The 57671-nt window shown below is 67.6% G+C and carries 42 protein-coding genes and 1 pseudogene (1 of these 43 running past the window's edge); 14 read left to right on the top strand and 29 right to left on the bottom strand.

Annotated elements, in window-relative coordinates; all coding sequences use genetic code 11:
• Window positions 1-861, top strand: partial view of an ABC transporter permease gene (locus LCF40_RS07465; RefSeq protein ID WP_224827966.1) — the 3' portion only. 162 nt of this gene lie to the left of the window's left edge; 861 of the gene's 1023 nt are visible here — the last part of the coding sequence; its start codon lies beyond the left edge, outside the window; the stop codon is at window positions 859-861.
• A gap of 133 nt (window positions 862-994) precedes the next feature.
• Window positions 995-1228: a hypothetical protein gene (locus tag LCF40_RS07460; RefSeq protein WP_224827965.1), complete on the top strand. Its 234-nt coding sequence runs from the start codon at window positions 995-997 to the stop codon at window positions 1226-1228.
• A gap of 68 nt (window positions 1229-1296) precedes the next feature.
• On the opposite strand, the gene LCF40_RS07455 is transcribed toward LCF40_RS07460, so the two are convergent.
• Window positions 1297-2619, bottom strand: a complete 1323-nt coding sequence (locus LCF40_RS07455; RefSeq protein ID WP_224827964.1) for a right-handed parallel beta-helix repeat-containing protein — start codon at window positions 2617-2619, stop codon at window positions 1297-1299.
• 150 nt (window positions 2620-2769) lie between these two features.
• On the opposite strand from LCF40_RS07455, the gene LCF40_RS07450 reads away from it, so the two are divergent.
• Window positions 2770-3948: a GNAT family N-acetyltransferase gene (locus tag LCF40_RS07450; RefSeq protein WP_224827963.1), complete on the top strand. Its 1179-nt coding sequence runs from the start codon at window positions 2770-2772 to the stop codon at window positions 3946-3948.
• Between the two features lie 105 nt (window positions 3949-4053).
• Here the strand turns inward: LCF40_RS07450 and LCF40_RS07445 are convergent, their stop codons facing one another.
• The 5 genes from LCF40_RS07445 to LCF40_RS07425 all read right to left on the bottom strand — a co-directional run bounded on the left by LCF40_RS07445 (window position 4054) and on the right by LCF40_RS07425 (window position 9902).
• The gene (locus LCF40_RS07445) at window positions 4054-5124 is read right to left on the bottom strand and encodes a Gfo/Idh/MocA family protein (protein WP_224827962.1); all 1071 of its coding nucleotides are present in this window, start codon (window positions 5122-5124) and stop codon (window positions 4054-4056) included.
• Window positions 5121-6104 (bottom strand): LLM class flavin-dependent oxidoreductase, encoded by a 984-nt coding sequence (locus LCF40_RS07440; RefSeq protein WP_224827961.1) that lies wholly within the window; start codon window positions 6102-6104, stop codon window positions 5121-5123. Before LCF40_RS07440 ends, LCF40_RS07445 begins: the two co-directional genes overlap by 4 nt.
• 469 nt (window positions 6105-6573) lie before the next feature.
• Complete coding sequence (locus LCF40_RS07435; protein WP_224827960.1) at window positions 6574-7545, bottom strand: Gfo/Idh/MocA family protein; 972 nt, start codon at window positions 7543-7545, stop codon at window positions 6574-6576.
• Between the two features lie 63 nt (window positions 7546-7608).
• Window positions 7609-9420, bottom strand: coding sequence for a BNR-4 repeat-containing protein (locus LCF40_RS07430; protein ID WP_224827959.1), 1812 nt, complete (start codon window positions 9418-9420; stop codon window positions 7609-7611).
• The gene (locus tag LCF40_RS07425) at window positions 9417-9902 is read right to left on the bottom strand and encodes a hypothetical protein (protein WP_224827958.1); all 486 of its coding nucleotides are present in this window, start codon (window positions 9900-9902) and stop codon (window positions 9417-9419) included. The genes LCF40_RS07430 and LCF40_RS07425 overlap by 4 nt, the downstream gene beginning before the upstream one ends.
• Window positions 9903-10033: 131 nt before the next feature.
• Between LCF40_RS07425 and LCF40_RS07420 the strand changes: the two genes are divergently transcribed.
• A complete protein-coding gene (locus LCF40_RS07420) occupies window positions 10034-10969 on the top strand; it encodes a dihydrodipicolinate synthase family protein (RefSeq protein ID WP_224827957.1) in 936 nt (311 codons plus the stop codon).
• 65 nt (window positions 10970-11034) lie between these two features.
• Window positions 11035-12612: an amidohydrolase gene (locus LCF40_RS07415; RefSeq protein WP_224827956.1), complete on the top strand. Its 1578-nt coding sequence runs from the start codon at window positions 11035-11037 to the stop codon at window positions 12610-12612.
• A gap of 4 nt (window positions 12613-12616) precedes the next feature.
• On the opposite strand, the gene LCF40_RS07410 is transcribed toward LCF40_RS07415, so the two are convergent.
• The gene (locus tag LCF40_RS07410) at window positions 12617-13777 is read right to left on the bottom strand and encodes a hypothetical protein (RefSeq protein ID WP_224827955.1); all 1161 of its coding nucleotides are present in this window, start codon (window positions 13775-13777) and stop codon (window positions 12617-12619) included.
• Window positions 13778-13883: 106 nt separating this feature from the next.
• Here LCF40_RS07410 and LCF40_RS07405 point away from each other — a divergent pair, with 106 nt between their 5' ends.
• The gene (locus LCF40_RS07405; RefSeq protein WP_224827954.1) at window positions 13884-15929 is read left to right on the top strand and encodes a hypothetical protein; all 2046 of its coding nucleotides are present in this window, start codon (window positions 13884-13886) and stop codon (window positions 15927-15929) included.
• Between the two features lie 130 nt (window positions 15930-16059).
• Window positions 16060-17253 carry a GNAT family N-acetyltransferase gene (locus LCF40_RS07400; protein WP_224827953.1) on the top strand — a complete coding sequence of 398 codons (1194 nt, stop codon included), beginning with the start codon at window positions 16060-16062 and terminating at the stop codon, window positions 17251-17253.
• A gap of 25 nt (window positions 17254-17278) precedes the next feature.
• On the opposite strand, the gene LCF40_RS07395 is transcribed toward LCF40_RS07400, so the two are convergent.
• A complete protein-coding gene (locus LCF40_RS07395; RefSeq protein ID WP_224827952.1) occupies window positions 17279-18157 on the bottom strand; it encodes an SDR family NAD(P)-dependent oxidoreductase in 879 nt (292 codons plus the stop codon).
• Between the two features lie 78 nt (window positions 18158-18235).
• On the opposite strand from LCF40_RS07395, the gene LCF40_RS07390 reads away from it, so the two are divergent.
• Complete coding sequence (locus tag LCF40_RS07390) at window positions 18236-19867, top strand: glycoside hydrolase family 3 protein (protein WP_224827951.1); 1632 nt, start codon at window positions 18236-18238, stop codon at window positions 19865-19867.
• A 3-nt stretch (window positions 19868-19870) separates the two neighbouring features.
• Here LCF40_RS07390 and LCF40_RS07385 read toward each other — a convergent pair whose 3' ends face one another.
• Complete coding sequence (locus LCF40_RS07385) at window positions 19871-20965, bottom strand: M14 family zinc carboxypeptidase (RefSeq protein ID WP_224827950.1); 1095 nt, start codon at window positions 20963-20965, stop codon at window positions 19871-19873.
• A gap of 126 nt (window positions 20966-21091) precedes the next feature.
• On the opposite strand from LCF40_RS07385, the pseudogene LCF40_RS07380 reads away from it, so the two are divergent.
• Window positions 21092-22918 (top strand): annotated as a pseudogene (locus tag LCF40_RS07380) (gamma-glutamyltransferase family protein); the annotation flags it as partial.
• A gap of 206 nt (window positions 22919-23124) precedes the next feature.
• On the opposite strand, the gene LCF40_RS07375 reads toward LCF40_RS07380, so the two are convergent.
• The 12 genes from LCF40_RS07375 to LCF40_RS07320 form a co-directional block, all read right to left on the bottom strand.
• Entirely contained in the window at window positions 23125-24549 is a 1425-nt protein-coding gene (locus LCF40_RS07375; RefSeq protein ID WP_318247892.1) for a sulfatase-like hydrolase/transferase, read from the bottom strand.
• Window positions 24550-24616: 67 nt separating this feature from the next.
• On the bottom strand, window positions 24617-28867 hold the full coding sequence (locus tag LCF40_RS07370; protein WP_224827948.1) for a PKD domain-containing protein: 4251 nt from the start codon (window positions 28865-28867) through the stop codon (window positions 24617-24619).
• 182 nt (window positions 28868-29049) lie between these two features.
• Window positions 29050-33003 (bottom strand): heparinase II/III domain-containing protein, encoded by a 3954-nt coding sequence (locus LCF40_RS07365; RefSeq protein WP_224827947.1) that lies wholly within the window; start codon window positions 33001-33003, stop codon window positions 29050-29052.
• Window positions 33004-33320: 317 nt separating this feature from the next.
• Window positions 33321-35042, bottom strand: coding sequence for a family 20 glycosylhydrolase (locus LCF40_RS07360; protein WP_224827946.1), 1722 nt, complete (start codon window positions 35040-35042; stop codon window positions 33321-33323).
• 78 nt (window positions 35043-35120) lie between these two features.
• Window positions 35121-37106, bottom strand: coding sequence for an ABC transporter substrate-binding protein (locus LCF40_RS07355; protein WP_224827945.1), 1986 nt, complete (start codon window positions 37104-37106; stop codon window positions 35121-35123).
• A 119-nt stretch (window positions 37107-37225) separates the two neighbouring features.
• Entirely contained in the window at window positions 37226-37486 is a 261-nt protein-coding gene (locus LCF40_RS07350) for a hypothetical protein (protein ID WP_224827944.1), read from the bottom strand.
• A 113-nt stretch (window positions 37487-37599) separates the two neighbouring features.
• Window positions 37600-38712, bottom strand: a complete 1113-nt coding sequence (locus tag LCF40_RS07345; protein WP_224827943.1) for an ABC transporter permease — start codon at window positions 38710-38712, stop codon at window positions 37600-37602.
• Window positions 38699-39784, bottom strand: a complete 1086-nt coding sequence (locus LCF40_RS07340; RefSeq protein ID WP_224827942.1) for an ABC transporter permease — start codon at window positions 39782-39784, stop codon at window positions 38699-38701. Before LCF40_RS07340 ends, LCF40_RS07345 begins: the two co-directional genes overlap by 14 nt.
• A 44-nt stretch (window positions 39785-39828) precedes the next feature.
• A complete protein-coding gene (locus tag LCF40_RS07335) occupies window positions 39829-40053 on the bottom strand; it encodes a hypothetical protein (RefSeq protein ID WP_224827941.1) in 225 nt (74 codons plus the stop codon).
• A gap of 32 nt (window positions 40054-40085) precedes the next feature.
• On the bottom strand, window positions 40086-42257 hold the full coding sequence (locus LCF40_RS07330) for an ABC transporter ATP-binding protein (protein WP_224827940.1): 2172 nt from the start codon (window positions 42255-42257) through the stop codon (window positions 40086-40088).
• 77 nt (window positions 42258-42334) lie between these two features.
• Window positions 42335-43429, bottom strand: coding sequence for a HEAT repeat domain-containing protein (locus LCF40_RS07325; RefSeq protein WP_224827939.1), 1095 nt, complete (start codon window positions 43427-43429; stop codon window positions 42335-42337).
• A gap of 212 nt (window positions 43430-43641) precedes the next feature.
• The gene (locus tag LCF40_RS07320; RefSeq protein WP_224827938.1) at window positions 43642-44415 is read right to left on the bottom strand and encodes an IclR family transcriptional regulator; all 774 of its coding nucleotides are present in this window, start codon (window positions 44413-44415) and stop codon (window positions 43642-43644) included.
• 180 nt (window positions 44416-44595) lie between these two features.
• On the opposite strand from LCF40_RS07320, the gene LCF40_RS07315 reads away from it, so the two are divergent.
• The 3 genes from LCF40_RS07315 (at window position 44596) to LCF40_RS07305 (ending at window position 48047) form a co-directional block, all read left to right on the top strand.
• Window positions 44596-45579, top strand: coding sequence for a Gfo/Idh/MocA family protein (locus tag LCF40_RS07315; RefSeq protein ID WP_224827937.1), 984 nt, complete (start codon window positions 44596-44598; stop codon window positions 45577-45579).
• Window positions 45580-45640: 61 nt separating this feature from the next.
• A complete protein-coding gene (dgoD, locus tag LCF40_RS07310; protein WP_224827936.1) occupies window positions 45641-46819 on the top strand; it encodes a galactonate dehydratase in 1179 nt (392 codons plus the stop codon).
• Window positions 46820-46919: 100 nt separating this feature from the next.
• Window positions 46920-48047 carry a mandelate racemase/muconate lactonizing enzyme family protein gene (locus LCF40_RS07305; protein ID WP_224827935.1) on the top strand — a complete coding sequence of 376 codons (1128 nt, stop codon included), beginning with the start codon at window positions 46920-46922 and terminating at the stop codon, window positions 48045-48047.
• Window positions 48048-48076: 29 nt separating this feature from the next.
• Here LCF40_RS07305 and LCF40_RS07300 read toward each other — a convergent pair whose 3' ends face one another.
• Window positions 48077-48511: a PPC domain-containing DNA-binding protein gene (locus LCF40_RS07300; RefSeq protein WP_224827934.1), complete on the bottom strand. Its 435-nt coding sequence runs from the start codon at window positions 48509-48511 to the stop codon at window positions 48077-48079.
• 422 nt (window positions 48512-48933) lie between these two features.
• Between LCF40_RS07300 and LCF40_RS07295 the strand changes: the two genes are divergently transcribed.
• A complete protein-coding gene (locus LCF40_RS07295) occupies window positions 48934-49740 on the top strand; it encodes an SDR family NAD(P)-dependent oxidoreductase (protein ID WP_224827933.1) in 807 nt (268 codons plus the stop codon).
• 5 nt (window positions 49741-49745) lie between these two features.
• On the opposite strand, the gene LCF40_RS07290 is transcribed toward LCF40_RS07295, so the two are convergent.
• From LCF40_RS07290 to LCF40_RS23680, 7 genes are all read right to left on the bottom strand, one after another.
• Window positions 49746-50372 (bottom strand): YIP1 family protein, encoded by a 627-nt coding sequence (locus LCF40_RS07290; protein WP_224827932.1) that lies wholly within the window; start codon window positions 50370-50372, stop codon window positions 49746-49748.
• Between the two features lie 55 nt (window positions 50373-50427).
• Entirely contained in the window at window positions 50428-50628 is a 201-nt protein-coding gene (locus LCF40_RS07285; protein ID WP_224827931.1) for a hypothetical protein, read from the bottom strand.
• A 9-nt stretch (window positions 50629-50637) separates the two neighbouring features.
• Entirely contained in the window at window positions 50638-52812 is a 2175-nt protein-coding gene (locus LCF40_RS07280) for an ABC transporter ATP-binding protein (protein WP_224827930.1), read from the bottom strand.
• Window positions 52813-52894: 82 nt separating this feature from the next.
• Complete coding sequence (locus LCF40_RS07275) at window positions 52895-53989, bottom strand: ABC transporter permease (RefSeq protein WP_224827929.1); 1095 nt, start codon at window positions 53987-53989, stop codon at window positions 52895-52897.
• A gap of 33 nt (window positions 53990-54022) precedes the next feature.
• Window positions 54023-55018 (bottom strand): ABC transporter permease, encoded by a 996-nt coding sequence (locus LCF40_RS07270; RefSeq protein ID WP_224827928.1) that lies wholly within the window; start codon window positions 55016-55018, stop codon window positions 54023-54025.
• Between the two features lie 167 nt (window positions 55019-55185).
• Window positions 55186-57087, bottom strand: coding sequence for an ABC transporter substrate-binding protein (locus LCF40_RS07265; RefSeq protein ID WP_224827927.1), 1902 nt, complete (start codon window positions 57085-57087; stop codon window positions 55186-55188).
• A gap of 130 nt (window positions 57088-57217) precedes the next feature.
• A complete protein-coding gene (locus tag LCF40_RS23680; protein WP_224926089.1) occupies window positions 57218-57433 on the bottom strand; it encodes a transposase in 216 nt (71 codons plus the stop codon).
• A gap of 46 nt (window positions 57434-57479) precedes the next feature.
• Here LCF40_RS23680 and LCF40_RS07255 point away from each other — a divergent pair.
• On the top strand, window positions 57480-57671 hold a 192-nt coding region (locus LCF40_RS07255), incomplete at its 3' end, for a hypothetical protein (protein ID WP_224827926.1).

Raw genomic sequence — 57671 nt, 5'->3', positions numbered from 1 at the left:
TGGCGAACGAGGTTCGGGATCGTTGTCCTCGGACTGTTCATCTTCACCGGAACGGTGGGGGTTCAGATCGTCCCCGAGTCCTCGATGAACGAGGCCGAAACGTACATGACCTGGTTCCAGTCGTGGGAGTACCCGCTCGGAACCGACAACATGGGGCGACCGATCCACAAACAGCTCGTTCACGCGACACCGGCCATGCTCAAGATGGGGCTGGCCGGAGCGATATTCGCAGCAGGCGTCGCGGTCGTCGTCGGGACGCTCGCAGGTTACAAAGGTGGGGTCGTCGATTACGCCCTGATGCTGGTCTCGGACGTACTCATGGTGATCCCCGGGCTCCCGCTGGTCATCGTGCTCGCGGCGATCTGGCAACCGAGCGGTCCGTTCGAGGTCGGCGTGATCCTCGCGATCGACAGCTGGCCGGGGTTGGCACGGACCATTCGCTCACAGGTGCTGACCCTCCGCGAGGAGTCGTACGTCGAGGCCGCCCGCTCGATGGGCGTCTCGACGCGATCGATCCTCCAGAGCGATATCGTCCCACAGCTCATGCCCTACGTGCTGATCAACTCCGCGCAGGCCGCTCGCGGGGTGATCTTCGCGTCGGTCGCGCTGTACTTCCTCGGATTCCTCTCGCCCTCGGAGGCCAACTGGGGCTCGATGATGAACGATGCCTACGCCACGGGTGGTGCGCTCTCGAACCCGGCGCGTGCAGCCCACTGGTTGTATCCACCGATGGGGGCGCTCATCCTGCTCTCGTTCGCCCTCGTCTTGCTCTCCCAGGGGCTCGACAAGGTGTTCAACCCGCGTCTCCGGGCCCGCCACTCGAAGACCGTCGACGACAGCGAGGACCTGCCGAACCAGTAACCCCGTTCATCGTCTCTTCCTCCGCTCGGCGAGGCGAATACCGAGAACCGTAATTCGACGTTCCGAGCACTACCCGGGCGAGTCGGGACCACGTGAAGCTTTATGCCCCTCTGGGCTAACGAGTAGGTACGACATGACCACTGAGCTAGCGGAGGAATCGAGGGAGTCGGACCTGGCGCGACGAGTGGAGCGATGGCTCGAGTCGCCGCTGCTCGTCGTCGCGTTGGGCGGCATCGCGTTGCTCGTCGCGGGCGTACTCAAAGGGGACGGCATCGTCGCCGGCATGTTCGGAATCTACGGGGCGACTGCCCTCCTCGTTTCCGCGGTGGCGTACGTCGTCCTGGCGATCCTGCGCCGGAACCAGTGAGCGAACGGTTCGGAATCGACGGCTCTCGATCGGGATCGATCGTCTCGACGGAGCTGCCGGCGGACGGGTCAGTCGTTCGATCGCTTCCCGCGTCCTCGTCGTGAGTCCCAGGCCGTGTTCGGGACCCCGAGCCGGTCGGTCAGGACGAACTTGCCGACGATGTTGTTGTACGCCGTGATCGCGGTGTACTCGTCGGTCCACTGGCGAATCGCTCCGCCACCGTCGCCGGTGCCCTCCCCTGTGCTGAACGGCGGAGCCCGGTCGGTGAAAAACCAATTGTTGCGGATGTACGCGCGCTCCCGTGGCACGCCCCGGATGACGACGGCGGGCTGTGCGTTTCCGGAGACGGCGCCTTCCTCCGAGAGGACGACGTTGTTGTCGATAGTCAGCCGAACCCCCGCTTGCGGTTGGTCCATGTCGTCGACGGCGCCGCCGTGGGCGTCGATCGGTGCCAGTCGCGTCCGCGGCCCGAAGAGATTGTTTCGGACCGTGTAGTTCACCGGGAAATCGCCGCCGACGCCCGCGATGGACCGGCGGTTGTTGTCGAAGTAGTTGTACTCGATGACGGGGTCTCCGCCGTAGATCTCGATCCCGTAGCCGAGTGCCGGCGAGGGGTTGTCGACGAACTCGGTGTGATGGACGTAGATCCCCTCACACTCGTAGTCGCCCCACATCCCGACCCGGATTCCGGTGTAGGTGAACCCGGAGAACCGGCAGTTGTCCACTTCGACGTCGTCGGTGTCGTCTATCAGGAGCCCGTAGGTGATCCCGACGTCGTAGATGCTGTCGATCCCCTTGTCCTCGTAGTTCCAGTACTCGTGTTCCGGTCCGGAGAACCTGACCCCGGTGATTCGGACGTCGTCGCCGCCGGTGGTGACGAACGCGTTGAACCCGTTTTCGTCCTGGTGGAGCACTCCCCCTTGGGAGTTGCCGCGTCCACGATCCGAGGCGAGGGTCACGCCGCCGGCGAGCGTGATCGAGAGCCCGGTCATATCGATCTCGGCGTCGCCGTCGATCCAGACGACCTCTCCCATGGACGCCTCGTCGGCCGCCGTCCCGAGTTCGTCGCCGTTCGCGACCACGTAGTCGGCGTCGGATCGGGAGACCGAACCCCCGTGGGGGTACTCCTCGGGGCCGTCGAACCGGTCCGGATCGTAGTGGCGGCCGCCGCCGATCCCCGGATGGAACGGTCTCCGGACCGTTTCGTTGTCGAGCTCGAGCAGGTCGTCGGTCGAGAGCTCCACGAGGTCGTCGGCGGTCCGGATCCGGTGTCGTCCCGTACGGTTGTTCCTCGATTCCCCCGGCGACGAACGTGCTCCGATGGGTCCCGGGCTACTCGCGAGGACGCCGCTGGCGATACCGATCGACGACAGGTAGGTGCGTCTATTCATGCAACCACGGCGGTAATGGCTCGTGGTAACACATAAACTCCGTTGATGATCGACTGCCACTTCGTTCTCCGGTTGTACCGGGTCAATCACTCGAAAGGGCTCGAGTGCACCATCGAAATCGTGTTGTATTCGGGCCGTCTACCGACCGACGTGACCGCAGCCATCGACGGGCCACGGCTCGTTCGGCCCGAGGAGTTCCGGGAGGCAATGACGCTGGCCGAACGCTGTTTCGGGTTCGAATCCGGTGGACTCAAGAGGCGAATGCCCCACTGCTTCGACGAGTCGAAACCCGAGAGACACGCAATCGTCAAACGCGATGGGGCGGTCGTGAGCCACGTCGCCTGCGTCCCGGCGGAGCTCCGGGCCGGCAGCGCCCGGATCGAGTGTGGCGGCGTCGCGGGGGTCGCAACGGATCCCGACCATCGCGGCGAGGGGTACATGACCCGGCTGATCGAGTTCTGGCTCGAGCGCCTCGACGAGCGGACCGTTCCCCTGGCCGAACTCGAGGGTGACCGAGTCGGCTACGGCCGGTTCGGGTGGGAAAACGCCGGCCGGGAGCGGCGGTACCTGATCACCGAGCGATCGTTCGGGCGAGAGCCCGGCGGGACCGATCGCGTCCGTCAGTACCGCGGCCCCGAGGACCTCGACGCGATCGAGCCGATCCACGAGCGCGAACGGTATCGCGTCTCCCGGGATCGGCGCCGGTACGAGCGGCTGTTCGACCAGCGCGACCTCGAGACGCTGGTCTTCGAGGGCGACCGACCGGCGTACCTCGCCCATCGCGGGAGCGATCCGACGGCCATCCTCGAGTTCGGCGGCTCTCGGGAGGGCCTCGTGGCGCTGCTCGCGACCGTCCTTGAGTCGGCCGACTCCGGGGAACTCGCACTCTTTACCCACCCCCATCACCCGCTGACCGCGCTGTTCCGGGAGGTCGCCGCCGACTGGCGAACACAGCCACACCGCAAGCTGAACGTCCTCGATCTCACGGGAACCCTCGAGGCGTACGAGCCGCTGCTGGCCGATCGCTGGCGGTCGATGGCCCAGGCCCTCGGTGGAGATCGGTCCGACTCGGTGACGCTCGCACTCGACGGGACCGAAGCGGGCGAATCGGTCGAGGCGTCCCGGGAGGCGGTGGCGATTAGGACGACCGGCGACGTCCTCGCCGTCGAGCGGACGTCCCGGTCGCCGGACGTGGTCCTCGACCGGCGAACGATGACCCGCCTCCTCTTTGGCTCGTCCGACGCCTGTTGGTCGATCAAACGCTCCCGCCCGATCCTCCGCTCGGTGCTCCCCCTCGAGTACTACTTCTGGCAAACCGAAACGATCTGATCCGGCGAGGTCGGGTCGAGGGTCATACGGCCGGAAGAAACGGTGTACCGGTCGATCGCCCCAACGGGTCGCGATCGGGGGTGCAATGACTTTCCTCCGACCGTATCAGTGGTCGGTACCGGCCACCTCGACCCACTCCCCGGTCCGGGCGGAATCGTAGGCCGCGTCCGTGATCCTGAGCACGTCGAGGGCGTCGCCGACGGTCACGGGCGGCTCGCCGCCGGCCCGGGAGTCGAAAAACGCCTCGACGAACTCGCGGCCCCACGAGCCGCCGTAGCCCGGTGCGGGCTCGTAGTCGTGGGTGATCGTCCGGTGGGGCGTCGCACCCCATCGGCCGCCGGAGTCCTCGAGCTCGAGGCTCGTCTCGCCGGTGAAGCCGAACTCCCGGCCCATCGGGTCCCAGCGGCTGGCGCCGTCCTCGCCGTAGAGGTCGAAGCGGGTGTCGTAGACGCCCTCCGCGAGGTAGTAGCCCGCCTGGAGGGTGCCCAGGCCGCCGGTGGCGGTTTCGAGCTGGAGGGAGACGCCGTCCTCGACGGCGACGCCGTCGGTGCCGGCGGTCGTAGCGGCGTTGACCCGCCGGATCGGGGCCTCGAGCAGCCGGGTGAACAACTGAAGCCAGTGGATGCCGAGCCACTGGAGGATCCCCCCGCGGCTCGCGTCGGGGTCGAAGATGAAGTGGTCGGCGTCCCGGTAGTCGAGCTTCGAGGCGATGAAACGCGCGTCGAACGCGCGCATCTCCCCGAAGAAGCCATCATCGACCCGATCGCGGAGTTCGCGGGCGATGGGGTGCGATTGCCAGGGGTAGGAGACACAGACCGTCGCGGACGCCGGGAGGTCGTCCCTGAGAGCCTCGAGTTCCCCCGCAGTGCGCGCGGCGGGCTTCTCGGTGAAGACGTCACAGCCGGCGGCGACGGCCCGGCGGATCGCGTCGGGGGTGTCGCGGTTCGGGAGCGTGAGGAAGACGACGTCGGGGGACTCCCGCGCCAGCAACGTCTCCACGTCGCCGTAGACGGGGACGTCGTCGAGGGCATCGACGCCGTCGGCGTCGAACGCGGGGTTTGGCTCGCAGGCCGCGACGACCGTCGCCGGCAGCGTCGAAAGCGTCTGGAGGTAGGGTTCGGCGTGGTGGTGGTCGAGGCCGACGTAGCCGACGGTCGGCGCCTTCACGGAGCTCATCGCGCCTCCATGGCGGGCATGACCTCGCGGCCGAACCGCTCTACCGTCTCGAGGGTGACGTCCTGTGGCTGGCCGGGGAACTGACACCGGAGGTAGACCTGGTCGACGCCGAGGTCCTCGTAGACCCGGAGCTGGTCGACGCACTCGTCGGGCGAGCCGATAACGAACTTCTCCTCGAGGTCGTCGTAATCGACCTCAACCTCGTGTTCGTCCATGTAGGTCTGGCCCCAGCGGGCGTACCACTCGTACATCCGCAGCAGATAGGGCTCGATCGTCTCGCGGGCGTCGGCGACGGAGTCGGCGACGAAGCAGTCGCGCATCAGGACGACCTCGTGATCATCCCGATTCTCGCCGAACTCGTCCAGGGCGTCCTCGTAGACCCCGATCTGGTGTTTCAGGTCCTCGGTCGTCGAGGAGGCGCTGGCGATCCAGCCGTCGCCGCGGTAGGCCGCCCGCTTGATCGCGACATCGGCGTGGCCGCCGATCCAGACGGGCATCTCCTCGGGACGGGGCGAGACGAAGACGTCCTCGACGGTCCACTCGGGGCCGTCGTGGCTCACCGACTCCTCGCTCCAGAGCCGTTTGAGCAGGGAGAGCGACTCGATGAACGTCTTCGAGCGGCCCTCGAGGTCGACGCCGAAGGCCTCGAGCTCGCGCTCGCGGTAGCCGATCGCGGCGCCAAAGTGCATCCGACCGTCCGAGAGGCGGTCGATCATCGCGACCTGCTCGGCGAGACGGATCGGATCGTAGCACATTGGCAGCAGCGCCATCGTCGCAAGCTCGAGGCGCTCGGTCCGGGCGGCGATCGCCGAGAGGGTGGTGATCGCCTCCGCGAACCCCTCCTCGTGGACGTGGCGCTCGCCGACGGCGGCGCCGTCGAACCCGACCCGCTCCATCAGTTCGACCTGTTCGTAGAGGTCGGTGACCTCGAACCCGCTCTCGGGCGTGTAGTACTGGTTCAAGAAGACGCCGAACTTCACGCCGAACCCACCTCGGACTGGACCGTGGGACACTCCTGCATAGCCGTTCGTCCGAATCGACGGACCCCGCCGTAATGTAAGTTGTGATGGATCCCCCGGCGACCGGTCGAGATTTCGTTTGACGTCGTGAAACGTCTCGGGTATTCGCGTCGGCGCGTCCGACGACCGATCGATAGTTCGACCCGTCTCGAACCGATCCGCCGATCGAGAGGGACGAATCGTTTTGGAAGGGAAAACACCGACCGTCCGGCCCGAACGGGTGATCTCGCCGGGCGTGCCGACCGCTCGACGGATTTCTTCGAGAGGGACCACGATACAATGACAACCGTACGGTTGTAATCGATCGGGGCAGGTCCCGCCCGGTCGTCGTGAACACCTCACGGGATCCGTTTGGAGGAGTAAAACGAACGGGTCGGTCGTTGGCGATCGTTCGTGATTGTCGTCCGGACGGGACGGTATTGAGGCCCGGTCAGGAGCGGCGGGTCTCGCCGACGGCCGCGGGCTCGCCGTCCGCGGCGGCGTCGATGACGGTCCAGTTCACCGACAGCGTCCGGAGGGCGTCGGCGTAGTCCGACCGGACGTGGTCGGGGTCGCCCCGCTCGACGGCCTCGAGGAACGTCTCGATCTCGCGGCCGTAGCGGTCGGTCGGCGCGTGGTAGTCGATCGCCTCGGGGCCGACCTGGCCGGTGAGCGTCTGGGAGGGGTAGTCGAGATGGAGGTGGAGATCGTCGCCGAGGACGTCGAGTTCGGCCGTCCACGTCGGCGAGGTGACCCCCGAGGAGACCGTGGTGACGACGCCGTTTTCGTGTTCCAGGGTCGCGGTCGTCGCATCGGGGTAGTCGATCTCCTCGGTCCCGATCCGGTCGGTGCTCGCCGCCGAGACGCGGTCCACGTCGCCGGCGAGGTATCGGGCCATGTCGTAGATGTGGGTGGTTCGGGTGACGATTTCCCCGCCCGAGAGCTCGAGTTCGTTCCCCCACGAGCTCGCGAGCAGGCCGCTCCAGTACCGGCCCGCGAGCAGCGATATCTCGCGGTCTTCGAGCAGTTCGCGGGCGCGCTCGGTGATCCCGTCGTACCGGAAGACGTAGCCCGTCCCGCTGACGATTCCGGCCTCCTCGATCGCGTCGAGGGTTTCTTCTCCCTGTTCGACCCGGAGAGCCACGGGCTTCTCGACGAAGACGTCGATCCCGCGTTCGGCCGCCCTCGTCACCTGGTCGTCGTAGGCAAATGGCGGGATCGCGACGACGACGGCGTCGAGGTCGGCCCCCTCGTAGAGGTCCGTGTGGTCGGCGTACGCCGCGGCCTCGCGGGGCTCGGCTGCCTCGCGGGCCGCGTCCTCGTCTACGTCACAGACGGCCGTGACCCGCGCGCCGTCGTAGCCGTCTACCTTCTCCATGAGGGTGCCGGCCATCTTGCCGGCTCCGATGAATCCGATCTCCATACCTCCCCCAACTCGCTTTCCCCCTTGTACGCTTCGATCCCACGCCGCTCCCCTCCGGGAGAATCAGCCCGCCAGTGCCCGGATCTCCCCCGCCGACAGCGCCCGCCGGTAGAGCCTGACGTCCGAGACCCGCCCCTCGAACCCCCGATCGAACAGGTACTCGCCTTTCAGCAGCGTCCAGCTTTCCCGCTCCCCGCCGCCGATCGGTCCCCCGAAAGCGGTCTCGGCGACGTACTCGCCGTCGACGGCGAGCGCGAGCCGGTCGCCGTTCCAGGTGCCGGCGACGTGGTACCGCTCGCCCTCGCTCGCGACGTCCCAGGGAACCGCTCTCTTCCCGTCGGGACCCTCGAGCCCGAACTCGATCCTCCCGTCGCCGACCTCGAGGGTAGCGCTCCCCAGATTCGCGACCGTGCCCGGCGAGTCGAGGTCCTCGAGGCGGATCGAGGCGGCGACGGTGAGCCCGTCGGCGAAGGTCCGCGGACCGTAGGGAGCGAGCCCCAGGTCGACGCCGCGGCGGCCGTCGCCCGCGAGCGGGCCACCGTGACGGTCGGTCGGCAGCCCCCGGAGGACGGTCTGGGAGGTGTCCATGTGGTCGTACGAGCCGGCGAGCCAGAGCACCGGGAGCTCTTCGCTCGCGTTTCGCGGGACCACGGGCCGGAGGTCCCAGCCGGGCCGGTCCCGGCCGACGGTCGTCGAGGACCAGGTTCTCCCCCCAGTATCGGTCTCGAACCGGGTGAGGACGCTTCCCTCCGATCGGTTCCGCCCGCGGGCCACGCAGCCGTAGACGACGCTCGGATTCGAACGATCGATCGAGAGCCCGCCCGAGTAGTGGAGTTCGATCGGTCGCCGCGCGATGTAGGGGCCCGCGTCCGCGATGGGGTGGTCGGCCCACTCCTCGCCCGTCCAGCGGGCGTAGCGGTACTCGTGGGCGAGCGTCGAGGGGAACGTCGCGTAGGCGACGACCGGCCTCCCCTCGGAGTCGACCGCGCAGTCCCAGAGCCAGGCGTGGTGGTTCCCGGGCGCATGCGAGTCGTAGACGGTCTCGAGATCCTCCTTCTCGAGTGGCGCTTCCTCGGGATCGCCCAGCAGGGTGTCGTCGGCCGCGTAGAGCCGGCCGTCGCAGAGCTTCGCGTACATGACGTTCCACTTGGGGGCGTCGCCGCCGCGCTCGGCGTCGGTGAAAAAGAGGTGGATCGCCCCGGGGCCGCGGGCGGGGAGAGCGTACAGCGAGTAGTGGCCTTCCGGCGGGACCGCCAGGAGCGTGGGGTCGCCCCAGGTCGCGCCCTCGTCGTCCGACCGGCGGAGATAACAGTTGCCGTCGCCCATGTAGCCGTACTCGTCGTCGGTCGCGTCGCGGGTGTAGATCCGGTCCCGATAGAACAGCAGGAGGGAGTCGCCGTCGGGCGACCGGATCGGGTTCGGGTAGGTGACGCTCTCGCCCTCGAGCCGGCGGGGCGGGCCGAACCCCGCCACGCTCTCGGGCTCACACGAGACGGTGTAGCGGATCGACTCGCCGTTGTGCCCGCCCCAGAACACGAGCAGGCGGCCGTCGGCCCGGAGCGCGAGCGAGGGGTTCGTGTGGTCGTCGGGAGAAAAGTCGCGTTCGACGACGGTCGACTCGAGGCTCTCCCGGTCGTGATCGTAGGCCCCGACCACGACGTCCCGGCCGGTGGGGCCGCCGAGGTACGCGAGATAGGTCGCCTCGCGCTCGCCCGCGTGGAAGGTCGCCCGCGGGTTCGTAAACCAGATCCAGCGCGCGTCGATCCCGTAGTTGCCGTCGTTTCCCTCCGGCGATCGGTCCCGGACGATCCCGCCGGGAGAGACCTCCTCCCAGTGGCCGAGCAGTCCCCGCGAGCGGTCCGGTTCGCCGGTCATCGCGGCGCCTCCAGGGGGTGTTCGATGTCGACCAGTCCGTCCTCGATGGCGGCCCTGAACTCCCAGGGGTAGTACGAGCGCCAGCCCTCGAGATAGTCGACGTCGCGGTCGCGGACGGCGACGTGGTCGGCGTCGGGAAACAGCGCCGACAGGAGCCGCAGGTGCTGGTGGCCCGCGAGGGGATGGCCCTCCCGCTCGTAGGCCGCGAGGGCGGTCACGACGTCCGGATCGGGGGCGGTCGGCGGGCGATCGGCCCACTCCTCGCCGACGAGCCAGTCCTCGGCGTGGTCCGTGGGATCGCCCCACCGCTCCCGGTAGCGAGCGAGGGCCTCGTCGTCGCCGGGAATCCCCGTCTCCCGGGCGAGCGACTGGTCGCCGGTCGCCCACACCTCGTGGTCGGTCCCGCGGGCCAGCCCCTCGAGCCACTCGATGGGGATTGGCCCGCCGACAGCAGTGTCACTACCGACGGCGAACACGTACATACGACCGCTCTGGGCCGCGAGCGGCTTATAGCTCCCGACTCTACGGATCGCTGATGGGTTCGGCGGCCTCCCGCGAGGACCGCCCGAACCGGAACGATAATGATTCCCCCTTGCGAACCGTTGGCTCAGAGATGGGATACGAGACCCTTCGGGAGGACTTGCGAGGAGTCGCGTTCACGACGGCGACGCCCTTTTCGGAAGGCGGCGACCGGGTCGACCGCGAGGCGATCGCCGAGAACGTCGGCTCGCTCGCCGCGGCGGGCGCCGACCTGTTCATCCCGTGTGGGAACACGGGGGAATACTACTCGCTTACCGACGACGAGCGCACGGCGGTCGTCGAGGCGACCGTCGACGCGGCCCCCGCCGAAGCCGCCGTCGTCGCCGGGGCCGGCGGCGCGACCAGCGAAGCGATCGAACTGATCGACGCCTACGAGGACGCCGGCGCCGACGCCGCGATGGTGATGTATCCCCGCCACACCTACGTCCACGAGGAGGGGCTGATCGACTATTATCGACGAATTGCGGCGTCGACCGACCTCGGGATCGTCGTCTACAAGCGGGGCCCCCTCCTGAGCGATCGGCTCCTCGAAGCGGTCGCCGGGATCGAGAACGTCGTTGCCGTGAAGTACGCGGTCAACGACGTCACGGAGTTTTCCCGACTGGCGTCGACGATCACCGACGTGATCTGGCTCAACGGCGTCGCCGAACGCTACGGCCCGGCCTACGCCCTCGAGGGCGCCGAGGGGCTGACCACGGGGATCGGGAACTTCATCCCCGGACCCGTCCTCGCGCTGTACGACGCCCTCGAGGAAGGCGACTGGAACCGGGCCCGGGAGCTCCGTGACCTGCTGCGTCCCTTCGAGGACCTCCGGGCGGAAGCGGGGGGCGGTCCCGCCTTCGGCGCCGCGAAGAACGTCCCCGCCGTCAAGTATGGGATGGACCTCCGGGGGCTTTCCGGGGGGGCCGTCAGGGAGCCCCTGGTCGACCTCGCCCCCGAGGACCGCGAGCGCGTCGAGGAATGCCTCGAACGAGTCGACGGCGAGGAGGAACTGCTCGTACCCGCATAGCCCCCCGTCCGTCGCCCGCCCGCCGGGACCCCCATTCTTACTATCTTCCCGTTCGCACTCGAGGTATGAACGCAGACTCGCTCGCGCTCTCGGGAGGGACCGTCTACACGCTCGCCGGCTCGCCCACGGAGGAGTCGACCGCCGACGGGATCGTCTTTCGTGACGGGAGAGTCGCGGACCTCGCCGGGGGGACGGCCGAGCGGACGATCGACCTCGAGGGCCGGACGGTCCTTCCCGGCTTCGTCGACGCCCACGCCCACCTCCCGTGGGTCGGGATCGCCCTCCACGAGACCGACCTCTCGGCCGCCGACGACCGGGAGGAGGCCCTCGCCGCGCTCGCCGAAAACGCCGCGGATACCGCGGCGGGCGACTGGGTGCTCGGGTTCGGTTACGACGAGAGTACCTGGCCCGCGGGCGAGGACGACCCGCTCACCCGCGGGGAGCTCGACGGCGTGAGCGAGACCCACCCGATCGCCGCCAAACGAGTGGACGGCCACGCGGTCTCGCTGAACGCCACAGGGCTGGAGCGGGTCGATCTCGACGGCGTGGACGGCGACGTCCGTCGGGAGGGCGGCGAGGCGACCGGCGTCGTCGTCGAGGACGCGGTGATCCGCGTCACCGAAGCGACCTATCCCGACCGGGAGAAAGCGCGGACCGTCCTCGAGAAGGGCGCCCGGCGAGCGGCCGAACTCGGCATCACGACCGTCTACGACATGGCCGGGATGGCGACGCCCAACGAGCCCGGGGACCCGTTTCACGCCGCGCTCTTTTCGGCCTGGCGCGAGGACGCCCTGCCGGTCCGGGTCGGCTACTACGTCCACGTCGATCGGGGCGACGCGCTCGCCGACCTCGAGATCGCGAGCGGGTTCGGCGACGACCGGCTCTCGATCCTGGGCTTGAAGGTGTTTGCGGACGGATCGATCGGCGCGCAAAGCGCGAAACTCGACGGCGAGTTCGCCGACGACCCCGGCAACGACGGCCAGTTCGTGATCGACCGCGATCGGCTCAGGGAGGCGTTCGCCGCGGCGGCACGGGCGAACCAGTCGATCGCGACCCACGCGATCGGCACGAAGGCGATCGAGGTCGTCCTCGACGCCTACGAGGAGGTCCTGCCCGCCTACGAGACGGACGATCCCCGGCTCCGGATCGAGCACGCCGAACTCGCGACCGACGACCAGATCGAGCGGATGGCGGAGCTGGACGTGATCGCGAGCATGCAGCCGAACTTCCTCCAGTGGTCGGCTCCGGGAGGGCTGTACGAGGCTCGCCTCGGCGAGCGCTGGCGCCGGGAGAACAACCGTCTCCGGACGATGCGCGACGCCGGTGTTCGTCTCGCCCTCGGCAGCGACACGATGCCGTTCGGTCCACTCTACGGGATCCACCACGCGGTGAACGCCCCCCACGACGCCCAGCGCCTGTCGGTGGGCGAGGCGCTGCGAGCCTACACCCGGGGCGGGGCCTATGCGGGGTTCGCCGACGAGCGGGGAAGCCTCGAGCCCGGCAAACTCGCCGACGCGGTGGTTCTCGATCGGGACCCTTTCGAACATCCGGAGGAGATCGACGAGATCGAGGTGGTGGCGACGGTCGTCGGCGGCGAGATCGTCTACGAGGCACCCGACCCAGGGCTCGAGACGACGGGGTAGACACTCAGGCGAACGCGGACTCGAGCCACTCGAGGTGCGTTTCGGTCGCGAGCGTGTCGTGGTAGATCGAGACTCCCTCTGCTTCCTCGCGGACCGCGTCCGCAAGCTCGCGGAACTCGTCCTCGCTCCCGATAACGGTGGGATCGAGCGTGATCCCGGCGTCGGTCGGGAGCCGAGTCCCGGCGTCGATCGCTCCGATCCGCTCGCGGGCGACGTCGGGGTCGGCGACGTAACAGATCGCGAGCAGCCGGTCGACGTGGTTCTCGAGGGCGTCGAACCGGACGCCGGTTCCGAGGAGGTCGTCGGGATCGGCGCCCGCGGCCTCCATCACATAGTACGTCAGCGGGGTCGAGCCCCCGGCGTCGTCGAGTTCGGCGAGCAGGTTCTCGATCACGGCCGCCCGGAACTCGAAGAGGTCGGCGACGAGGGGGTCGTCCGCGACGAGGTCTTCGAGCGGCGGGGGGGACGCAGTCGGGTCCGCGAAGGGATCGGCAAGCAACTCTCGAACCTTCGCCCGTGCGCGCTCGAGGTCGATCGGGTGGTCCTCGGCGGCCGCCCGACAGCCATCACAGAAACACTGCGAGAGCAGGATCTCGCCGGCGGTCGAGGCGATCGTCTGGCGCTTGGGGTGGCCGAAGTCGGCGCCGTGATCGTGAAACGCGCTCGGAAAGCCGACGGACTCGAGATGGATCGCGCTTACGCCTCGCTCGCGGGCCGCGCGGACGACGCTCGCGAAGTAGGCGCGGACCTCGGGGTGGGAGGGACAGAGCGAGTGGTCGTGGGCGTCGCCGAAGGCACTCTCGATCCGGTAGTCGGGATTGGCGGAGGCGAGGCGCGTGTTGTGGAGACAGACCGTCCAGGCGTTCGTCGCGATTCCGTACTCGTCGAGCCCCTCAGCGATCGCCTCGAGAGGATCGGCCCACTCCCCAACGGCGTTGACGGGGGGATTGATCGCGAGTCCATCGAACGCCTCGCCGGGATCGAAGTAACAGGCCCCCGACGCGGAGTGAAACAGAGCGTCGGGGGAGCGGGGGTTCATCGAGCGCACCGAGTGGTAGTGGGAAGCGACGTTGACCGTATCGATCCCGCAGGCCGCGAGGCGGTCGGCGGTCGCGTCGAGGCCCTCCCGCTCGAGGGTCCAGGGGTACGTCCAGAGCGCGGGCATACGGGATGCTCTCGGACCGTCGCCTAAAGCGTTCTCCCCGCGCTCCTCGTGTCTCCTCCCCGAAGATAGACTTATGACCCGCGGGTGACGATTGCCACCGGACATCATGGATGGTTCAGACGACGCGGAGAGCGGAGTAGCGACGCGACCCGACGACGCCGGCGTGGGCCGGCGGGCGGCGATCGCCGCGCTAGGTCTCGGCGGCCTCGGCCTGCTGAGCGGCCGGGCGGGCGCCCAGTCCCGGGGACGGGGCAACCAGCCGTGGTACGGCTGGGAGAGCGACGTCGACGCCGGCGGGAACGACCTGACGGACCTGGGCGCGCTCGAGCTGGCCGCCACGGGCGAAGCGGTCAGTGACCTCGCCGGGGAGAACCTCGCGGTCGAGGACGGCGTGTTGCACGCCACCGGGGGATCGGGAGCGGGCGGCGCGGTCGACGTCGTCGACATCGACGACTACGGGGCGGACCCGACGGGCGAGGACCCCTCGGACGACGCTCTCGACGCCGCGATCGAGGACCTGAGCGAGGGCGCGACGCTCGTCATGACCGACGGCGAGTACTGGTTCGACGCGCCCCACGAGATCTACGAGGACCACGTGACAGTGCTGGGAACGGGTTCGCGCCTGCGGATCACGGGGATCGCCTACGGCTCGTACTCGCATTTCCTCTCGTTCGGGAGTTTCGAGAACGTCAGCGACTTCGGCGGCGACACCGTCCTCGCCGCGGACGCAAGCGAGGGCGACCAGCGGATCGAGGTCGAGGACCCCTCGCCGTTCGAGGCCGGCAACGACGTCACGGTCTCGGAGACGAAGTACGACAACACGCCGACGCTCTCGTGGGGCGGCACCGCGGGCCGGGGCACCTGTCCCACGCGGGCGGTGATCCGCGAGATAGAGGGCTCGACGCTCTACCTCGATCGCGGGCTGAACTACGACCACGGCGCGGGCGACGCTGGCGTCTTTCTGCTCGATTCCGTCGTCGGCGGTCGGTTCGTCGATCTGCACATGGTCTCCGGCGACGGCGAGGACGAGTCCGAGGGCTTCCTGATGTGTGCGTATGCCCGCGACTGTGCGATGATCGACTGTTCGGCCGCGGAGTACGTCGGCTTCCCCTTCACCGACATCCACTCGTTGCGGACGGTGATGGTCGACTGCGAGGCGACCGATCCGGTTCTCCCGGAACGGGCCTCCTCCCACTGGGAGCCGTTCCAGTTCCGGGGCAGCACGGATCCGACAGTGATTCGCCCGTCGATCGACACCTGCCGGCGCGGAATCGACGTCAACGCCGGGGCGAACACGGTCAGGGTGTTCGACCCGCGGATCAGGAACGCCTACCTCCACGGCGCCTGCTTTCACTCGAACGCGGACCAACAGGTCTACGGCGCCTACGAGATCTACGGCGGCCGGATCGAGGGGGCCGAGGAGATCCTCCACGACAAGTACCACGCGGGCTACGGCCTCTCGCTGTCGCCGAACCAGAGCCACGTTAAGGCGTTCGGGACGACCGTCGTCGGCCGGCCCGCCGCGGTCAACACCCCCTACGGTCAGGCCTCTGACCTCACCCTCGAGGGCTGTTCGCTCGAGACGTTCGCCGGCACGAGCGCGAACGTCGTGAACGGAACTCTCAGAAACTCCCGGCTCGAGAACGTCAATCTCGTTGGACGGGGTAGCGACGAGATCGGGTTGAATCTCGAGGGCGCCGAGAACGTCGCCGTCACCGGCGAGATCACCGGGGACTTCTCGGAGGCCGCGGCGTCCATCGAGGGCGCCGAGAACGTTTCTCTGGATATCGACGTCCTCGAGAACGCGACGGACGCGCCCGACGTCGCCGTCGACGACTCCGAGAACGTCGGCGTGACCGGGATCCTTCACGGGAGCGGTCCGTCGGTCGTCGCGAGCGACGTCTCGGACCTCCGCGTGACGGACGCCGACTGCGTGGCCGACGCCGCCGCGCCGATCGGCCACACGGGCGGTGGCGCCGTGTCGAACGTCTGGATCACCGGCTGTAACACGACCGGCGGCGACGAGGCCGACGTCGACTTCGCCGGAGGCGACGTCTCCGGCCTCTGGATCAAGAACAACGTCTGCGGGGAGATCCTCGCCGACGAAAGCGAAGGGACCTTCGTCCGGGACAACCTGACCGGCCAGTCGTGACCGGCCGGTCGTAGCCCCTGCTTCGCCACCGGGAGTTATAGTCGTCGGGCGAGAAGCGCCGGGAGATGCCACCCGAAGCGACACGTCGAGACGGCCGCGATGCCGACTCCTCGACCCACGGAGGGAGACGATGACCGACCTCGAGGGGCCACGCCTCGCGACCCGCGAGGAGTTCCCCGAGATGATGGAACTGCTGGATCGCTACTTCGCCTACGACCGGGGCGGGATGCAGGCGAACCTCCCGTTCGTCTACGACCCCGACCGTCCCGATCGCCACGCGGTGATCCTCGCCGATGGCGAGATCGTGAGCCACGTCGCGGCGGTCCCACAGACCCTCTCGACGGCTTTCGGGGGGCAAGTCGAGTGCTGGGGTATCGGCGGCGTCGCTACCGACCGCCGGTATCGGGGCGAGGGCTACATGACCGACCTCCTGTCGTTCTGGTTCGACCGGATGGACGACGCGGGTGCTCCCCTCTCGGATCTGAGCGGGAACCGGCAGCGGTACGGCCACTTCGGCTACGAGATGGCCGGCAGCGAGTACGAGTACACGATCACGGCCCGGTCGTTCGACGGCGAGCCCGAAGCTTCCCCCACTGTGGAGGTCTACGACGGCGAGGAGACGACCCTCGAGACCATTGGCGGGATCCACGCGACCGAACCCTATCGCCTCGTCCGGGACCGCGAGGGCGACCGGACGGTGTTCGGCCAGCGCGGCCTCGAGACGTTCGTCGTGGGCGCCGCTGGCTCGAACCGGGGGGCCAGCGACGACGCTCCCGATCCTGCCTACCTCTCGATGACCCGCCGGTCCCGCTCGCGAACCATCTCCGAGTTCGGCGGGAGCGAGGCCGGCCTCGAGACGCTCCTCGGTCACGTCCTCGCCGTCCTCGATCTGAACGAGCTATCGGTCCGGGCACCGCCCTGGCACGACGCGGAACCGCTCCTGGCCCGCCACGCCAGTAGCTGGTTCGCCCGACCCCACCGCAAACTGCGGATCAACGATCTCGAGGCCTTGCTCTCCGGCTTCCGAGGCCAACTCGAGAACCGGTGGCTCGCGAGCGGGCGCACCGAGCAGGGATCGATCGAACTCGCGCTCCCCGAGGGCGATCCGGTCGGCATCGAGTACGACTCCGAGGGAGTGTCGGTCGGCTCCGGCGGGGGCGGCGTGGACGAACGAGAGCGGACGGTGGTCGAACGCGACCGCCGGGAGACGGTCTCGCTCCTGTTCGGACTCCCCGACCGCACGGAATCACTCCGTTCGGGCGATCCCCTCCTCGAGACGGCCCTCCCGCTCCGGTACTTCATCTGGCCGTCCGAACACGCCTGAGCGGTCGGTCCGCGGCCGACCCTGCCTACCGCTCGGGCCGGGTCGGCGTCTCCCCGCTATCGAAGATCTGGCGCTGGAAGCTCCAGTCGAGGCCGGCGGTGAGCCCGCCGTCGACGACGAGATCGGTGCCGTTGACGAAGGAGGACATCGGCGAGGCCAGAAACAGCGCCGCTTCGGCGACCTCCTCGGGCCTGCCGAAGCGGCCCTGGGGGTACTGGTCTACCCACTGGTCGCGCTGGGTCCACTCGCCGTCGTGTTCGGCGCTCGCCCGGCTCTCGCCGACCCGATCCATGTTCTCCGAGCGCCGATCGGTCTCGATTGTGCCCGGGCAGACGACGTTCGAGCGGACACCGTGGCGGCCGTACTGGGTCGCGATCAGCCGCGAGAGGCCGAGGACGCCGCTTCTCGCCGACGAGTAGGCGATCTGGCCGATGCCGTCGAGCCCGTTGACCGACGACATCTGGACGATCGATCCCCCGCTGCCCTCGACCATCACCGGCAGGGCCTCCCGGGAGGCCAGAAAGAGCGATTTGAGGTTGAGGTCGACCGTCCGGTCCCAGGCCTCCTCCGTGACCCGGTGGAGGTTGTCGTCGTCGATCGATCCACCCGCGTTGTTCACGAGGACGTCGATCCCGCCGAAGCGATCGACCGTGGCGTCTACGAGCGCCGCGACCTCGGCCGAGTCGGTGACGTCGCAGGCGACCCCCGCCGCCTCGATTCCGTGCTCGCCCTCGAGTTCCTCGGCGACGGTCTCCACATCGTCTTCGCCCCGCGCGGAGACGACGACGGCCGCTCCCTCCTCGGCGAACCGGTCGACGATCGCCCGCCCGATGCCGCGGGTTCCGCCGGTTACGATCGCGACGTCGCCCGCGAGAACGCCGGTCGCTTCCTCGGTCTCGGTCATCGCCGGCGATTCGGCCCCCGAGGACTTAATCGATCGGGTCCCCACAAGAGCCTTGATCCCGCCCCGAGAGAGCGACGTATGAGCGGCGAACGCGGGGTCGATGGGCTCTCGCTCGAGGAAAAGGTCGGACAGCTCCTCCACGTCGGGATCGGAAACGGGTACGGAGAGACCGACGCGGGATGGCCCGCCGAGGAAACGGGCGAGGTGATCCGCGACCTCCAGCCCGGCGCGGTCCGGATCTACGGCAGCCATCGGGCCGGTCCCTACGCCATGGCGGAGTACGCGAACCGCCTCCAGGAGTGGGCCGCGGGGGTCGACCACGCCATTCCCCTCCTGCTCTCGGCTGACTGCGAGTACGGCACCGTCGACGTCGTCGGCCACGGCACCCGGGCGTATCCCTCCCTGATGGGACGGACGGTGACCGGCGACCCCGGCCTCGCCCGCGAGGTCTCGGCGGCGATCGCACGGGACGCGCGCTCGATGGGACTCTCGATGACCCACAGGCCGGTCGCCGACGTCCACACCAACCCCGACAACCCCGTCATCGGCGTCCGCTCGCCCGGGACCGACCCCGCGACCGTCTCGCGGTACGCGACCGCCGCTCTCGAGGGAATCCACGACGCCGGAGCGCTCGGAGTCGCCAAACACTTCCCCGGCCACGGCGACACCGAACTCGACTCACACCACGACCTACCCCACGTCACCGACGACCGCGAGAGGATAGAGGAGGTCCACCTCCCTCCCTTCGAGGCGCTGATCGAGGCGGGCGTCGACTGCATCATGACCTCCCACGTCCTCGTGGATGCCATCGACCCTGACCGCCCGGCGACGCTCTCGGAGCCGGTGCTCTCGGGATTACTCCGCGCGGAACTCGGCTTCGAGGGCGTCGTCGTCACCGACGCGATGATGATGGACGCGGTCGCCGAGAACTACGGCGTCGGCGAGGCCGCCGTCCGGGCGGTCGCCGCGGGTGCCGACCTCGTCCTCACGGGGTACGTGCCCCACGAGGATCTCCGGGAAACGCGGGACGTGCTCCTCGAAGCGGTCGAAACCGGCGACCTCCCCGAATCGCGGATCGACCGCTCGGTCGAGCGGATCCTCGCGCTCAAAGAGCGGGTGGCCGACGGCCGCCAGGTCGATCCCATCGAGGCCCTCGAGGTGACGGGAAGCGAGGCCCACCGGTCGCTCGCCCGCGAGGCCTACGAGCGCTCCGTGACCCTCCTCACGGACGACGGGCTCCCGATCCGCGAGGACGACACAGTCTTGCTGACCGGAGTTCGGGGTGTGGGCGCGCTCAAGCCCCACTTCGACCGGGCGTTCGGGCCCGTGGTGACCTGCTCGCTGGCGCCCGACGGGACCCGGACGGGGGATTCGAAGCCCGCGACCGTGCCCACGGCCGACGCGCTCCCGACCGTCCGAGACCTCGCCGCTGGGGTCGATCGCGCGGTCGTGACGACCTACAACAGGGAAGGGGTTCCGGACTTCCAGCGCCGGATGGTCGAGGCCGTCGCGGGCGAGGCGCCGACGACCGTCGTCTCGCTCGGCCTGCCGAACGAGTTTCCGGGCCTCCCCGAAGTGGGATACCTCGCGACCTACCTTCAGGATCGCCTGGGATTGCCCGATCCCGTACCCGACGCGGCCGGTCGGGCGATCGTCGGGGTCCTCCGGGAGCCGCCGGCGGTTCGGGAGTCGCTGCCGATCGGTGAGTGAGGATCAGGTCGCTGTACCTGCCGTGCCGTCGAGAGCGTGCCGGAGGACGACCTCGTAGAGCGCGAACTGGGCCTCGAGGATCCCCCCGTGGTCGATGTCGCCGGCGTGGCCGTCGGCGAGCCCGTGGGCGGACTCGTGGAGCAGGGGAAGGGTGCCGCTCGCGTGATGGGCGGCGCTCAGCAGGTTGAAGTACGGCGGAGGGTCGCCGCTCTCGGCGCTCACCTCGATCGGGTCGTACGCCGGAAGCTCCCGCTCGCGGAGGGCCTCGTTGTACGACCGGTGGATCGCCCGGGCGTCGGCCTGGGCCTCGAGGGGGACGTAAGAGGTGCGGACGAACCCGGGCGGATAGCCGTGGCTGTGCAAGGAGAGCGTGGCGTCGGGGGCCTCCTGACCGATCGCCTCGAGAATGGCGGGCGCCTCCGGCCCCATCGGCGCGAAGAACTCGTCGTGCATCGGGTTGACCCCGTCGTCGTCGAAGTAACACCCGAGAAAGGCGACCTCCTCGCCGGCCATCGGGTGCAGTCCCTTCGCGTCGGGGTAGCCGACGAGGCGGTCGTCGCTCCAGGTGCCCTGACCCCAGAACTCGAGGTCGGCGAGGGTCATTCCGTGGAGGGATCGGGGCTCGAACCGGGCGAGCCCGTCCGGGTTGCCACAGGGGACGACGACCAGCCGACAGCGATCCGCGAGGCGCTCCAGGGTCGGCCGCTCGGTACCCGCGAGATCCCGACCCGTCTCGAGGACCGACAGGAGGTTACAGAGCCCGGTCAGTCCCTCGACCTCGTGGCCGTGGACCGGTCCCAGGAGGAAGACGACCGGCCGGTCGCGCTCGTCGCGGTCGGCGTAGCTGGTCGGGTCGCGGGCGGCGACCGCGGAGTTGTAGTTCGCCCGGTGGTCGCGGTCGGCCGACCCGCCGTAGGTGACGGCGTGGATCGGTCGGCCGCCGGGCGACCGGGCGAGTTCCTCGATTCGCCCGCGATCGACGGCATCCAGCCGGTCGACGAGCGTCTCGCGGTCGCCGACCCAGAATTCGGGGAAGTCGCGGTCGGGAATCCGCTCGACCGCCTCCGCGTAGGTCATGGTGTCCGTTTCCTCGCTCATACCGTCGAGCGACGGAGCCGTTCGGGTTAAAGTTTCTCCAGCGGCCGGGAGGTGCGGCTGCCGACGACGTTCTTTACGGAAATAACCAATAGATTTAATGAGAGTCAGGGAGAGTTAGATGTTGCCATGCCAGGTATTGGCAGAGAAGAGGGCGGCGGCGACGAGTCGGAGAAGAGCGTCTCACGGGAGCCCGACCGGCGGCGGTTCATGCGGGGAACGGCCGTCGCGCTCGCGCTCTCGGGGGCCGGCGTCTCCGGGAGCGCGGCGGCCGACGAGGGCGACGACGGGGACGACGGAGGCGAGGAGGGCTGGGAGGTCGAGTCGATCCACGACTCCGAGGGCGTGGTCTCGGCCTCCCATCCGATCGCCGCGGAGGTCGGCGCCGAGGTTCTGGAGTCGGGCGGCAACGCCTTCGACGCCGCCGCGGCGGTCCAGCTCGCGTTGACCGTCGTCGACCCCTACGGCTCCGGGATCGGCGGCAGCGGGATGCTGGTCGGCTACGCCGCGAGCGAGGACCGGCCGGTCACGCTGAACTGCCAGGCCCGCGCGCCGATCGATGCCTCGCCGGCCATGCGCTACGACGACGGGAACCTGAAGCCGCCCGCCCAGCGATACTATGGCGGGATCTCGATCGGGACGCCTGGGACGCTGCGCGGGCTCGACGTCATGCTCAAGCGGTGGGGCACCCGCTCGCTGAGCGACCTCGCGACCCGACCCAGAGAGATCGCCGCGGAGGGGTTCGAACTCGACGAGCGGGTCGCGAGCGTCCTCTCGGCAGTCGTCTGGCGGATGAACGACGCCGCCCTCGACATCTGGGCACCCGACGGCGAGGCCCTCGAGGCCGGCGACCTCGTCGTCCAGGAGGACCTCGCGGGGACGCTCTCGCTGATCGAGGAGGGGGGGGTCGACCCCTTCTACCGGGGCGAGATCGGCGAGGCGATCGTCGACCTCGTCCAGGACGCGGGCGGGGTCATGGAGATGGCCGACCTCCGGGCCTACCGGCCGACGGTGGATCCGCCGACCCGGGTGACCTACGACGACCCCCATCCGACGATCGGGAACTCGGTGGACGTGCTCTCGGCGCCGCCGCCGGTCGAGGGCGGGCTGGTCGTCCCCGGAATGCTGAAGCTCATAGACGGGATGGAGCTGCCGGCGGACCCGATGTCGGCGACGCGCTACCACCGGACGTGGGCGGCCCGCGCGGCGATCGAGGACCCGATGATCACGACGACGGCCGACCCGGAGTTCGTCGACGTCCCGGTTCGAGGGATCCTCTCGGACGACCTGATCGCGAGCCGGCGGGATCTCATCGACCCCGACGAGCGAAACCCCGGCCTCCTGGGTGCCGAGAGCGACCCGTGGGCCCGCCAGCCCGGCGACCCCTGGACGACCGACCCGCCCGTCGACGTGAGCGAGGCGAACGTTCCCGGGGAGTTCGAGCCGCCGACGACCGAGGATACGACCCACTTCTCGGTCGCCGACGGGGCGGGAAACGTCGTCTCCTTTACGGGGACGCTCTCCTCGGGCTTTGGCACCGGTGCCGTGGTCCCCGGCTACGGCTTCTTCCTCAACAACTCGATCGCCCAGCTCGGCGAGTCCGGGCCCGACCGCCTGGGGCCGCTCCGGCGGTACAACACCACCGCCGCGCCGACGCTCGTCCTTCAGGACGGGGAGCCCCTGCTGACCTGTGGCTCGCCCGGCGGCATCGTCATCTCCCAGGTCGTCGCCGACGTGCTCGTCAACGTCCTCGAGTACGGGATGGGCCTGGAGGAGGCCGTCGCCCACCCGCGGATGTACGTCTTCACCGGCGAGTACGAGGAGGCAGTTCCCGGAGCGACGATCGACGGGCTCGAGGCGATGGGGTATTCGATGGCCGACGAGCCCACCGGACCGCTCGGCGACACGCAGATGGTCGCCGTCGACCGGGACGGCCCGCTGGGCGTCTACGACCCCCGCCGGGGCGGCGGCGTCGCCGGCGCCGGCGGCGAGGACGTCGGCCGCGGGGCCCCCCGGCGGACGTCCCCGGCAGGGGCCCGCCCGGGCTCGGCGAGGAGGACGACCATCCGGGCGGCCCGCCGGGAGAGGACGACGACCACCCCGGCCGTGGAGGCGACCCGCCGGGCCACGGCGGCGACCACCCCGGTCGCGGCCCGAACTGATCACGACGATCCGGTTCGGTTCCAGCCCTCCTCGGCCGTCACCGGGGTCAGTCGGTCGCCGTCGGTGAACCCCTCCGGCCGGCCCGCGAGCCGATCGACGAGCCGGTCGCGCCACGTCATGAGTTCGTCGGGGCGCTCGCCGGCGAGGTTACGGGTCTCGAGGGGGTCGTCCGCGAGGTCGAAGAGGAGTTCGTCGCCCGTCGTGGGATGCCAGACGTACTTCGCGTCCTCGCTCACGAGGAACTGGGTTCCCGTCTCCGGGTCGTAGGTCGGCCCGTGTTCGCCGTGGTAGTGGGATCGCCACTCCGCGTCCCCGTCCAGTAGCGGCCACAGCGACCGGCCGTCGACCGATCCGGGGACCTCGACGCCCGCCACCTCGAGGATCGTCGGCAGGAGGTCCTCGAGCCCGACCGGCCGGGAGATCCGCCGGCCCCTCGCACGCTCATCCCGTCCCGGGGGACGGACGATCAGGGGGACCCGGGCGGAGCCCTCGTAGGCGAAGGTCTTCCGCCAGAGGTCGTGGTCCCCGAGCATGTCGCCGTGGTCCGAGGCGAAGATCACGAGGGTGTCCTCCAGGTCGACGGCCCGAAGCAGCCGCCCGATCTGGCGGTCGACGTGGGTCACCGAGCCGTAGTAGCCCACCCGGGCCCGGCGGACGACCTCGCGGGGGAGGTCCGCGAGCCAGGCGTTCGTCGGCGGATGCGCCGGAACCCGGTCGCCGTAGATCTCCCTCGCCCAGTCGCCCACGGGTGGTTCGGGAATCTCCCGCCCGTCGTAGTGCTCCCAGGCGGCCCGCGGCGGGTCGTAAGGCTGGTGGGGCCGGACGTAGGAGACGTAGTGGAAGAAGGGGCGCGTCGGGTCCCGGTCGGCCAGGAACTCGATCGCCCGGTCGGTGGTCCAGACCGTCGGGTGGGCCCGCTCGTCTACGTGCCAGGGCCGGGCGTCCCAGGAGTTTCGCCCGACGCCGTGGCCGATCTCGTCGGCGCCGTCGCGTTCGCGGGCGAGCCACCGGGAGTAGTCGTCCTCGCGTCCCGAGAGACCCGTATGGAGGACCGTCTCCTCGAACCCGATCCGGTTGCCCGCCGGGATCGCGTGGGTCTTGCCGGTCAGTCGCGTCCGGTAGCCCGCCTCCCGGAGGAGCCCGGCAAGCGTCGGCTCGAACGTCCAGGGTCGGCCGTGGTAGGTCGTCGCGTCGACGTTCGCGGGGCGCCGGCCGGTCCAGAGACACCGCCGGGCGGGGATCGACGACGGCGCCGGGGTATACGCCCGGGAGAACATCGCCCCTTCGCCGACGAGCGAGTCCAGCGTCGGCGTGTGGACCAGCGGATCGCCGTGGCCGTCCCGGGGAACGGCAGGATCGGCCCCGATCGCGCTTCCCCGGTGCTGGTCGGTCGTGATCAACAGCACGTTCGGTCGATCGGCCATACGCCGGCTACGACGGATTCCGCCTTACGTCTGGTGCCCGTTCGAAGGCCCCGGAGGGGACGCCGATCTACTCGACCTCGACGGTATCGGCGTAGACGTACTCCTCCCCGCCGATCGTCGCGAGCAGGGTGAACTCGTACGTTCCAGCCTCCTCGTAGGTGTGTCGGAGGTAGTGTCCGGAGGTCTCGCTCCCGTCACCGAACTCCCAGTCGGCGTCCCAGACGTCGTCGCCGACGATCTCGAAGACGTACTCGCGCTCTCCGAGCCAGTCCTCCCGGCGGACGTCGTAGACCTCCTCTGCGGGCGGGCCGTCGTCGCCGTCGTTCGGTCCGCCCTCGGCATCGATCGTCTCCTTGTACGTGTACTCCTCGCCGTCGATCGTGGCAGTGAGCGTGACCTCGTACGTCCCGTCCTCCTCGTAGGTGTGACGGACGTAGTGGCCCGAGGCGCGGGTGTCGTCGCCGAACTCCCAGTCGGCCGCCCAGAGGTCGTCGCCGACGATCTCGAGGATGTATTCCCGGTTGGCGAGCCAGTGTTCCTGGCGAACCTCGAGCACCTCGGCGACCGGCGGCCGCTCGCCGCCGGGCGACCACGAGGCCGCGAGCGGAACCCGGACGTCGTCGCCCTCGCTTATGACGTAGTGGTAGCCGCCGTCCTCCAACTGTTCGGGATCGACGAAGTCCCGGGTGAACGTCTTCGTCCCGACGTCGAACGCGAGGGTGTTTCCGCTGGACTCGATCCCGTCGATCGGGTAGGCGCCGTTGCCCCGGCCGCGCTGGTCGCGCTCGTCGATGCGTTCTTTCGGATCCGAGTTCTCGTGGTAGGGGCTGGTGTCGTCGTTGTCGACGTAGACGAAGCCGGTGTGGCGATCGACGTGACGGCGGTCGCCGCCGGCCCGGACGTCGAGTTCGTTGTCGAGGGTCATCCCCCTCGTGAAGTCCTCGACGGTTCCGCGGACCGCGTTCGTGTTCTCTCCGATCAACTCGCCGTCGGCCGTGGGCTGGAGTCGGGTTCCGTCGTGGACGTAGGCGTACTCGGACTCGCCCTCTTCGACCGAATAGAGGCCGAAGAAGCCCGAAAACTGGAACGTGTCGTCGACGGTGAGCGTCGCGTCGCCATCGAGCGAGCGGACCACGTAGTCCGTGCGCCCGTTCGAGAGTTCGATTTTGAGGGCGTGGCCCTCGCCGCCGGTCACGTCGGCCTCCTCGATCGACTCGACGACGCGGTCGCCCTCGTAGTGCTCGATCACGGACGTGAACGTTGTCTCAAGGTCCGATCCGCTCCGGTCGAGGAAGGCGTATCTCAGATCGTCCTCTGGCGCGGACCCGCCGCTGCTGTCGGGGGGATGGGCGTCGGCGAGGGCGACCTCGTCGAACTCGCCGATGCTGGTCAGCCGGAGGTGGACGCCCTCGGCGTCGTCGTCCCGGAAGTTGTAGTGGTCCTCGACGTCCCAGTCGACGGTGACCTTCTCCGACGGATCGTCGTCGCGCTCGACGTTATCGAAGTAGTTCATCCCCGAGCCCACAGAGCGGGGATCCCGCTCGCTGTCGTAGTCGTCGTCGCCGTAGGGAACGTCCGGGCCGGCGAGCGTGCCGCCCTCCTGGGCCTCGAGATCGAGTCCCGCAGTCGTGACCTCGGCTTTCGTCGCGTGGAAGCCGTACCGGTGGTGGTCTCCGCCGGCGACGTCGAAGAAGTCGACCGCGTAGGAGCGTTCCTGGCCGACGGTGATCAGGGCGGTCGTCCGGCGGTACTCCTCCGTGGCGTCGTAACAGTGTGGCGCCTCGACGTCGATCAGGTCGACCCGCTCGTCGTCGCCCTCGAAGTGGCGGGGATTGCCGACCCAGTGGTGTTTCTGGCCGCGTTCGTCGACCATCACGGTGTTGTGGCTAATCGTGTTGTCGGTGAACATCCGGCTCGGGGGATGGGCCCCGGTTTCGGCCGGATACCCGACGTCCCGGGCGAGGTCCATCTCGTGGGCCGCGACGCCGATCTGGAGCGTGTCCCGGTGGGCGTGTGAGGTGCCTCCGCCCTCGACGCCGTTGCGGCCGTAGTACATCCAGACCGCGCGCTTGACGTTCCCGAGGGTGACCTTCTCCTTGCGCTCTCGCTCCCGTTCGTCGAGCAGCGTCAGGTAGTACAGCGCCATGCTGTAGCCGCCCGCGTCGTCGTTCTGGCCGATACACTCCCAACGCATCGTGGTGGTCCCCTCGGGGAGTTCCCGGACGTACGTCAGGACCTCCCGGCCGCTGCCGTCGGCCATGAAATCGATCGTGTCGACGTGTTCGCCCTCGATGAAGAGGTCGTAGATCCCGTACGTATCGACGAACAGCGCTTCGATCTCGAGTTCGTACTCGCCTGCCTCCTCGACGTCGAACTCGAAGGTCCACCACTCGCCCGCCTCCTCGGCCTCGAACTGGATGGCCTCGTCGAAGCTGTCATCGGTCGCCGCGGAGGCGTCGGCGAACAGTTCGGAGGTGTCGTAGGTCACGCCGAACGAGCCGGCAGTGTAGTTCTCCCCGTCGCGCAGCGCCGCGAAGCCGAAGCCCGCGAGGTTCTGGCTCGGGACGTCGAGGGGACCCTCGGCGTCGATGACCGACTGGATCTCGTCGGCGAGGCCCTCGGGTTCGGCGTCGTAGATCGAGCCCCGCATCCCCGCCGTCGAGTAGCCGTTCGAGTAGTGCCACAACTGGGCGAACTCCGGGTCGCCCGTCACCTCGTAGCCGGCCTCGATGGCGCTCGTGCTCCACTCGGTCCCCGACGGGTAGTGGGTGTCGCCGAGCGCGGGCGAGAACGAGTCGAGCAGGAGTAGGTCGGCGTTGATCTTCAGGGCGTTCTGGAACTTCGGGTGCTGGTAGAGGTTCGCGCCGTCGAACCCGTCGTACCCCTGTAGGTTCTCGGCGACCTGGCGGATCGAGGACATCCGGATCCGGTTGTAGCCGAGTGCTCCCTCGTGCCAGTAACCGTCCCGGTCGGCCTCGTCGACGATCGGGGCCAGCACGTTCCCGCCCGTCGTATACCAGTTCTCGGGCTCCTCGTTCCAGACGTCGCCGTCGAAGACCTCCTCGCCGGGCTGGAACACCCACTCGAGGGCCTCGCGGGTGTAGCCGCCCTCGCGCGTGTCGTCCTGGACCCGCGCCGAGATCGCGACCGCCGAGAGCTGTCCCCGTCCGGGAGCCATCTGTGAGTCCTTGGCCGCGGGAAGCATCTCCCGGACGTAGTTCTCCTCGATGTTCTCCCGGACCGCCTCGACTGAGTCCTTGCCCTCCAGTCCGGGATACTCCTGGGTTTTTCCGTCGAGGAACTCGACCACCGCGTCCGCAACGTCCTGGTCGTCCAGGGCGGGGAAGAACGCGTCGTAGGCGACGAGCAGGTTGCGAGCCAGATTGCCCTCCCAGTGGGAGCCGATGATCCGCCCGGTCTGTCGGCCGCCGTGATTGTTCCAGAAGCCGTCGGCGTTCTGCTGGTAGTCCGCGATCGTCATCTCGGGGTAGACGTCGGCGATGCGGTCCAACAGTACCAGCCCGGCGATCGCGTACTCGGGATCCTCGGCGAGCAGGTAGCCGTCGGACAATGACGCCAGGATCCGCCTGATTCCGCCGGGTCGCCAGACGAACCAGTGGTTGTAGTAGGCGACGAGGTTCCAGCGGTTGCCCTCGCCCAGACCGAGGTCGTCCTCTCCATCGATCCATCCCCAGCCGTCGTCTACGCCCCAGCCCTCGCCCATCTCGGGGTGTTCCTCGTTGACCAGCAGCGAGTCGTCCGCGAGGTCGGGATCGAACATGCCTCGGTCGTCCAGTCCGCTCTCGCGATAGGCTCCGAAGTCGTTCGTCGGGAGGACCAGGTTCCCATCGCCGTGGGGATCGGAGACCGTCGTCTCGATCTTCCACGGACGGTCGGTTCCCGGGCTACTGATCCCCCCCAGGACGTTTCGCTCGGCGGCGATGCCGCCGGCACGGGGGACGTCCTGGGCGGTAACCAGACTCCACATTTCGTCGAGGTCGCGGTCGTACGCCTCTAGACGTCCCTCCGCCCCCTGGACTGCGCTGTTGCGTCTGTTCTCCGCCCAGTCGTAGCGATCGATGTTCTCCTGGGCGTTCGTGCGATCCCCTTCGGTCCACATCGTCGGTCGGGTCTTGCGGTGGTACCCGTCCTCCTCGGCGGCGGCCCCGGTCTGGGACACCAGCCCGCCGAGGATCCCCGCCCCGGTCGTCGCGAGCATCGACCGCCGCGAGACGTCGAACCCTCGGACGCGGTCGATCACCGAACACAGTTCCTCGCGGGACCAGTCGCCGTCCTCTCGATGATTGTCGGACGCCATCAGTAACCACACTATCTTTCCGAAAGATATTTCTTCTGGATATTATCAATTTCGATCCAACAGGGATAATACACGAACCTGACTGTCGGTCCGAACGGACGGTCGGCGAGTCAAGAAAAGCCACGTACCGATCGATAGCGAGACTGCACTGCGACCGGCGGGGCGATGGCTTTCCCCCGGTTCTATCGATCCCGCTTCCACACCGCGGTCAGCGGGATCCGGACGTCGTCGTCCTCGGAGACCATGTACTCGTAGCCGCCCTCTTCGAGTTCCATGGGATCGGTGAACTGGCGGACGAACGTCCGGCGACCGACGTCGATGGTCGCGCGGTTCCCCCGTCCGACCTCGACGTCCTCGATCGGATACACCCCGTTTCCACGCCCACGCTGTCCGTTTCCGGTGATCGGGTCCTTCGGATCGGGCTGGCCCTGCCAAGGGTTCGAGTCGTCGGTGTCGACGTAGACGAAGCCAGTGTGGCGATCGACGTGGCGACGGTCCCCGGCGATCCGTATCTCCAACTCGTTTTCGAGGGCCATTCCCCGAGTGAAGTCCTCGACGGTGCCCCGGATCGCGGGCGCGTTCGCCTGGACGATCGGCGCGCCGTTCATCGGCCGGATACGCCTGCCGTCGTGGACGTAGGCGTACTCCGACTCGTCGTCCTCGAGCGAGTAGACGCCGAAGAAGCCCCGGAACTGGAACTCGTCGTCCACGGTCAACATCGTATCTCCCTCGAACGAGCAGACCACGTAGTCGGTGCGACCGTTCGCAAGTTCGACCTTGATGGCGTTCCCGTCGCCGCCGGTGACCGGGACGCGCTCGACCGATTCGACGACCCGGTCACCGTCGTAGTGTTCGATCGCGGAGACGAAGTCGCTCTCGAGGTCGCTTCCCTGTCGGCGTAGGAGGGCGTACCGCAGGCTGTCGGGATTGCCGTCCCGATCCGGCGGATGGCCGTCGGCCAGCGCGACCTCGTCGAACTCCCCGAAGGTCGTCAGACGCATGTGGACGCCCTCGGCGTCGTCGGAGCGGTGGTCCCAGTAGTCCTCGACGTCCCAGTCGACCGTCACCGCCTCGGCGGGGTCGTCGTCGCGAGCGACGTTCGTGAGGTAGTTGAAGCCGCTGCCGACCGCCTGATTGTAGTCCGAATCCTCGCCGTACCCCGGTTTCGGGACGTCCTCGCCGGCGTAGGTGCCGCCGTCCTGGGGCGTGAGATCGACGCCCTCAGCGGTCGCCTCCCCGACCTGTCCGTGGAAGCTGAAGACGTGGTCGTCGCCGCCGGCGACCCGGAAGAAGTCGACCGCGTAGGAGTGGCGTTCGTCCACTTCGATCGTCGCCATCGTCCGCCGGTAGGTCTCACACTGCTCGTAGGCGTGGCGGGCGTCGACGTCGATCAGGTTCACCCGCTCGTCGTCACCCTCGAAGTGTCGGGGCGTTCCGACCCACTGGGCGTCCTGCTGGGAGACGTCCACCGTGACGGTGTTGTGACTGATCGTGTTCTCGGTCCAGTTCCGGCGTTTGGGCCAGCTTCCGGTCGCCTCCGGATAGCCGAGGTCAGGCGAGAGTTCGAGGTCGTGGGCCGCGACCCCGACGTTCAACGCGTCGGCGTGGTTGTGGTCGTTGCCGCCGGCCTCGGATCCGGTCCGGCCGTAGTACATCCAGAACGCCCGCTTCTCGTTGCCCAGATCACCGACGTCCTCTTGCTCCTCGGTGACCGTCAGCGAGTAGAGCGCCATCAGGTAGTTGTCCGAGTCGTCGTTCTTGCCCACGCAGTCGAAGCGCAGTTCGTTGGTTCCCTCGGGAAGTTCGAGGGTGTACGTCAGGACCTCCCGGCCGCTGCCGTCGGCCATGAAGTCGATCGTATCGACGGAGTCGCCGTTGACGCTCATCTCGTAGATGCCGTAGGTGCCCACGAACAGCGCCTCCAGGTCGAGATCGTAGCTCCCCGCCTCCTCGACGTCGAACTCGAAGGTCCACCACTCGCGTTCCCCGTAGGCCTGGAGCTGTATGGCCTCGGGGAAGCTGTCGTCTACCTCCGTCGAGGCCTTGACGAACAGTTCGGAGGTGTCGTACTCCCACTCGGGCGTACCGACGTCGTGGTTCTCGCCGTCTTTCAGCGCGGCGAACCCGTAGCCGGGAAGGTTTCGACTCGGGAGGTCGAGCGGTCCCTCGGCCTCGATGATCGAGTCGATCTCGTCGCCGAGGCCCTCCGGATCGGCGTCGAAGATCGAGCCCTGGATGCCGTCGGTCGTGTACCCCTCGTCGAAGTGCCACACCTGGGCGAACAGGGACTCGCCCGTCTCCCGGTAGCCCTCCCGGATGCTCGTCGGGATCCACTCGGAGGTGTAGGGGCCGTGCTGGTCGCCGATCTGTGGGGTGAATCGATCGATGAGGAGCAACGGGACGTTCACGTCGAGCGACTGGAGCAGCTTCGGGTGGCCGTAGAGGTCGGCGCCGTCGAACCCGTCGTACCCCTGGAGGTAGTCGGCGACCTGCCGGGTGCCGCTTATCTGGATGGTGTTGTAGCCCGGTCCCGCCCTGTTGTTGTAGCCGTCCCGGTCCCAGACGTCGACCATCGGCGCGAGGACGTTCCCGCCGGTCGTATACCAGTTCTCGGGTTCGGCGTCCCAGACGTCGCCGTCGAAGATCTCCCGGCCGGGCTGGAACACCCACTCGATGGCCTCCTGGGTGTAGCCGTCGGGCTCGTCGAGGACGCGAGCGGCCTGGACCAGCGCGCTCAGTCCGCCGCTTTTCATGTTCGAGGCCTCCATCGCCGGGAGGATCTCTCTGAGGATGCCGTCCTCGATGTTCTTTCGGATCTTCTCGATCGAGTCCTTCTCGGGGAGTCCGGGGAACTCCTGGGTCTTGCCGTAGAGGAAGGAGACGAGTTCGTCGTCGCCCTCCATCGCCGGGAAGAAGGCGTCGTACGCCCGGATCACCGGCCGCATGACGTTCGACTCCCAGAACGCGCCGACGGTCTTGCCGGTCATCCGCCCGCCGTGGCTGTTCCAGAAGCCGTCGGTCCACTCCCCGGGCGGCGTCATCGGGTACTCCGTGAGGTCCATCCCGGGATAGACGTCGGCGATCCGGTCGAGGACGACGGTCCCCGCACGGGCATACGTCCGATCGCCCGTCAGCAAGTAGGCGTCGGTCAGCCCCGCGAGGAGGCTGGGGATGCCGCTGCTGTGGTGCCAGATCGACCAGTGGTTGTAGTAGGCGACGACGTTCCACCGGAGGTACTCCTCGTTTGCGATCCCCAGGTCGTTGTCCTCGTCGACCCAGCCGTAGCCATCGTCTACGCCCCAGCCCTCGCCCATCTCGGGGTGTTCCTCGTTGACCAGCAGCGAGTCGTCCGCGAGGTCGGGATCGAACATGCCCAGGTCGTCGAGCCCGCTCTGCCTGTAGGCCTCGAAGTCGTTCGTCGGGAGGACCAGGTTCCCCTCGCCGTGGGGGTCGGAGACCGGCGTCTCGACCTTCCAGATCCGGTCGGTGTTCGGCGAGTCCTCCGCGTTGATTCCGACCGATCCACGGCTTTCGCCGACCTCCCTGTCCTCTCCCGTCCCCGGGCGCTCGTCGTCGATCAGGAAGTAGTCGGAGCCGTAGCGCTGGTAGGCTTCGAAGTCGTTCGCCGGCGGGTCCCGATCCCCTCTGGACCGGTCGTCGGCGGAGAGCCCGGCGACGGCCGCCGAACTCTCCCCGGCGGACTCCAACAGATCCCGCTGTGGGCTGAACCCGCCCCCGCGGGGGATCTCCTGGGAGGTGACGAACCGCCAGAGGCTCTCTAAATCCGGGCTCGCCGCGTCCGAGCCGAACAGCTCGCTGATGCGAGAGAGCCGTCGGTCCGCCGTCGCGACCGCCGAATCCCGCCTGTTTTCGGCCCAGTCGTAGCGCCCGACGTTCGTTCGGGCGTTCTCCCGGTCGCTCTCGGTCCAGATCGTCGGCCGGGTCTTCGCGTGGAGCGCGTTGTGGTCGTCGCCCACGGCCGTTCCGGCAGAGAGCATCCCGCCGATTGCGCTCATGCCGGCCGTCGCCAGTACCGCCCGACGCGACACGCCAGGACGGAAGCGGCGATCAGTGACCGCTCTCGCTCGTTCGTCGGCCCGTTCGCTATCGTTCCGATCGGGATCGGTACCCGTCATATACCTGCAAGATAATCTCACCCACAATATACCTTTCGGAAATAACCACAGTCAACACGGGCTGAGCGCGTGGCGGTCGAGTTCGATCCACGGTCGGCACCGGGAGAGTACCCGCGACGAACGCCGCCGCCAGTCCCGCCGATCCCCGGATCGGAGGTCGCGGCTGCCGGTTCGGTCCACCGCGAGAGCCGACTGGTTCGGGATCGAAGCGAGGACTGGGATGCTGGGGGAGGTTCTCATACGACCGACTATATGTCCTTCAGGGTTCTCGCCACCCCGTATTGGCGAGCCCCTTGACGTAGTTACAGCCAGCAGTATCAGGGCCGGTCGAGCACGCCCCGGCCGTCGCGCTCGGCGACTTCGATCAGCCACTCGAGGGAATCGACGTAGGCCGATGCGGTCTCCGGATAGATCGCACGCCCCGACTCACATAGGGCGGTCAGCGCCCCGATCGTTTCTTCGTAGGCCGATCGGGCTTCAGTGGGTGACAGTTCCGGCAGCGACCGATCCGGGTGGGCCGGCGGGTCTGGGTCCGAGCGCTTCCAGTTCGTCGGGAGGATCAGCCCGCCGAGATCCCGGTAGACATCGAGCCCGTCGGGGACGAACGGGCCCAGTGCGTGACGGGTCACGGCCCGGGAAATCGCGGACCCGCTCTCGACGGGATCGGGGTTCCAGAGCCGGTCGGCGAACAGGGGGATCGCCGACGGGAGCGCCCGCTCGAAGTACTCCCGGCGCTCCTCGCTCGAGGGTTCCCAGGCGGCGAGTTCGCCCCCGGCGACGCGGGATTCGCGTCCCTCGGGGGCGGTCGGCCGGCGCCGGGGCGCCCAGCCGAGCATGTACTCCTCCCCGATCCACCCCCTGACGTAGGCCGCGTGGACGTAGGAGTTGACCACCTCGAACCCTTCCTCGACGAACCGCTCCATGCTACAGCCCTCGACGGGCCCGCGGTCGGGGGCGGCGACGCGCCAGAACTGGATCAGGACGTCCCGCGGGAGGTCGGGCGACTCCGAGACGTCGATCTGGTCGTTCCAGAGCATCGTCCGGCGATCGTGTTCCTCTAGAAAGCTGTGGAGCCGGCGGACGAACGCATAGAAGTGTTCGGTCGGCGTCTCCGAGCCCTCGGCGGCCATCCGCTCCCGGCAGTCGACACACTCCTCCCAGGAGTGGCCGTGCATCTCCCACTCGTCTCCCCCGATGTGGACGACCCCGAAGGGAAACGCCTCGACCACCTCCCCCAGGAGGGTCTCGACGAACTCGCGGCTCTCCTCGCTTCCGATACAGATCGTCCGGTCGGAGGGGGCGCCGCCCTCGACCGTACACCCCAGTTCCGGAAACCGCTCGAGGACGTGCGCTGCGTGGGCGGGGACGTCGATCTCGGGCACGATCTCGATCCCGCGCCGACCCGCGTACGCGACCAGTTCCGCGAGGTCGTCCCGCGAGTACGCCGGCCGCTCGGTTCCGTCGAGATCCCGGTTCAGCTCCGGGTAGGCCGCGGACTCGAGGGCGTACCCCTCGTCGTCGAGCAGGTGGAGGTGGAGCCGGTTCAGCTTCGCCCTGGCGGCCTGGTCGATCCGCAGCTTCACCCGTTCGACCGACAGGAACCCGCGTGCGGGATCGAGCATGAGCCCCCGCCAGTCGGTCTCCGGCCGGTCGTGGATCGTACACACCGGAAACGTCCACTCCTCCCCGTCCCGGGCGAGCGCCGTCACGAGCGACCGGCAGCCGTGGCGGACTCCGTCCGCCGTCGCCGCCCGGATCTCGACGGCGTCGGGGTCCGCACGGAGGACGTACCCCTCCGGATCGTCGCCCCGCTCGCTTGGCTCCCCGGTGATCTCCAGTCGGACGTCGGCGCCCTCAGTCCCCGCTTCGACCCGGCGCGCGGGTTCGGTCGTCTCCCGCTCGAGGAGGTCCCCGAGAAGCGATGCGACCGGATCGACGTCGTCACCGCTCGAGGAGATACGGAACGGCGGCTCGAGCCGGACGGTTCCCGACCCCTTCCGAACGTGGCGCGGCCTCGGCAGTACGGGCGGTTCGGTCATGGTATCGGCGAGGGAACCGACCGGCTTAACCGTTTTCCCGAGGGGGAAGACGGCGGGACTTCGACCCGGAACCGCTGGCTACTGGGGCGAGATGAGCCCGCGCTTTACGGCACGGTAGGCGCCCCGGTAGGCCTCCCAATCCTGGTTGACCTCGAACTCCCACTCGTCGGTCTTTCCCCACGAGCCGTTGATTTGCTCGTACATGTCGATCCCGGGAAGATAGAAGTTCCAGAGCCAACTGAACGTCTCGGCGAACTGCAGGTTCTCTTCATCGGATTGGGCAGTACTCCACTCTTGGTAGTGATCGTAGAGATTAATCTCTTGGGTAGATCCCGAAAGATCTTCCTGGCCGACCTCTTCTGGAATCTCGACGACGAGCTCCTTCCCGTTGTACGGCGACCGTTCCTCGCCGTTCTCAATCGCGTCCACGATGACAGCTTGTTCGCCCAGATCGTTGCCGGCCTTATGGGTCGGCCGGAAGAACGAAGACGGGTGTGCGGCCAGCGATCCGTGACTAAAGATTGACAGGTCAAAGTCGATGCTGTCCTCGGTCCGATCATTGTATGCGGCACCCTCGAGAGAACTCAGGTTCACTTCGAACCCAAACTGCGAAAGTTGGTCGGTGATCGTCCGAGCAGGGTTCGACTCCCGCTGGGGGATCACGAACTCCAGGGAAACCTGCTCCCCATCGGGCCCGAGCCAGGCGTCCCCATCCTGTTCATAGCCCTCCTCCTGAAGCAGTTCCGCCGCGCCACTCTCGTCGGCTTGGACGGGATACTCGATAAAGTCGCTCACGTAATCGCCGAGCCACTCGTTGGTGACATTTTCGGTAATACCGGTCTGTAACGTCCGGGGCGTAGTTTCGCTCGATTCGTTCCCGGAGATGTTCTCGAGGCTGAGGGCGTGGATGACCGCGCGCCGGAAGTTCAGGTTCCGGGTGTGTTTCGATCCAGGCCCCTGCATCTGGAACTCGAGCTTCCGCATGAACGTGTCCTGGTACTCGGCTATCGTCTCGGCGTTATCCGGAGTGCTGTCGCCAAGCCAGTTCGCCAGCGTCGAATAGCCGAAGTCGTACTCGCCGCCCATGATGTTCTGGGCAACGGCCTCGTCGGCCGCAAGCTCATAGTCGAGCCGGTCGATGTTGATCTGGTCGGAGTAGGGATGACCGTCGTGGAGTTCGCAGTAGATCCCCTGTTCATTGTAGTCGACGATTCGGAACGGACCGTTGCCGAGGCCGTCCTCCATGACGGTCTGGATGTTGAGCGGCATTTCCTCTGCCATGCGCTCCTGGATCCCCGTGCGTTCTTCGCCACTCGAGGCATCTTGGAGTTCCTCGGCCCACGGCCGGAAGCTGTCTCGGTGGGTCCGCATCATCTCACCGAGGTAGCCGCCGAGCGCATACTCGAGCAGTTGCGGATTCTGCTGGTTCTTGTACTCGCGAACGAGCGTCTGGCCGTCGTTTTCGAGTGTGAGCTGTGCGATGTCGCTCGACTCGGGATTGAGGAGACGAGCAGTCTCCTCGTACCAGTACTTGTCGGCAGCGTTTACCTGGTCGCCGTTCCACCACGTAAACTCATCGTTGAAGTGAACCGTCACTTCTTGGCTGTCGCCATCGTAGTCCCAGTCCTCGATCATCTCGAGGCTGACGGAACCATCGGCGTAGTATCGGATAACCGGTTCCAAGAGAAGCCACGTGGGCGTCCAGGGATAGCTGGGCGCCCACGTGTTGAAGTTCATCTCACTGGGAATCGACTGCATGAACGTGGTGATGGTGGTATCGTCACCCGACCCACCGTTCCCGTTTCCATTCCCGTTGCCACTATCGTTGCCGTTGCCGTTTCCATTCCCGTTTCCGTTCCCGCTGTCGTTCCCGTTTCCGCTGTCGTTCCCGTTTCCGTTTCCGTTCCCGTTTCCGTTTCCGTTCCCGTTTCCGTTCCCACCGTCGCCCCCGAGACAGCCGGCGAACCCGGAACCGACCGCGGCCGCCGTCGCCGCCAACATCCGCCGCCGGGAGAGGAACTCCTCCGCGGACTCGATCGCATCATACCTGTCAGGATTTGCCATACCATACGAGTATATCGACCACTATCACAAATAACTACCGGTCGTCACGAGGGGACATCACGACTGCCGGGGCGACCGTGGCCCGTGCTCGCTTCCGGAAGCGACGAGCCGCCGTGATTTCAACTCCGGTGGATCGCCTTGAGAAGCAGGTAGAACGTCCCGCCGACGAGGATCGCCGAGATGCCGAACACGCCGAGCATCCCCGCGAGAACGCCGTCATTGCGCGTGATCGTGAGGCCGCTCTCGAAGACGACCGCGACGCCCAGCAGGACGACGCCGATGGCGACGGTCGACAACAGGAGCGACCCTCGAAGCGCCTTGAGCTCTCGATACAGGAACCGCCACCGCGGGCTCGCGTCCTCGTCGGTTGCTGATGCCATGGCCCCTCTGGGAGACGTCTCGCGGGACCACCACATAAACGTTGCCACTGGCTCCCATCCCGTCGAACCCGGACCAGTGGACGCGAGCGCGGCCGAAATCCTCCGCGGACCTCTCACTCGGTGGGCGGCTGCTCGTCGCCGCCGCCGACCTTCTTCGTGTGGCGCGCCCGGATGCGGGGGTTGAACACCCGGTCCATCCCCTGGGAGAACAGGATGAACCCAAACGAGATGATGACGATCGCGCTCATCGGCCAGAGGAGCTGGTAGAAGTTGCCCAGATCGACCAGCGCGAACGCCTCGCTGTAGGCGGTGTCCATCATGATCCCCCAGTTGGCCGTCGTGAAGGGCAACACGCCCAGGAAATAGAGCGCGACGGACTCGAAGATCACCTTCCGCCCGGCCTGGGCCGCGTTGATCAGGACGTAGGGCATCAACTGCGGGATGACGTCCCGCGAGAGGATCGTCCGCGAGGGGAGCCCCATCGTCCGCGAGGCCTCGACGTAGGACTCCTCGCGGAGCGTCAGCACCTGCGAGCGCAACGCGCGTGCCAGTCCCGGCCAGGCGTCGATCGCGAGGATGACCCCGACCAGCCACGCCTGTCGGGGCGGGTAGATCGCCGCGATCACGATGACCAGCGGGAGCCCCGGCATCGTCATCACGATGTCGGTGATATACATCAGAAACGAGTCGGTCCGGCCGCCCTTGTAGCCCGCCGTGACGCCGATGATCGTCGCGAACCCGACGGAGACGATCGCGCCCGCGACGACCATCTCGAGCATGTCCGGCGTCGCGTGGACGAGCTGTCGACCGATCGGCGAGCCGTAGTTGTCGGCGCCGAGCGGGAACTCGAAGGACAGCCACGGCAGCGAGACGCTCCCGACCGAGATCTGTACGAGGTCGATCCAGCCGCCGTCCTCGGTGATCGCTCCGAACCCGCCCTCGAATGGCGGGTGGTTCGTCGGCGCCTGGTTCGTCGCGGGCGCCTCGATCACCCGCGGCCCGACCGTCCCGGCGAGGACGAACAGCGCGATGATGAGGATGCCAAGCCGGGTCCGCCAGTCGTTCCACGCGACGCGTCCCGGCGCGAGCACGTAGGCGTCGAGGATCCGGGCAAGGCGTTCGCGCCCCGAGAGCTCGACGCTGTCGGAGTCGGCAAGCTGGCCGAATAGCTGGTCATCGCTGAGCTGTACGCCGCCGTCCGTCGAGGACTCGTCAGTAGGACTCATTCTCGCCTCCCGACCCCGCACGGGGGTCGACGATGCCGTAGGTAAACTCCGCGAGCAGGATCCCGATCAGCGTGACGATGGTGAAAAATAGGAACGACCCCATCAACAGCGGGTAATCGCGCATGTTGATCGCGTCGAACGTGTACCATCCCACGCCGGGGTAGGTGAAGATGTACTCGAGGACGACGCTGCTCGAAAACACCGCGGCGATGCCGATCATCATCTGGGTGTAGAGGGGAAGGATCGCGTTGCGGGCGACGTAGCGGGTTGCGATCCGGACCGAGCCGATTCCCCGGAGGCGGGCGACCCGGAGGTAGTCGGCGCCCAGGATCCGCACGGAGTTGCCCCGCATGGCGAGTGCGCCGCCGCCGAAGCCGACGATGAAACTCGACATGATCGGCAGGGCCCCGTGGTGGACGATGCTCGCCATGAACGCTGGGTTGAGCCCCGCCTCGATGCTCGTGTCGTACCGGCCGCCGCTGGGGAACCAGCCCAGGTCGTGTGCGAAAAAGGCCAGAAAGAGCAGCGCGCCGACGTAGTAGGGAATCGAGTTCAGGAAGGTGGCGACGACGGTCATCGTGCCGTCGAACCGCGACCCCTCCTTGTAGGCCATCGCCGCGCCCAGCAGGATGTTCGTCGAGTAGCCAAGCGCGAGCCCGTAGACGCTGATGAACACCGACCACGGCATCGCCCGAAACAGGATGTCGAACACCGGATCGCCGTACTGGATCGACTGACCGAAGTCCTGGTAGAGGACGATGTCCCGGACGTACTCGAAGTACTGCATGTAGATCGGCTGGCTCGGGTCGAACCCGGTGTGGACCTGTACCATCTGATCGAGGACCTCCGGATCCGCGGCCTGCCCGGAGCCCTCGAGCTGGGACTCGAACTGTGCGCGCATCGCCTGGGCCGGGTTCCCCGGCATCAGCCGGAAGAGCGCGAACGTGATCGTCGTCACGCTGATCAGCGTCACGAACGCGTGTCCGATCTTCCGCCAGTAGTAGTCGAACCCGGCGAGGAATCCGAGGGTGGCGGCGACCCCCTCCCTCGCTCTCCCGACGTACTCGCTCATTGATGGTACTGGATGGCGTCTCGGCCATCATATAGTTTACTCCGTTACCGCCGACACCGCGAGAGCACGAACCCGCTCAGGATCGCGAGCCCGCTCAACCCGACGAGGTTCATGATCGTGACGACGTACGTCGGGGAGCCGGGCTCGACGGAGAGAAACCAGAGGACCGACAGCGCGAGGAAGCCGACCGAGAACGTAAACAGCAGGCGCCACCCCTGCTCGTGGTCACAGAGATGGTCGACGTAGCTCTTGTCGTACTTGCCGGCCATACGGGAGGGGCGGTCCCGACCGGGAAAAACCTTTAGGAGGCGTTCTCGCCGGAGCTTCCCTCGACGATCGGTTCGCTCTCCCAGTAGGCGTGGTCCTCGTCCTCACGGAAGCAGGCCGCCAGCGACGCCTCGCCCTCGCTGGCCGTCAGCTCCGGCTCGCGCTCCCGACAGACCTCCCGGGCCTCCGGACAGCGGGTGTGGAACGGACAGCCGCTCGGGGGATCGGTCGGGTCGGGGATGTCGATCTCGCGGATCGGCGGCTCGGTCTCCCGGGCCTCCTGAGCCGCGTCGGGATCGAGCGGCGGCGTCGCCCACCGAAGGACCTTCGTGTAGGGGTGTTTCGGGTCGTGGATGATCTCCTCGGCGGGGCCGATCTCGACTACGTTTCCGAGGTACATGATCCCGATCCGGCCGCCGGACTCCTCGGCGAGGTAGCGGGCGTTCGCGAAGTCGTGGGAGATGAACAGATAGGAGGTGTCGAACAGCTCCTGGAGGCTGAGCATGAGTTCCATCATCTCGACGCGCAGGGAGACGTCCAGGGCCGAGACGGCCTCGTCGGCGAGGATGAGGTCCGGACTCATCAGCAGGGCCCGCAGGAGCACGACCCGCTGTTTCTCGCCGCCCGACAGCTGGTGGGGGAAACGGAGCGCGTAGTCCTCGGCGGGTTTCATCCCCACTCGCTCCAGGAGGTTGTGGACCACCGTCTCCCGGTCGCTGGAGTTCAGGTCCGACCGCCAGCGCTTCAGCGGGGCCGCGAGGCTCGTTCTGACTGTGCGGGTCGGGTTGAGCGAGCTCCCGGGGTCCTGGTGGACGATCTGGAGGGCCCGCCGGATCCGGTCGTGGTCGATCTCGCCCTCGCCGCGCTTTGCCTCCCAGACGTCGTGACCCCGGTACCGGACCGTCCCCGCGGTCGGCTCCTGGAGTCCGATCGCGGTCTTGCCGAGCGTGGTCTTCCCGCAGCCGCTCTCGCCGACCAGCGCGACCACCTCGTTCTCGGCAATCTCCAAGTCGACGCCGTCGACCGCCCGGACGGTCGCGTCCTGATCGAACAGGCGATCGATGAACCCCGACTGGTCGAAGTGGACCTCGAGGTCCTCGAGGGAGACCACGGTCTCCTCGTCCCCGCGGACGGCCCGCGAGGGCTCGTCGGGCACGACCGGATCGACGCCGAGTTTGTACTCGACGGCCTCCGAGGACCGCTCCCAGTGGAAACAGGCGGCTCCCCGGTCCTCGCCGACGTCGTGGTAGTCGGGGTCCTCGGCGACGCACTGCTCGTCGGCCAGCGGACACCGCGGGTGGTACGAACAGCCGGCGGGCGTGTCCACGGGATCGGGGCTCTCGCCCTCGATGGGGTTCATGTCCTCTAAGGCGGCGTCGACGCTCGGAACCGATTTCAACAGCGCCCGCGTGTAGGGGTGGGCTGCGTCCCGGATGACCTCCTCGCTTGGCCCATACTCGACGAACTCGAAGGCGTACATCACCGCCAGCCGGTCGGCCAGGCCCGCGACCAGCGGGAGGTCGTGGGTGATGAAGACGATGGTGAGGTCGTACTCCTCCTGGAGGTTGTCGAGCAGGTTCATGATGGAGCGCTGCATCAGGAGGTCCAGGGCGGCGGTCGGCTCGTCCATCACGAGCACCTCCGGGTCGAGCACGAGCGAGAGCGCGATCAGCGCGCGCTGTTTCATCCCCCCCGAGAGCTCGTGGGGATACGAGCCGAGCACCCGGTCGGGGTCGAGATAGAGGTTCGAGAGGAGCTCGCGGGCGTGGGCCATCCGGTCGTCCATCGGCTCCCCGTGGGCCTGGATCGTTTCCTCGAAGTGCTCGTCGATCTTCATCGTCGGGTTGAACGAGCTCATCGCGCCCTGGAACACCATCGCGACCTCCTCCCACCGGAACGACTCGAGCTGGTCTTCCGACAGCGAGAGGACGTCGACGGGTCCCGCGTCGGGATCGTCGTAGATCACCTCCCCGGAGGCCCGCCCGGGGTCGACGACGGCGTTGAGCAGCGCGGAGGCGAACATCGACTTCCCCGAGCCGGACTCGCCGACGATCCCGAGCATCTCGTCGCGGTGGACCTCGAAGCTCACCCCGTCCAGGACCTTCGACTCCCCCCGGTCCATGTCGAAGGTGACGTCGAGGTCGGACACCTCGAGGATCGACTCCGGATCGCCGCGGATCTCGTGGTCGGATAGGCTCCGTGTCATTTGCGTGGCGTCGTTCTGGAGTCCTGTTCGGAGATCGCATACATAAACCTTGCCGCGCGGCGCTCCTCCGGCGGCGGTCAGCCGTCCGTGCCCCCCGATCGGTCGACGCCCCCGGCCAGAACGGCCCGCAGTGCCCGCGCCCTCCCGACGCCCGAGAGCGCGAGCGCGGTCGCCGCATGCGTCCTCACGTCGTCCTCGTCGGCGAGGCGCTCCTCGAGGAGCGCTCCGGCGGGCTCGATGGCGGTCGGCCGGACGGCCGCGGCGGCGACGGCCAGCGTCGTCCCCGTCCGGCGCCGGTCGGCCTCTCGGGAGTCGAGAAAGCGCGAGAGGTCGGCGGCGACCGGCGCGACCGCGCGACCGACCCGCGCGGGACGAACGGCCGCGAGGGCGACGAGTGCGTCGGCCGCCCGCCAGGGAACCGGCTGCTCGGGGTCGGAGCCGGCCCGCTCGGCGAGGGCGTCGGCGACGGCCGCCACCTCGTCGGGGAACGTCGTCGCGACGGCCTCGAAGACCTCGCAGGCCGCCGCCCGGACGAGGTTGTGGTCGTCCGAGAGGAGGTCGCCGACGCCGGCGACGACCGGCTCCATCGCCGCCGGTTCGACGGCGGCGATCCGGGTGAGTCCCGCGATCGCGCGGACCCGGACCCGGTCGCGGCGCTCGCGTTCCGGAGCCAACGGGCCGCCTCCCGACGCCCGCGCCGGACCGACTCGCTGCCCGCCCTCTACGGGCTCGACCGGCTCGTGACAGATCGCGGCGAGGACCTCGACCGCGGGAACCGCCGCCTCCGGACGCTCCAGGGCGAGCCCCGCGAGGGCGTCGACCGCCGCCTCGCGGCCGGGTTTCCTGGAATCTCCGAGCGCCCGGAGTTCGGGGACGACCCCCTCGACCGCCTCCGGGGCGGGCTCGACGAGCGCCCGGACCGTCAGCGCCGCCCGACGCCGGGCACCCCAGTCGTCGGCGGCGAGATGTTCGGCGAGCCGGGTCGCAGCGTCCTCGACCGCTCCCGGACGGCGCTCGACGAGCGTTTCGTAGGCCTCGAGGGCCGTCCGCCGGGTCGCCCGATCGCCGAAGACGAGGTGGTCGACGACGGCCGCGACCGCCACCGATTCCGGCTCCCGCTGGGCCCGCTCGCAGAGCACTGACGCCTCCGGTTCGTCTGGGGAGAGGGGCATGTATCCGTCGGGTTCGCCCGTCGCGGCTTATAGCTGGCGCCCCTCGAGCGGCGGACGATCCTCCGTCCGTCGCTTCGTCCCCTGTCATCGAACAGTTGTTCGTCGCCTGACCACCGATACGTTACAATCGTACGTCCGTAAATCCCAATGCAACCGTAACGAGTATCGGTTCGGCCACGCCGAGCGTCGGTGGATCGGTACGGCGATCCGTCTCAGGCGTAGGTCGCGTTGATCTCGACGACCCTGGCCGCCCGGCCGACGAGCGACGGGAGTTTCTCCCGGAAATACTCGCCCTCGAGGCGCTTCGTCGGCCCGTTGACGCTGAGCGCGCCGATCACGCCGTCGTCGGTCCGGACCGGCGCTGCGACGCACCTGATCCCGGGGATCCGTTCGCCGTCGTCGATCGCGTACCCCCGCTCGCGAACTCGTTCGAGAGCAGCGAACAGTTCGTCGAGATCCGTGACCGTTTCATCGGTCCTCGGGGGAAGTCCGTGGCGGTCGGCGATCTCCCGGACCCGGTCCTCGGGGAGGTGGGCGAGGATCGCCTTTCCGACGGCCGTACAGTGGAGGCCGACCTCGGTGCCGACGTGGGAGTCGGTCCTGACTGCCTCGGCGCCCCGGCTCTGGCAGACGTAGATCCCGCGGCCGTGTTCCTCGACGACCATCTGGGCGGTCTCGCCGGTCTCCTCGACCAAGCCGTCGACTTCGGGCCTGACGATCTCGAGGAGCCCCGTCCGGTTGCAGGCGTGGCCGCCGAAGCTCAGGAATCGCAGCCCGAGCCGGTAGGTCGTTCCGTCCTTCCGGATACAGCGGTGGGCCCGCAGCGACTGGAGGTGGCTGTGGACGGTGCTCTTCGAGCGGTCGAGCTCCTCGGCGATCTCGGTGACGCCCGCGCCGTCGCGGCTCTGCAGGACCTCGAGGATGGAGATCAGCGTGTCCGTCGACTTGATCCCCGTATCGGGCCCGGTTCCGCGCGCGCTGGTCATGTCCCTCGCATTCCAATCCAGGACCCTATAGCTATCGGGTCGGTTCGGTCACGAGGAACGTTCGTTCGAGTGACAACACCCGTCGGGGGAATCACCGACGGTCGAGGAGTCGGTCGCATCGCTCGGACCGCCGGTACCGCTACTGCAACGTTGAAGTGCCGGCGAAGCGAGTCCGGCGGCATGGGAACCATCGGATACGGGATCGTTGGGGCGAGCGGGTTCGGGACGACCCACGCGGACCGTCTCGGAGCGATCGACGGCGCCGACCTCCTCGCGGGGTCGGCCCGGAGCGAGTCGTCGATCGCTCCGTTCGCCGAGGAGTACGACGTGCGGGGGTACACGGACCACGTCGAGATGTTCGAGGCCGAGGACCTCGATGCGGTAAGCGTCTGTACGCCCTCGGGAACCCATGCCGAGGTCGCGATCGACGCGATCGAACGCGGGATCGACGTGTTGGTCGAGAAACCCCTGGACGTTGACGTCGAACGCGCAGACCGGATCGTCGAGGCTGCCGACGAGCACGACGCAACGATCGCTGGCGTCTTCCAGCGGCGGTTCACGCCGGAACGGTGGACCGCCAAGCGGTGGCTCGACGAGGGACGGTTCGGCGACGTCCTGCTGGCCGACACCGCCGTCAAGTACCACCGATCCCAGTCGTACTACGACGACTGGCACGGCACCGAAGAAGCCGGCGGCGGCGCCCTCCTCCAGCAGGCGATCCACTTCGTCGACCTCCTGGACTGGCTTACTGGCGGCATCGAGAGCGTCTCGGCGTCGGCGGACACCCTCGCCCACGAGATGAACCACGAGGACGTCCTCGTCGCGACGGTCCGGTTCGAGAACGGCGGCTACGGCACGATCGAGGCAACGACGGGCGTCCGGGGCGCGACCAGGGAGCGCGTCGAGGTAAACGGCACCGAGGGCTCCTACAGCTCCGGAACCTTCGCTCTCGGCGACGAGACGGTCGAGCCCGACCTCGACCGGCCGCCGTGTGGAACGGGCCTCGAGGGCCAGATCCGTGACTTCGTCGGGGCGGTCCGGGAGGGCCGCCAGCCGATCGTCGACGCGAGGGAGGCCCGGAGAGCCGTCGAGGTCGTCCTCGTGGCCTACGCGTCGGCGGAGCTGGGTCGGGAGGTCGCCGTCGGGGAGTTACGGGAGCTGTGAGTCCCGGCGCGTGGTTCCCCGTCCCGAAGGTTCAAGCGGCGGGCCCCCGCCCACTCACCGGATGCGCGTTACCGACTACGAACTGTACGAGGTCCCGCCACGGTGGCAGTTCCTCAGGCTCGAGACGAGCGACGGCCGGGTCGGCTGGGGCGAGGTTTACACGAAATGGCACTTCCGGGAGGGCAGCGCGCCCGCGACCCGCAGTGCCGTCGATCAGATGATGCAGAAGTACGTTCTGGGGGCTGATCCGGGCCGAATCGAGGACCGCTGGCAGGCGATGTACCGCAGCAGCTTCTACCGGGGCGGGCCCGTTCACATGAGCGCCATCGCCGGCATCGACGAGGCGCTTTGGGACCTGAAGGGAAAGGCCTGCGGGTGCCCGGTCTACGAACTGCTCGGCGGTCCCGTCCGCGACCGGGTCCGGGTCTACCACCACGTCGATGCTCACAGGGGGATCGACGATCCCGAGAAGGCGGCCGCGGCGGCCGCCAGCGAGGCCGAGGGCTACGTCGAGGAGGGCTACACCGCCCTGAAGCTCGTCCCGACCGGCGGCTTAGAGCCCGTCGACGCTCCGGCGGCGGTCGAGCGCGCACGAGCCGTCGTCGGTGCTGTCCGGGAGGCCGTCGGCCCCGAGGTCGACGTCGCGCTGGACTTCCACGGGCGGGCCTCGAAGGCGATGGCCCGCCGCCTGGCCGACGCCGTCGAGGCGTTCGACCCGATGTTCATCGAGGAGCCGGTGACCCCCGAACACGACCACGCCCTCGAGAGGGTGGCCGGGGCGACGACGATCCCGATCGCGACCGGCGAACGCCTCTACTCCCGGTGGGGGTTTCGACCGCTGCTGGAGGCCGACGCGGTCGATATCGTCCAGCCGGACGTCTCCAGTGCCGGCGGGATCACCGAGACGAAGAAGATCGCCGACATGGCCGAGACGTACGACGTTTCCCTCGCACTCCACTGCCCGATCGGGCCGGTCGCGCTGGCGGCCTCGCTGCAGGTCGTCGCGGCCGCCCCGAACGCCCTGATCCAGGAGCAGGTCGTCGTCGACGACCCCGACGCCTCGCGCTACCTCGCCGACGACTCGCTTCTCGATCGCACCGGGAGTTACCTCGACCTCCCGGAGGAACCGGGACTCGGTGTCTCGATCGACGAGGACCGCGTCCGCGAACTCGCGGGAACCGATCTCGGCTTCGACCGCCCGATCGGCCGGCGGGCCGACGGCAGCGTCGGCGAGCGCTGAGGTCGGCAGTTGAGGCGACGAGCCGCGTTCGCCCAGCGGGAACGCCCGCTCCGATCGCGGCGAACCAAATCTATATCGGCCCCGCACTGCTCGTCCGACCATGGAGATCACGACGATCGAGCCGATCCCGCTCGCCCACACCCTGTCCGCGGGTCTCGGCGACGCACGCGGGTTCGGCCGCGACCGGGCGACGACGTTGCTCCGCCTCGAGACCGATACCGGCCTCGTCGGCTGGGGCGAGGCGTTCGTCCCCGGGTCGATCGCCGAGGCGACGATCGAGGAACTGTTCGCCGAGGACGTCGTCGGGATGGACCCCTTCGACGTCGAATCGCTCGCCGAACGGTCCTACACCGATCCCTACCACTTCGGGGAGGCCGTCTTCGTCCAGAGCGTCGTCAGCGCGATCGACGTCGCCTGCTGGGACCTCATCGGCAAGGAGGTCGGCCGCCCGGTCCACCGGCTGCTCGGGGGTCGTTCGGTCGAGACGCTCGTCCCCTACGCCTCGACGATGTACTTCACCGAGACCGAGCGTCCCCTCGCCGAGCCGATCGAGGCGGCCGTCGACGAGGGGTTTACGGCCGCGAAGATCAAGATCGGCACCGGCGTCGAGGAGGACGAAGAGCGCGTCCGGACGGCGCGCGATATCCTGGGACCCGACGCCCGACTGATGGTCGACATGAACGGCAACTACCGCCCCGAGCAGGCGGTCCGGAGCGGGCGAGCGATCGCGGAGTACGACGTCGAGTGGATCGAGGAGCCGGTTCCCCCGGAGAATCTCTCGGGGTACGAGGAGGTCAAGCGCCACGTCGAGACCGCGCTCGCGGCCGGCGAGGCTCACTACGGCCGGTTCGAGTTCAAGCGCCTGATCGACGGCGCAGTCGACATCGTCCAGCCTAATCTCGCGCGGTGTGGCGGGCTCTCGGAGGCCCGAACGATCGCGAAGCTCGCGACCACAGAGAACGTCGGCGTCCGTCCCCACATCTGGAACAGCGCGGTCGGGCTCGCCGCGGCCGTCCAGTTCGCCGCGAGCGTCCCTGCCTACCCCCACAGCCGGACGGCCCCGGACCCGATGATGGTCGAGTTCGACCGCAGCGAGAACCCGATGCGAACCGAGATCCTCGAGACGCCGTTCGACCCCTCCGGCGGGGAACTCGCGGTCCCCCAAGAGCCGGGCCTGGGGATCGAGGTCGACGAGGACGCGGTCGCGGAGCTTCGGGCCGACCGATAGACCCGCCGCGGTCCGCGACCGAGGGTGGCCTACCGCTCGCGGAGCTTCGAGATTCCGTGATCGTCCGGTCGGCGCTCGAGGTCGAGTCCCGATAGTTCCCGGATCGTGAACTCGCCAAGGACGTTCACCTCACAGCCGTCCTCCAGGTGGCCCCCGACCGTTCGGTCGCCGTCGAACGCCGTCACGTGGAGGTGTGGCTCGCCGTCGGCGACGACGCCGTTGACGTTCGTGACCTCCCAGGAGCCCGAGAGCTCGAGGTCGGTGTTTCGCTTGCTCTGCTCTTCGGGAAGGTCCGTCCGGTGGACGTAGTGGATGTTCAGGTTGCTGAACGTCGCGATCCCCGAGACGACGACGCCGGCGTCGATCCCGTGGCTCTCGCAGGCGTCGGCGAGCGATTCTAACGCGAGGTCGCCTCGGTCGAGTCGAACGACCACGTGGCCGTCGTCGGATTCGAAGGTGTCCATGCGTGGGTGGGTGTGGGGTCGGAGGGGATAAATCTTCACGTCGCCGAAAACGGACGGCCGTCCGAGTGCTGGGGGAGCGTGCGTGCTCGACACCCGGACTCGGCGGAGGCCATCCTGGTGAGCGTTTCGGGACGAGTTCGTTCCCATAGAGGGAACGGATTAGACGATTTTATTACTATCATATGGTTGTAATGGATGGGCGACGAGTGCTCCCGCGGGCCCGAACGGCCCGTGATCCTCGAGACGTCGGGGGTCGGATGCGGGCCCAGGGAACGTCGTCGCACTCGTCGATGTGGTTCCTGCCTGGGGAACGGCCCGTCGAACGCGCTCCGGCTCCACGAAGTAAATACCGGGCGCTCGGCCGCCAGGGCGGCCGGAGCGAAGGAGTTAACTCTTGTCACGCACCCGTCCCCCCCCCCCCCATGACTGAACGACTCGAGGACGCGGTCGCTGTCGTGATCGGCGGTGGCGCGGGCATCGGCGAGACGACCTGCCTCAGGCTGGCCGAGGCCGGGGCGGACGTCGTCGCAGTAGATTGGAACGGCGACGCCGCGGAGGCGACCGCCGAAGCAGTCGAGGAACGGACGGGTCGAGAGGCTCTCGCTCGCGAGACCGACGTCGGCGACGAGGAGAGCGTCGAGAGGATGGCCGACGAACTCGAGGAGCGGTTCAGTGCGGTCGACGTTCTCGTGAACAACGCCGGGATCCGGGTCGATCCCAAGCCGGTCACCGAGGCCGGCGAGGAGAGCTGGGACCGGATCCTCGACGCGAACCTGAAGGGGTACGCGTTCTGCGTCAAACACCTCGCCGGGCTAATGGCCGAGGGGAGCGCCATCGTCAACGTCGCCTCCGTCGGCGCGTGGGTCGGCCGGCCCGAGTGGGCCCAGTACGACGCGACGAAGGGCGCGATCGTCTCGATGACCCGGGATATGGCCTGTGACTTCGCTCCCGAAGGGATTCGCGTCAACGCGGTCTCGCCGGGCTGGGTGATCACCGACTACCACCTCCCCGAGGACGGCGCCGAGGAGTTCTTCGCCGAGAAGACCGCGCCCCACCCCGACGGCTCCGGGATCTTAAAGCGAGCGGGCGAACCCCGGGAGATCGCCGACGCGGTCTCGTTTCTCGCGAGCGACGAGGCCTCTTTTATTACTGGGACGAACCTCGCGGTCGACGGCGGGACCGCGGCCGTCGGGAAGGGGATGGAGTGGGACGAGCGGTTCGAGGACTGATCGGCTCAGAGCACCCGGAGGATCGTGAACGCGACGTAGGCCACGACGGGGACGACGGTCACCAGCCCCGCCCGCCTCTGGTCTAAGTTGCTCGAGTACTCGAGGGCAACGGTCCAGAGGTACCCCGAGACCAGCACGAACAGGCTCCCGACGACGACCGTTCCGACCAGGACCGGATCGCCCGCGACCTCGGCACTCATCGCGGCGTAGGCCTCCCGTTCGGACCCGAGGACTCCGACCTGGACGTTGTCGGGGACGTCGACGTCCGAGAAAACGATGTACCGGCCGACCGCGCCCAGAAGTCCCGTCGCGATCATCGGAACGAAGCCCCAGCCCAGCAGCTTGAACAGCCGGCCGATCCGGATCCGGGAGGTGAACACCCGTCCCAGGAGGTAGAGCACTCCCGTGAGAGCCACCCACAGGAGGATCGGCTCGCCGAACTGGTAGGCGAACTCGACGGTCAGTGCGTTGCTGACCTCCACCCTGTCGGCACCCAGCGCGTAGTACGTCGCGAGGCTCTGGGAACCCATGGCGAGGGCCGTCAGGAACACGACCGCCGCCGACCTGCGCGTACGGCCGAACTGCGCTTCCTGCTCGAAAAACGAGGCGATATCCCGTTGCTCGGTTGCCATACGGGACCAATCCACGTTCGGATCTTAAATCTTTGGTGAACGATGCCATACCAGGTCAGGGAACGAAGACGTCCAATCCGACGTACCAGACGACTGTCGCGAGCGCCAGCGACAGGACGGTCGGGACGAACGCGAGCACGGCGGCGACGTGGGCGCCCGAACCGGCCTCGAGGTGAGGGTAGGCAAAGCCCAGCAACAGGAGGAAGACGGCGTTGACGGCGACCACCAGCTTCAGTATCGCGTCCGTTCGGCTCATCTCGGCCCGTTACTCCTCGGACGGCCCCTCGACGATCGGCTCGCTGTTCCAGTAGGCGTGATCGTCGTACGCCCGGAAGCAGGCCGCTCGCTGGTGGCCCGGGCCCTCGTCGGCCTCGATGAGCTCGGGCGTCTCGACCCGGCAGACCTCGCGGGCCTTCGCACAGCGGGTGTGGTACCGACAGCCCGACGGCGGGTTCGAGGGGTCCGGGATGTCGATCGTCCGAATCGGGCTGTCGGCGGTCTCGATCTCGTCGTCGGGATCGAGGTCGGGCGTCGCCCACTTCAGCGCCTGAGTATACGGATGTTGTGGATCGTTGATAATTCGATCTACGGTCCCGATCTCGACGATCTCGCCCAGGTACATCACCGCGATCCGGCCGCCGGTCTTCTCGGCCAGGTAGCGGGCGTTCGATAGGTTGTGGCTAATGAAGAGAAATGAGGTGTCGAACTGTTCCTGGAGTTCGATCATCAGGTCCATCATCTCGACGCGCAGGGAGACGTCGAGCGCCGACACGGCCTCGTCGGCTAAGATCAGTTCGGGGTCCATCAGCATCGACCGGATGAGCGTGATCCGTTGTTTCTCCCCGCCCGACAGCTGGTGGGGATAGCGCTCGATGTAGTCCTCCGGGGGGCTGATCCCGACGTACTCGAGCATGCCGAGTATCCGCTGTATCCGGTCGTTGCCGTCGAGTTCGGGGAACCATCGCCGCAGCGGCGTCTCGAGGATCGCCCGGACCCGCCGGTGGGAGTTCAGCGAGCTTCCGGGGTCCTGGTGGATGATCTGGAGCGCCCGCCGGATCTCCTCGAAGGGGATCGAAACGCCCCCGAGCATGTCCTTTGCGTCCCAGACGTCCTGGCCGCGGTAGCTCACCGAGCCGCCGGTCGGACGCTGGGCCCCGACGGCGACCTTCCCGAGGGTCGTCTTCCCGCAGCCCGACTCTCCGACCAGCACGACGGTATCGTTCTCGTGGATGTCGATGTCGACGCCGTCGACCGCGGCGACGGTCTCGGGCTCGGCTCTGCTCAATAGCCCGCCCGACTTCTGCTCGAAGTGGACTTCGACGTCATCGAGGGAGACGAGCGGATCCTCGGCGTCTTCCCCGTCCGGGCCGACGTAGGCCCGCGTCGGCGTCCGGTCGTCCCCGCCGACCGCGACGGGCGACTCCTCCTCGATGGCCTCGTCCCAGTGGTGACAGTGGGCGATATGGTCGTCGTCGACCCGGTAGGGTTCGGGATCGACCTCCCGACACTGGTCGTCGGCCATCGGGCACCGGGGGTGGTACGAACAGCCCGAGGGGATGTTCACCGGATCCGGGCTCGAGCCCTCGATCGGGCGCATCTCCTCTAAGGGCGTTTCGAGGTTGGGCGTCGTCCGCAACAGTGCCCGGGTATAGGGGTGGGCCGGCTCAGCCAGCACGTCGTCGGCGGGGCCGAGCTCGATGAACTCGAAGGCGTACAGCACCGCCAGCCGGTCGGCCAGGCCCGCCACGAGCGGGATGTCGTGGGTGATGAAGACGATCGTGAGGTCATGTTTCGACTGGATCTCCTCGATGAGCGCGATGATCGACCGTTGCATCAGGAGGTCCAGCGCCGCGGTCGGCTCGTCCATCACGAGCATCTCCGGATCGAGCACGAGCGAGAGCGCGATCAGAATCCGCTGTTTCATCCCGCCGGAGAGTTCGTGGGGGTACGAATCGAGCACGCGGTCGGCGTCCAGATAGAGATCGCCGAGCAGGTCCTTGGCGCGTTCAAGCCCCCGGTCGACGTCGTAGTCGTGGGCGTTTAGGGTGTCGACGAAGTGAGTCCGGATCTTCCGGACCGGGTTGAACGAACTCATCGCACCCTGGAACACCATCGCGACGTCCTCCCAGCGGTACCGTCGGCGTTCCTCCTCGGAGAGCGAGAGGAGATCGATCGGCTCGCCGTCGCCGGGGTAGTAGGTGAGCTCCCCTTGCAGGACGCCGGGATCGACGACGGCGTCGAGCAACGCGTCGGCGAACATCGACTTCCCCGACCCCGACTCGCCCATGACGCCCAGGATCTCCCCCCGGCGGACGTCCATACTCACGTCGTTCAACACCCGCGCCCGGCCACGCTCCATCCCGAAGCTGACCCTGGCGTTCGATACCTCCATGATCACGTCCTCGGATCGGTCGGTCAGGTCCGTCGTCGTCATCGTCATGGTATCACCGGCTCGTCGATCCCGCGACGCGCGGGGGTTGGTTCCTCGTCGTATCTAGCGGAATCGTTGCGTGTAGATCCCATCATACCTGTTTCATCATTTCGGTCGATCCCGGCTCGGTTCCGTCCCCGTCCTCAGCGTCGCCCGTGTCGGCGTGGCGCGCCCGTACGCGGGGGTTGAACACGCGATCCAGCGACTGGGCGATCAGCAACAACCCGATCGAGATCCCCGCGATCGCGACCATCGGGACGACCAGCCAGTGGGTTGCGTCGGGCCGGTAGATCGCGCCAGCGTGGTAGGCCTGGTTCAGCATGACTCCCCAGTTGGCGTCGGCAAAGGGGAGCACGCCGAGGTAGTAAAGCGCCACCGCCGAGAAGATGATCGTCCGAGCGGCGTTGACGAGGTTCACCATGATGTATGGCATGAGATGAGGGAGAATCTCCTTTATCAGCAGCTCCGGGGTCGGCACGTCCATCATGCGGGCGGCCTCGACGAACGACTCGTCCCTGATCGCGAGCACCTGCGAGCGGATCGCCCGCGCCAGCCCCGCCCAGGCCGCGACCGCGAGCAGGATACCGACCGAGATCGGGTGGGTGGGCTCGAACAGCACCGAGAGGACGATCACCAGCGGGAGCCCGGGAATGTTGATGAAGACGTCGGTGATCGAGCTGAGGACGGTGTCGACCTCGCCGCCCTTGTAGCCCGCGACCAGCCCGAAGAAGGTCCCCATTACCACTGTAAACAGTGCGCCCGAGGCCATCATGGTTAGCACGGGCCCCGTCGAGTGGACGGTCTGTGCGAAGAGGTCCTGGCCCATCTCGTTGGTGCCAAGCGGGTACTCCCAGGTCTCGAACGGCTGGACGAACTGGGGGCCATCGCCGGTCCGGGTCGGCTCGACCGTCCACGTCAGGACGGTCCCCATCAGGAGGTAGACGGCGACGATCGAGAGCCCGACGATCGAGCGCCAATCCTGGCGCATGATCGTGAGCGGCATACGAATGTAACCGTCTATCGCCCGGCCGTAGCGGTCCCACCGCGTTTCCCGGACGTCGGCGGTGGTGTCGAACGGCGTCCCGACCTGTCCCCCGTCGCCCCGGAGGATCCCCCCAACGCCGTCGTCGTCTGCCGATTCGCCGTCGTCCGGTCCGGGTTCGCAGTCGTGGCTGTCAGCGGTCATCGTCACCTCGGTGCTGGATTGCTCCGTTCATGGTTAGAAGGCCTCCCGGTCCTCGGTTCCCGCCCGGGGGTCGATCCTGCCGTAGGTCAGGTCCGCGATCAGGAGAGCGATCACGACCGCGATCGTGATCATCATGAACGCCCCCATCATCAGCGGGTAGTCGCGCTGGTTGACGGCGTTCAGGAGGTACCACCCCATCCCGCGGTACTGGAAGATCTGTTCGAGGACGACCGCGCCCCCGAACATGCTTCCGATCGAGATCATCAGCCCGGTGTACATCGGAAGGATCGCGTTCCGGCCGACGTACTGGACGGCAATCGTCGTATCCGAGAGCCCACAGAGTCTCGCGACCCGGAGGTAGTCCTCGCCCAATACCCGGATGCTGTTGCCCCGCATCGACAGCGAGGCCGCGCCGCTGGCGACGAACATCGAGAGCACCGGGAGGATCGCGTGGTGGACGACGCTCTTGATGTACACCCAGTGAAAGCCCGGCTCGAGTTCGGCGGCGGCCCGTCCCCCGACGGGGAACACCGACCACCGGTAGGAGAGGTAGATAAGCATGACCAAGGCGAGGACGTAAAACGGAATCGAGGTCAGGATCGTCGCGTACGCCGTCAGGCCGACGTCGACCTTGCTTCCCTCCCAGTAGGCCATGATCGCGCCGAGCGAGATCCCGACTGCGAAGCTGAGGAAGATCGCCCAGCTCATCACGAACAGCGTCCAGGGGATCGCGCCGGCCAGAACCTCGGTGACGGGCTCGTTGTAGATCATCGACTGGCCGAGATCACCCTGGAGCGTCGAGGTCATGTAATCGACGTAGGCAACCGGCAGTGGCTCTTCGGGGTTGATGTTCAGGTAGAGCTCGGCCAGCTCGTAGGCCTGTGAGGGGTCGGCGAGATCCGGGCCCACGATCGTGATGAAGTAGTCGACCGGGTTCCCCGGCATCAGCCGGACCATTGCGAAGCTGATCGTCACCACGGCCCACACTGTGAACACGGCCTGTCCCAACCGTCGTATCTTCCAGTTCATGTGTTCGTCGCCATCGTATGTTATTGTCTCTCGTGTTCGTGTTCAGTCTACCGGCTCGGAACTTATATCCATCGCCCATCGGAGGCGACGGACGGTTCCTGGCGAGTCGGTCGTCCCCCACGAGTCGGGACGATTCGACGAGCCGAATCACCGGATCGGAGAACCGGCTACTCCGAGGGCGCGATCGTTCCGTCGGGGTGTTTGACCAGGTTAAACTCCGCGACCCGGTTCTGGACGAGCCCCTCCGGCCCGTCGACGTTCCAGCCGTCGGCCAGCACTCCGCCAGCGTCGGTCTTGTAGGTGATCGTGTACTGGTGGACCGACTGGTTCCAGACCCAGGCCATGTCCCGAATGAGGTCGTCGTTGCCCGTTAGAGCCCACTCGGTCATCAGGTCCGGGTAGTTGACGGTTTCGGGTTCGCTGTCGGGATCGCCAACGGTCGAGGGGATCTCGTACTCGTCTCTCCCGTGGCGGATGGTCGTGTACCACTCGTGTTTCTCGATCGACCACATGTCCCGCAGCGAGGTCGCGCTCGTGGCATCGTACATCGCGTCGTACTCCCCGGAGGTCCGGCGTTCGCCGAACGTCGCGGCGTCGACCGACTCAAGGACGGCCTCGATGCCGAACTCATGGAGGTCGTCAACGACCCCCTGGACCAGCGGGACGCCGACGTCGTTTGCTGAGTCCGTCATTATCCTCGGCTCTACGGGCTCGCCCTCGTCGTCGACCCAGCTGCCGCCGTCCTCCGAGTAACCGACTGACTCGAGCAGAGAAGCCGCGCGGTCGAAGTCCTGCTCGTACATGTCGAATCCCTCGAGGTCGTAGTCGTCGGCCGATTCGGGCGTGATGAACGTCGACGGGTAGTCGAGCACCTGGGCGCCCGCGGGCAGGAGGCTCGCGATCGTCTCGCGGTCGATGATGCAGGCGAAGGCCTTCCGGACCTCCTGATGTTGGGTATAGGGTTCGTAGGCACCCGGATCCGCTGGCGAGTTGCGGTGGTCGTACTGCCCGTTGTTGAACATCAATGTGTACGCGTGGGTGTGATGTCCGTTTATCGTGTGGTACTCGGGCATCTGGCCCTGGAGGTCCTCGGCCGGCGGCAGCTGCTGGGGGACGGCGTCGCACTGTTCTTCGAGGAAGGCGACGATCGGGTCCTCGAACTGGCGCCAGGCGTACTCGTCGAACTCGACCTGATCCGAGTAGGGGTGGTCCTCGAAGACCTCCGCGATCATCTGGTCGGGAGCGACGTCCCGAACCTGGAAGACCCCGTTTCCCACCGGCTCGGGCTGGGTCCACTCAAGCAGCTCGGTCATGACCTCCTCGGCCTCGTCGCCCTCGGCCTCTTGAAGGTCCTCCAGCCAGTCGCTGTAGGAGGGATCACCGAGGTCTGCCTTGACGATCAACAATGCGTACACCGCGAGCGGGTACACTGCCGCCTTCTCGCCGAAGTCCTGAGCCAACCCGAACCGAAGCGTCCGATCGTCGACGATTTCGACGGACTCGTAGGTGTTGTGGGGGGCCTCCTCGCCCGTCTGGATCCGCTGGACCTCTAGCTCGAGTTGCCACTGGGTGCCGAGGTCCTCGGCGGTCACCTGGTCGCCGTCGTGCCAGTACCAGTCCTCGCTTACCTGCAACTCGAGGGTACCCTCCTCGACGGTCCAGTCCTCGACGACCCAGGGGAGGAACTCGTCGGTGCTCTCGAGGTAGATGACGGGTTGTTCGTAGAGGATCCCCGTCGGATCGATGTTGCTCAACACCTGGTTGGGGTCGAACAGGTTGTACTGTGCGGTCTCGAAGTCGAAGTCCGGCCGGTGGGCCGCCTTCGTGAACCGGACGGCGTCGCCCTCCGGTTCGTCCGTCTCGCTCTCGTTGTCCCCGTTTCCATTACCGTTCCCGTTGCCATTGCCGTTTCCACCATCGTCGAACGGGTCCTCCTCGGGCTCTTCGTCCTCGTCGTCGCCTCCCCCGCCGAGACATCCAGCGATGAGCGCCGATCCGCCCAGGACGCCGCTTTGAAGGAGCCGTCGTCGCGTCGGCTGTCGATATCCGCGGCCGTCATTCTCTACCATACGCTTTCCCATTCTGGCCCCCATTATTTAACTATTGATATAAATCTATAAATTCTGTCACTATCGTACCCCTTCGGATAATTCGTACTATCGTCTGTAAGTGGTTCAGGATTCTCGGCGACCTGAGTGATTAGTGCAACCTTTGGATTTTCGGGAGGAACGTTTCTATCCAATCGACAGCAAAGCTCACGCGGTGGCTCAACCGAAGAAACGTCTCGGTGAGGAACTCTCTGAAGTGGTCTTCGTTCTCGTAGATCTGTGGCGAGATATCTCGTTTGAGGCTCTTCCAGAGCGGTTCGATCGCGTTCAACGTCGGCGAATACGGCGGGATGAAGACGAACTCGATGAGTGATCAGCGCAACGGATGAATACACAGACAGCGTATCTCCGTCATGAGCGGATCACGTCGGTTTGAACTCGTTGAGCATCTGTCGAACGGAGAGTTAGATCAGGCGATTAATGCGGCCCAGAAGGCGGACGAGACGTGTCTCGTCCGGCGATTATGCTTCGTGAAGATCTCTACGAGGGGCGGACTCAGCAGCAAGCCGGTGAAGCTGTCGGCGTCTCTCAACCAACGAGTAGTC

It is taken from the genome of Saliphagus infecundisoli, from assembly GCF_020177375.1.
In the GTDB taxonomy this organism is placed as follows: domain Archaea; phylum Halobacteriota; class Halobacteria; order Halobacteriales; family Natrialbaceae; genus Saliphagus; species Saliphagus infecundisoli.
The sequence above is the reverse complement of the archived record's forward strand: the minus strand, read 5'-3'. Positions and strand labels throughout refer to the sequence as shown.

What these genes read in the sequence shown, in the direction of transcription:
- LCF40_RS07460 (WP_224827965.1), top strand. Translation starts at nt 995, where the DNA reads ATGACCACTGAGCTAGCGGAGGAATCGAGGGAGTCGGACCTGGCGCGA.
- LCF40_RS07455 (WP_224827964.1), bottom strand. Translation starts at nt 2,619, where the DNA reads ATGAATAGACGCACCTACCTGTCGTCGATCGGTATCGCCAGCGGCGTC.
- LCF40_RS07445 (WP_224827962.1), bottom strand. Translation starts at nt 5,124, where the DNA reads ATGAGCTCCGTGAAGGCGCCGACCGTCGGCTACGTCGGCCTCGACCAC.
- LCF40_RS07435 (WP_224827960.1), bottom strand. Translation starts at nt 7,545, where the DNA reads ATGGAGATCGGATTCATCGGAGCCGGCAAGATGGCCGGCACCCTCATG.
- LCF40_RS07430 (WP_224827959.1), bottom strand. Translation starts at nt 9,420, where the DNA reads ATGACCGGCGAACCGGACCGCTCGCGGGGACTGCTCGGCCACTGGGAG.
- LCF40_RS07425 (WP_224827958.1), bottom strand. Translation starts at nt 9,902, where the DNA reads ATGTACGTGTTCGCCGTCGGTAGTGACACTGCTGTCGGCGGGCCAATC.
- LCF40_RS07420 (WP_224827957.1), top strand. Translation starts at nt 10,034, where the DNA reads ATGGGATACGAGACCCTTCGGGAGGACTTGCGAGGAGTCGCGTTCACG.
- LCF40_RS07415 (WP_224827956.1), top strand. Translation starts at nt 11,035, where the DNA reads ATGAACGCAGACTCGCTCGCGCTCTCGGGAGGGACCGTCTACACGCTC.
- LCF40_RS07410 (WP_224827955.1), bottom strand. Translation starts at nt 13,777, where the DNA reads ATGCCCGCGCTCTGGACGTACCCCTGGACCCTCGAGCGGGAGGGCCTC.
- LCF40_RS07405 (WP_224827954.1), top strand. Translation starts at nt 13,884, where the DNA reads ATGGATGGTTCAGACGACGCGGAGAGCGGAGTAGCGACGCGACCCGAC.
- LCF40_RS07400 (WP_224827953.1), top strand. Translation starts at nt 16,060, where the DNA reads ATGACCGACCTCGAGGGGCCACGCCTCGCGACCCGCGAGGAGTTCCCC.
- LCF40_RS07395 (WP_224827952.1), bottom strand. Translation starts at nt 18,157, where the DNA reads ATGACCGAGACCGAGGAAGCGACCGGCGTTCTCGCGGGCGACGTCGCG.
- LCF40_RS07390 (WP_224827951.1), top strand. Translation starts at nt 18,236, where the DNA reads ATGAGCGGCGAACGCGGGGTCGATGGGCTCTCGCTCGAGGAAAAGGTC.
- LCF40_RS07385 (WP_224827950.1), bottom strand. Translation starts at nt 20,965, where the DNA reads ATGAGCGAGGAAACGGACACCATGACCTACGCGGAGGCGGTCGAGCGG.
- LCF40_RS07375 (WP_318247892.1), bottom strand. Translation starts at nt 24,549, where the DNA reads ATGGCCGATCGACCGAACGTGCTGTTGATCACGACCGACCAGCACCGG.
- LCF40_RS07370 (WP_224827948.1), bottom strand. Translation starts at nt 28,867, where the DNA reads ATGGCGTCCGACAATCATCGAGAGGACGGCGACTGGTCCCGCGAGGAA.
- LCF40_RS07365 (WP_224827947.1), bottom strand. Translation starts at nt 33,003, where the DNA reads ATGACGGGTACCGATCCCGATCGGAACGATAGCGAACGGGCCGACGAA.
- LCF40_RS07360 (WP_224827946.1), bottom strand. Translation starts at nt 35,042, where the DNA reads ATGACCGAACCGCCCGTACTGCCGAGGCCGCGCCACGTTCGGAAGGGG.
- LCF40_RS07355 (WP_224827945.1), bottom strand. Translation starts at nt 37,106, where the DNA reads ATGGCAAATCCTGACAGGTATGATGCGATCGAGTCCGCGGAGGAGTTC.
- LCF40_RS07350 (WP_224827944.1), bottom strand. Translation starts at nt 37,486, where the DNA reads ATGGCATCAGCAACCGACGAGGACGCGAGCCCGCGGTGGCGGTTCCTG.
- LCF40_RS07345 (WP_224827943.1), bottom strand. Translation starts at nt 38,712, where the DNA reads ATGAGTCCTACTGACGAGTCCTCGACGGACGGCGGCGTACAGCTCAGC.
- LCF40_RS07340 (WP_224827942.1), bottom strand. Translation starts at nt 39,784, where the DNA reads ATGAGCGAGTACGTCGGGAGAGCGAGGGAGGGGGTCGCCGCCACCCTC.
- LCF40_RS07335 (WP_224827941.1), bottom strand. Translation starts at nt 40,053, where the DNA reads ATGGCCGGCAAGTACGACAAGAGCTACGTCGACCATCTCTGTGACCAC.
- LCF40_RS07330 (WP_224827940.1), bottom strand. Translation starts at nt 42,257, where the DNA reads ATGACACGGAGCCTATCCGACCACGAGATCCGCGGCGATCCGGAGTCG.
- LCF40_RS07325 (WP_224827939.1), bottom strand. Translation starts at nt 43,429, where the DNA reads ATGCCCCTCTCCCCAGACGAACCGGAGGCGTCAGTGCTCTGCGAGCGG.
- LCF40_RS07320 (WP_224827938.1), bottom strand. Translation starts at nt 44,415, where the DNA reads ATGACCAGCGCGCGCGGAACCGGGCCCGATACGGGGATCAAGTCGACG.
- LCF40_RS07315 (WP_224827937.1), top strand. Translation starts at nt 44,596, where the DNA reads ATGGGAACCATCGGATACGGGATCGTTGGGGCGAGCGGGTTCGGGACG.
- dgoD (WP_224827936.1), top strand. Translation starts at nt 45,641, where the DNA reads ATGCGCGTTACCGACTACGAACTGTACGAGGTCCCGCCACGGTGGCAG.
- LCF40_RS07305 (WP_224827935.1), top strand. Translation starts at nt 46,920, where the DNA reads ATGGAGATCACGACGATCGAGCCGATCCCGCTCGCCCACACCCTGTCC.
- LCF40_RS07300 (WP_224827934.1), bottom strand. Translation starts at nt 48,511, where the DNA reads ATGGACACCTTCGAATCCGACGACGGCCACGTGGTCGTTCGACTCGAC.
- LCF40_RS07295 (WP_224827933.1), top strand. Translation starts at nt 48,934, where the DNA reads ATGACTGAACGACTCGAGGACGCGGTCGCTGTCGTGATCGGCGGTGGC.
- LCF40_RS07290 (WP_224827932.1), bottom strand. Translation starts at nt 50,372, where the DNA reads ATGGCAACCGAGCAACGGGATATCGCCTCGTTTTTCGAGCAGGAAGCG.
- LCF40_RS07285 (WP_224827931.1), bottom strand. Translation starts at nt 50,628, where the DNA reads ATGAGCCGAACGGACGCGATACTGAAGCTGGTGGTCGCCGTCAACGCC.
- LCF40_RS07280 (WP_224827930.1), bottom strand. Translation starts at nt 52,812, where the DNA reads ATGACGATGACGACGACGGACCTGACCGACCGATCCGAGGACGTGATC.
- LCF40_RS07275 (WP_224827929.1), bottom strand. Translation starts at nt 53,989, where the DNA reads ATGACCGCTGACAGCCACGACTGCGAACCCGGACCGGACGACGGCGAA.
- LCF40_RS07270 (WP_224827928.1), bottom strand. Translation starts at nt 55,018, where the DNA reads ATGAACTGGAAGATACGACGGTTGGGACAGGCCGTGTTCACAGTGTGG.
- LCF40_RS07265 (WP_224827927.1), bottom strand. Translation starts at nt 57,087, where the DNA reads ATGGTAGAGAATGACGGCCGCGGATATCGACAGCCGACGCGACGACGG.